Annotated in this window: 55 protein-coding genes and 1 riboswitch (1 of these 56 cut by a window edge); of the genes, 25 read left to right on the top strand and 30 right to left on the bottom strand. The window is 67.5% G+C overall.

Features of this window, described 5'->3' with window-relative positions; all coding sequences use genetic code 11:
• A protein-coding gene (locus tag H3005_RS13130; protein ID WP_191078362.1) for an ATP-binding protein crosses the window boundary here: on the top strand, positions 1–1,154 show its 3' portion. It extends 190 nt beyond the left edge of the window; only the last 1,154 of its 1,344 coding nucleotides appear in the window; the start codon falls outside the window, past its left edge; it ends in the stop codon at positions 1,152–1,154.
• Here the strand turns inward: H3005_RS13130 and H3005_RS13125 are convergent.
• Both H3005_RS13125 and H3005_RS13120 read right to left on the bottom strand, forming a co-directional pair.
• Positions 1,151–2,623, bottom strand: a complete 1,473-nt coding sequence (locus tag H3005_RS13125) for a HAMP domain-containing sensor histidine kinase (protein WP_191078361.1) — start codon at positions 2,621–2,623, stop codon at positions 1,151–1,153. The two genes, H3005_RS13130 and H3005_RS13125, sit on opposite strands and share 4 nt — an antisense overlap.
• Complete coding sequence (locus H3005_RS13120; RefSeq protein ID WP_025878436.1) at positions 2,620–3,339, bottom strand: response regulator transcription factor; 720 nt, start codon at positions 3,337–3,339, stop codon at positions 2,620–2,622. The genes H3005_RS13125 and H3005_RS13120 overlap by 4 nt, the downstream gene beginning before the upstream one ends.
• 144 nt (positions 3,340–3,483) lie before the next feature.
• On the opposite strand from H3005_RS13120, the gene msrB (H3005_RS13115) reads away from it, so the two are divergent.
• The 4 genes from msrB (H3005_RS13115) to H3005_RS13100 all read left to right on the top strand — a co-directional run bounded on the left by msrB (H3005_RS13115) (position 3,484) and on the right by H3005_RS13100 (position 8,242).
• Positions 3,484–4,059 (top strand): peptide-methionine (R)-S-oxide reductase MsrB, encoded by a 576-nt coding sequence (gene msrB / locus H3005_RS13115; protein ID WP_100554647.1) that lies wholly within the window; start codon positions 3,484–3,486, stop codon positions 4,057–4,059.
• Positions 4,060–4,061: 2 nt separating this feature from the next.
• Positions 4,062–5,828 (top strand): cytochrome c biogenesis protein DipZ, encoded by a 1,767-nt coding sequence (locus H3005_RS13110; protein WP_191078360.1) that lies wholly within the window; start codon positions 4,062–4,064, stop codon positions 5,826–5,828.
• Between the two features lie 14 nt (positions 5,829–5,842).
• Positions 5,843–6,580 (top strand): peptide-methionine (S)-S-oxide reductase MsrA, encoded by a 738-nt coding sequence (gene msrA / locus H3005_RS13105; protein ID WP_191078359.1) that lies wholly within the window; start codon positions 5,843–5,845, stop codon positions 6,578–6,580.
• A 213-nt stretch (positions 6,581–6,793) separates the two neighbouring features.
• Positions 6,794–8,242: a PLP-dependent aminotransferase family protein gene (locus H3005_RS13100; protein ID WP_191078358.1), complete on the top strand. Its 1,449-nt coding sequence runs from the start codon at positions 6,794–6,796 to the stop codon at positions 8,240–8,242.
• Between the two features lie 65 nt (positions 8,243–8,307).
• Here the strand turns inward: H3005_RS13100 and bioD are convergent, their stop codons facing one another.
• A complete protein-coding gene (gene bioD / locus H3005_RS13095; RefSeq protein WP_191078357.1) occupies positions 8,308–9,000 on the bottom strand; it encodes a dethiobiotin synthase in 693 nt (230 codons plus the stop codon).
• A 67-nt stretch (positions 9,001–9,067) separates the two neighbouring features.
• On the opposite strand from bioD, the gene H3005_RS13090 reads away from it, so the two are divergent.
• Both H3005_RS13090 and H3005_RS13085 read left to right on the top strand, forming a co-directional pair.
• Positions 9,068–9,550, top strand: a complete 483-nt coding sequence (locus H3005_RS13090; RefSeq protein ID WP_100554644.1) for a GAF domain-containing protein — start codon at positions 9,068–9,070, stop codon at positions 9,548–9,550.
• Positions 9,547–9,909 (top strand): TfoX/Sxy family protein, encoded by a 363-nt coding sequence (locus H3005_RS13085; RefSeq protein ID WP_100554643.1) that lies wholly within the window; start codon positions 9,547–9,549, stop codon positions 9,907–9,909. Before H3005_RS13090 ends, H3005_RS13085 begins: the two co-directional genes overlap by 4 nt.
• A gap of 33 nt (positions 9,910–9,942) precedes the next feature.
• Here the strand turns inward: H3005_RS13085 and H3005_RS13080 are convergent, their stop codons facing one another.
• Positions 9,943–10,521 carry a histidine phosphatase family protein gene (locus tag H3005_RS13080; RefSeq protein ID WP_089238474.1) on the bottom strand — a complete coding sequence of 193 codons (579 nt, stop codon included), beginning with the start codon at positions 10,519–10,521 and terminating at the stop codon, positions 9,943–9,945.
• A gap of 176 nt (positions 10,522–10,697) precedes the next feature.
• Positions 10,698–10,919: riboswitch (cobalamin riboswitch) on the top strand.
• Positions 10,920–11,036: 117 nt separating this feature from the next.
• Between H3005_RS13080 and btuB the strand changes: the two genes are divergently transcribed.
• Positions 11,037–12,878, top strand: coding sequence for a TonB-dependent vitamin B12 receptor (btuB, locus tag H3005_RS13075; RefSeq protein ID WP_191078356.1), 1,842 nt, complete (start codon positions 11,037–11,039; stop codon positions 12,876–12,878).
• A 120-nt stretch (positions 12,879–12,998) separates the two neighbouring features.
• Here btuB and gph read toward each other — a convergent pair whose 3' ends face one another.
• From gph to H3005_RS13060, 3 genes are read right to left on the bottom strand one after another with little or no spacing between them, the layout of a single operon-like run.
• Positions 12,999–13,667 carry a phosphoglycolate phosphatase gene (gph, locus tag H3005_RS13070; RefSeq protein ID WP_191078427.1) on the bottom strand — a complete coding sequence of 223 codons (669 nt, stop codon included), beginning with the start codon at positions 13,665–13,667 and terminating at the stop codon, positions 12,999–13,001.
• A gap of 50 nt (positions 13,668–13,717) precedes the next feature.
• Entirely contained in the window at positions 13,718–14,509 is a 792-nt protein-coding gene (locus tag H3005_RS13065) for a class I SAM-dependent methyltransferase (protein WP_191078355.1), read from the bottom strand.
• A complete protein-coding gene (locus H3005_RS13060; protein WP_089238466.1) occupies positions 14,506–15,435 on the bottom strand; it encodes a LysR family transcriptional regulator in 930 nt (309 codons plus the stop codon). The genes H3005_RS13065 and H3005_RS13060 overlap by 4 nt, the downstream gene beginning before the upstream one ends.
• A 105-nt stretch (positions 15,436–15,540) precedes the next feature.
• Here H3005_RS13060 and H3005_RS13055 point away from each other — a divergent pair, with 105 nt between their 5' ends.
• The gene (locus tag H3005_RS13055) at positions 15,541–16,179 is read left to right on the top strand and encodes an NAD(P)H-binding protein (protein WP_099821588.1); all 639 of its coding nucleotides are present in this window, start codon (positions 15,541–15,543) and stop codon (positions 16,177–16,179) included.
• Between the two features lie 179 nt (positions 16,180–16,358).
• Positions 16,359–17,270, top strand: a complete 912-nt coding sequence (locus H3005_RS13050) for an MBL fold metallo-hydrolase (RefSeq protein ID WP_191078354.1) — start codon at positions 16,359–16,361, stop codon at positions 17,268–17,270.
• Positions 17,271–17,548: 278 nt separating this feature from the next.
• Here H3005_RS13050 and dinB read toward each other — a convergent pair whose 3' ends face one another.
• Entirely contained in the window at positions 17,549–18,637 is a 1,089-nt protein-coding gene (dinB, locus tag H3005_RS13045) for a DNA polymerase IV (protein ID WP_191078353.1), read from the bottom strand.
• A 191-nt stretch (positions 18,638–18,828) separates the two neighbouring features.
• Here dinB and fabA point away from each other — a divergent pair, with 191 nt between their 5' ends.
• Positions 18,829–19,344 (top strand): 3-hydroxyacyl-[acyl-carrier-protein] dehydratase FabA, encoded by a 516-nt coding sequence (gene fabA / locus H3005_RS13040; protein WP_025878420.1) that lies wholly within the window; start codon positions 18,829–18,831, stop codon positions 19,342–19,344.
• The gene (gene fabB, locus H3005_RS13035) at positions 19,344–20,552 is read left to right on the top strand and encodes a beta-ketoacyl-ACP synthase I (protein WP_191078352.1); all 1,209 of its coding nucleotides are present in this window, start codon (positions 19,344–19,346) and stop codon (positions 20,550–20,552) included. The genes fabA and fabB overlap by 1 nt, the downstream gene beginning before the upstream one ends.
• A 99-nt stretch (positions 20,553–20,651) precedes the next feature.
• On the opposite strand, the gene H3005_RS13030 is transcribed toward fabB, so the two are convergent.
• From H3005_RS13030 to H3005_RS13020, 3 genes are read right to left on the bottom strand one after another with little or no spacing between them, the layout of a single operon-like run.
• Entirely contained in the window at positions 20,652–21,335 is a 684-nt protein-coding gene (locus H3005_RS13030; protein ID WP_100554636.1) for an HAD family phosphatase, read from the bottom strand.
• Positions 21,332–22,033 carry a pseudouridine synthase gene (locus H3005_RS13025; RefSeq protein ID WP_191078351.1) on the bottom strand — a complete coding sequence of 234 codons (702 nt, stop codon included), beginning with the start codon at positions 22,031–22,033 and terminating at the stop codon, positions 21,332–21,334. Before H3005_RS13025 ends, H3005_RS13030 begins: the two co-directional genes overlap by 4 nt.
• Positions 22,030–23,100, bottom strand: coding sequence for a class I SAM-dependent methyltransferase (locus tag H3005_RS13020; RefSeq protein ID WP_100462787.1), 1,071 nt, complete (start codon positions 23,098–23,100; stop codon positions 22,030–22,032). Before H3005_RS13020 ends, H3005_RS13025 begins: the two co-directional genes overlap by 4 nt.
• A 156-nt stretch (positions 23,101–23,256) precedes the next feature.
• On the opposite strand from H3005_RS13020, the gene H3005_RS13015 reads away from it, so the two are divergent.
• A complete protein-coding gene (locus tag H3005_RS13015; protein ID WP_025878415.1) occupies positions 23,257–23,520 on the top strand; it encodes a hypothetical protein in 264 nt (87 codons plus the stop codon).
• An 85-nt stretch (positions 23,521–23,605) separates the two neighbouring features.
• Here H3005_RS13015 and H3005_RS13010 read toward each other — a convergent pair whose 3' ends face one another.
• Both H3005_RS13010 and H3005_RS13005 read right to left on the bottom strand, forming a co-directional pair.
• Positions 23,606–23,899 (bottom strand): DUF3247 family protein, encoded by a 294-nt coding sequence (locus tag H3005_RS13010; protein ID WP_191078350.1) that lies wholly within the window; start codon positions 23,897–23,899, stop codon positions 23,606–23,608.
• A gap of 51 nt (positions 23,900–23,950) precedes the next feature.
• Positions 23,951–25,936 carry an ATP-binding protein gene (locus tag H3005_RS13005; protein WP_223880234.1) on the bottom strand — a complete coding sequence of 662 codons (1,986 nt, stop codon included), beginning with the start codon at positions 25,934–25,936 and terminating at the stop codon, positions 23,951–23,953.
• Between the two features lie 250 nt (positions 25,937–26,186).
• On the opposite strand from H3005_RS13005, the gene H3005_RS13000 reads away from it, so the two are divergent.
• Positions 26,187–26,753: a DUF3016 domain-containing protein gene (locus H3005_RS13000; RefSeq protein WP_089238446.1), complete on the top strand. Its 567-nt coding sequence runs from the start codon at positions 26,187–26,189 to the stop codon at positions 26,751–26,753.
• A 151-nt stretch (positions 26,754–26,904) separates the two neighbouring features.
• Here H3005_RS13000 and alr read toward each other — a convergent pair whose 3' ends face one another.
• Entirely contained in the window at positions 26,905–27,975 is a 1,071-nt protein-coding gene (alr, locus tag H3005_RS12995) for an alanine racemase (protein WP_100554632.1), read from the bottom strand.
• On the bottom strand, positions 27,954–29,258 hold the full coding sequence (locus H3005_RS12990; protein ID WP_025878410.1) for a D-amino acid dehydrogenase: 1,305 nt from the start codon (positions 29,256–29,258) through the stop codon (positions 27,954–27,956). Before H3005_RS12990 ends, alr begins: the two co-directional genes overlap by 22 nt.
• A gap of 149 nt (positions 29,259–29,407) precedes the next feature.
• Here H3005_RS12990 and H3005_RS12985 point away from each other — a divergent pair, with 149 nt between their 5' ends.
• Entirely contained in the window at positions 29,408–29,887 is a 480-nt protein-coding gene (locus tag H3005_RS12985; RefSeq protein ID WP_089241164.1) for an Lrp/AsnC ligand binding domain-containing protein, read from the top strand.
• Between the two features lie 57 nt (positions 29,888–29,944).
• Here the strand turns inward: H3005_RS12985 and H3005_RS12980 are convergent, their stop codons facing one another.
• The gene (locus H3005_RS12980; protein WP_025878408.1) at positions 29,945–30,097 is read right to left on the bottom strand and encodes a hypothetical protein; all 153 of its coding nucleotides are present in this window, start codon (positions 30,095–30,097) and stop codon (positions 29,945–29,947) included.
• A gap of 408 nt (positions 30,098–30,505) precedes the next feature.
• The gene (locus H3005_RS12975; RefSeq protein ID WP_100554685.1) at positions 30,506–30,880 is read right to left on the bottom strand and encodes a classical arabinogalactan protein 4; all 375 of its coding nucleotides are present in this window, start codon (positions 30,878–30,880) and stop codon (positions 30,506–30,508) included.
• A 137-nt stretch (positions 30,881–31,017) separates the two neighbouring features.
• Here H3005_RS12975 and msrB (H3005_RS12970) point away from each other — a divergent pair, with 137 nt between their 5' ends.
• The 5 genes from msrB (H3005_RS12970) (at position 31,018) to H3005_RS12950 (ending at position 34,366) form a co-directional block, all read left to right on the top strand.
• Complete coding sequence (gene msrB / locus H3005_RS12970) at positions 31,018–31,485, top strand: peptide-methionine (R)-S-oxide reductase MsrB (RefSeq protein ID WP_089238439.1); 468 nt, start codon at positions 31,018–31,020, stop codon at positions 31,483–31,485.
• 101 nt (positions 31,486–31,586) lie between these two features.
• Complete coding sequence (motA, locus tag H3005_RS12965; protein ID WP_012509934.1) at positions 31,587–32,441, top strand: flagellar motor stator protein MotA; 855 nt, start codon at positions 31,587–31,589, stop codon at positions 32,439–32,441.
• Positions 32,442–32,444: 3 nt separating this feature from the next.
• Positions 32,445–33,419 (top strand): flagellar motor protein MotB, encoded by a 975-nt coding sequence (gene motB / locus H3005_RS12960; protein ID WP_100554631.1) that lies wholly within the window; start codon positions 32,445–32,447, stop codon positions 33,417–33,419.
• A 133-nt stretch (positions 33,420–33,552) separates the two neighbouring features.
• On the top strand, positions 33,553–34,077 hold the full coding sequence (locus H3005_RS12955) for a hypothetical protein (RefSeq protein ID WP_100554630.1): 525 nt from the start codon (positions 33,553–33,555) through the stop codon (positions 34,075–34,077).
• A 13-nt stretch (positions 34,078–34,090) separates the two neighbouring features.
• Positions 34,091–34,366: a DUF4031 domain-containing protein gene (locus tag H3005_RS12950; protein ID WP_059065859.1), complete on the top strand. Its 276-nt coding sequence runs from the start codon at positions 34,091–34,093 to the stop codon at positions 34,364–34,366.
• 16 nt (positions 34,367–34,382) lie between these two features.
• Here the strand turns inward: H3005_RS12950 and H3005_RS12945 are convergent, their stop codons facing one another.
• Positions 34,383–34,925: a hypothetical protein gene (locus H3005_RS12945; RefSeq protein WP_089238429.1), complete on the bottom strand. Its 543-nt coding sequence runs from the start codon at positions 34,923–34,925 to the stop codon at positions 34,383–34,385.
• A 90-nt stretch (positions 34,926–35,015) separates the two neighbouring features.
• Between H3005_RS12945 and H3005_RS12940 the strand changes: the two genes are divergently transcribed.
• A complete protein-coding gene (locus H3005_RS12940) occupies positions 35,016–35,264 on the top strand; it encodes a DUF3297 family protein (RefSeq protein ID WP_025878401.1) in 249 nt (82 codons plus the stop codon).
• A 49-nt stretch (positions 35,265–35,313) separates the two neighbouring features.
• Here the strand turns inward: H3005_RS12940 and H3005_RS12935 are convergent, their stop codons facing one another.
• The 4 genes from H3005_RS12935 to H3005_RS12920 form a co-directional block, all read right to left on the bottom strand.
• The gene (locus tag H3005_RS12935) at positions 35,314–36,957 is read right to left on the bottom strand and encodes a Na+/H+ antiporter (RefSeq protein ID WP_100554629.1); all 1,644 of its coding nucleotides are present in this window, start codon (positions 36,955–36,957) and stop codon (positions 35,314–35,316) included.
• Between the two features lie 110 nt (positions 36,958–37,067).
• Complete coding sequence (locus H3005_RS12930) at positions 37,068–37,724, bottom strand: alpha/beta fold hydrolase (RefSeq protein ID WP_100554628.1); 657 nt, start codon at positions 37,722–37,724, stop codon at positions 37,068–37,070.
• Positions 37,721–38,530 carry a class III extradiol ring-cleavage dioxygenase gene (locus H3005_RS12925; RefSeq protein WP_191078348.1) on the bottom strand — a complete coding sequence of 270 codons (810 nt, stop codon included), beginning with the start codon at positions 38,528–38,530 and terminating at the stop codon, positions 37,721–37,723. The genes H3005_RS12930 and H3005_RS12925 overlap by 4 nt, the downstream gene beginning before the upstream one ends.
• 43 nt (positions 38,531–38,573) lie before the next feature.
• Positions 38,574–38,984, bottom strand: coding sequence for a DoxX family protein (locus H3005_RS12920; RefSeq protein ID WP_191078347.1), 411 nt, complete (start codon positions 38,982–38,984; stop codon positions 38,574–38,576).
• Positions 38,985–39,078: 94 nt separating this feature from the next.
• Between H3005_RS12920 and H3005_RS12915 the strand changes: the two genes are divergently transcribed.
• On the top strand, positions 39,079–39,960 hold the full coding sequence (locus H3005_RS12915) for a LysR family transcriptional regulator (RefSeq protein WP_191078346.1): 882 nt from the start codon (positions 39,079–39,081) through the stop codon (positions 39,958–39,960).
• Between the two features lie 91 nt (positions 39,961–40,051).
• Here the strand turns inward: H3005_RS12915 and H3005_RS12910 are convergent, their stop codons facing one another.
• Positions 40,052–43,114, bottom strand: coding sequence for an EAL domain-containing protein (locus tag H3005_RS12910; RefSeq protein WP_191078345.1), 3,063 nt, complete (start codon positions 43,112–43,114; stop codon positions 40,052–40,054).
• A 174-nt stretch (positions 43,115–43,288) separates the two neighbouring features.
• On the opposite strand from H3005_RS12910, the gene H3005_RS12905 reads away from it, so the two are divergent.
• On the top strand, positions 43,289–45,400 hold the full coding sequence (locus H3005_RS12905; RefSeq protein ID WP_191078344.1) for a M13 family metallopeptidase: 2,112 nt from the start codon (positions 43,289–43,291) through the stop codon (positions 45,398–45,400).
• Positions 45,401–45,497: 97 nt separating this feature from the next.
• On the opposite strand, the gene H3005_RS12900 is transcribed toward H3005_RS12905, so the two are convergent.
• Positions 45,498–46,673 (bottom strand): MFS transporter, encoded by a 1,176-nt coding sequence (locus H3005_RS12900; protein WP_191078343.1) that lies wholly within the window; start codon positions 46,671–46,673, stop codon positions 45,498–45,500.
• Positions 46,670–47,884 (bottom strand): MFS transporter, encoded by a 1,215-nt coding sequence (locus tag H3005_RS12895; RefSeq protein ID WP_100554621.1) that lies wholly within the window; start codon positions 47,882–47,884, stop codon positions 46,670–46,672. The genes H3005_RS12900 and H3005_RS12895 overlap by 4 nt, the downstream gene beginning before the upstream one ends.
• A gap of 133 nt (positions 47,885–48,017) precedes the next feature.
• On the opposite strand from H3005_RS12895, the gene H3005_RS12890 reads away from it, so the two are divergent.
• A complete protein-coding gene (locus H3005_RS12890) occupies positions 48,018–48,605 on the top strand; it encodes a TetR family transcriptional regulator (RefSeq protein ID WP_100554620.1) in 588 nt (195 codons plus the stop codon).
• 124 nt (positions 48,606–48,729) lie between these two features.
• Here H3005_RS12890 and H3005_RS12885 read toward each other — a convergent pair whose 3' ends face one another.
• Complete coding sequence (locus H3005_RS12885; RefSeq protein ID WP_100554619.1) at positions 48,730–49,659, bottom strand: oxygenase MpaB family protein; 930 nt, start codon at positions 49,657–49,659, stop codon at positions 48,730–48,732.
• A 310-nt stretch (positions 49,660–49,969) separates the two neighbouring features.
• Here H3005_RS12885 and H3005_RS12880 point away from each other — a divergent pair, with 310 nt between their 5' ends.
• Positions 49,970–50,584, top strand: coding sequence for a hypothetical protein (locus tag H3005_RS12880; RefSeq protein ID WP_033832034.1), 615 nt, complete (start codon positions 49,970–49,972; stop codon positions 50,582–50,584).
• A 39-nt stretch (positions 50,585–50,623) separates the two neighbouring features.
• Here H3005_RS12880 and H3005_RS12875 read toward each other — a convergent pair whose 3' ends face one another.
• The 4 genes from H3005_RS12875 to H3005_RS12860 all read right to left on the bottom strand — a co-directional run bounded on the left by H3005_RS12875 (position 50,624) and on the right by H3005_RS12860 (position 54,881).
• Positions 50,624–50,968, bottom strand: a complete 345-nt coding sequence (locus tag H3005_RS12875) for a hypothetical protein (RefSeq protein WP_191078342.1) — start codon at positions 50,966–50,968, stop codon at positions 50,624–50,626.
• 32 nt (positions 50,969–51,000) lie between these two features.
• On the bottom strand, positions 51,001–51,771 hold the full coding sequence (locus tag H3005_RS12870) for a LytTR family DNA-binding domain-containing protein (RefSeq protein WP_100462764.1): 771 nt from the start codon (positions 51,769–51,771) through the stop codon (positions 51,001–51,003).
• On the bottom strand, positions 51,761–53,020 hold the full coding sequence (locus H3005_RS12865; RefSeq protein ID WP_191078341.1) for a histidine kinase: 1,260 nt from the start codon (positions 53,018–53,020) through the stop codon (positions 51,761–51,763). Before H3005_RS12865 ends, H3005_RS12870 begins: the two co-directional genes overlap by 11 nt.
• A 211-nt stretch (positions 53,021–53,231) precedes the next feature.
• Positions 53,232–54,881 carry a M28 family metallopeptidase gene (locus H3005_RS12860; RefSeq protein ID WP_100554615.1) on the bottom strand — a complete coding sequence of 550 codons (1,650 nt, stop codon included), beginning with the start codon at positions 54,879–54,881 and terminating at the stop codon, positions 53,232–53,234.
• Positions 54,882–55,075: the final 194 nt, after the last annotated feature.

The following is a 55,075-nucleotide window of genomic DNA, read 5'->3' as shown; positions in this document are numbered from 1 at the left end:
TCGCCGAAACGCCGCCGGCGCAGTGGCCAGCCCTGGCACAACAGCTGGACAGCGATTTCGCCTATCCGCTGCAGCTGATGCCGCTGACCGAGGCTGCCGCGATACTGCCGGCGAAACAGCGCAAGGGCTTGCTCAACGGACACGTGCAGATCGAGCTGGACAGCATGCGCAGCCTGCAGCGCGTCGGCAACAGCAGCAGTGCGCTGATCCTGGGACCGTTGGACCAGGCCCTGCCCGAGGAAGGCTGGCAGGACAGCGAAGCCTCCGGCGTGGCCATCATCCTGCTGATCCTGATGGTGGCGGTGGCGTTGCCGATGTATGTGATGGTCTACCGGCTGTGGCGCGATGTCTCGCAGCTGGCGCAGACCGCGCGACGGATGCGCGATGGCCAGCTCGACAGCCGTGCGCCGCGCGCCGGTACCGCGCTGGTGCGGCCGTTGGCCAAGGCGTTCAACCACATGGCCGAACAGCTGCAGTTGCTGCTGGAAAGCCAGCGCGTGCTGGCCCAGGCGGTGGCGCACGAAGTACGCACGCCGCTGGCACGGATGCGCTTCGGCCTTGCAGACCTGGAAGAAACCGGACTGGATGACGCCCAGCGCGATGCACTGTCCGGGCTGCGCATCGATGTGGACCGGCTGCAGCACCTGACCGACGCCGGCGTTGAATATGCGGCACTCGGGCGCTGCCATCAGCTCACCCGTCAGCGCCTGCAACTGGCCGCACTGGTACGCGGGGTGGTCGACCAGTTCGCGCCATTGACGATACCGGTGCAGCTGGACCTGTCACCGGCAGGGCTGGTCAACGTCAACCGGCACATGCTGGAACTGGCGCTGCGCAACCTGCTGGGCAACGCGCTGCGCTATGCGCGCCGGCAGATCCGCATCGTCAGCACGCTCAACGAGGGATGGCTGTGCCTGCAGGTGGAGGACGACGGCCCCGGCATCGCCGTCGAACTGCGCAGCCAGGTATTGCAGCCCTACGTGCGGCTGGACCAGGCCAGCCCGGGTTTCGGGCTGGGGCTGGCGCTGGTGCAGGTGGTGGCGGACAAGCATCGCGGCCACGTGGAAGTGGCCGATTCGGCGCTCGGTGGTGCCTGCATCCTGCTGCTGCTGCCGATGGAAAGCGGTGTCGCGCCACCGGCAGAAGACGTCTAGTTCGTCTCCGCATCCGCGCGTGGCAAGGCGAACACGAACAGCGCGCCCTGTTCGCTTTCGCGCAGCTCGATACGACGACCATGCAACTGCACGATGCGCTGCACGATCAGCAGGCCGAGCCCGCCGTTTTCGCCACGCCGTGCCCCCAGTGCCGCCGGCGCCTGGAACAGTTGCCCACGCAGCGCTGGCGGCACCCCGGGGCCATCGTCCTGTACCGCCACCTGCACACTGTCGGGCAGCGCCGACAGCTGCACCTGCACGCGGCCACCGTCCGGCGCATGTCGCAGCGCGTTGTCGAGCAGGTTGGTCAGCACGCGCTCCACAAGACCGAGATCGGCGCGTACCAGCGGCAGGCCCGGCGGGAACTCAGCATGCAGGCGCTGCCCGCGTGCCTGCGCGGCCAGTTCGAATTTCTGCAGCACGTCCTGCAGCAGTTCCGGCAGCGCGAACACCTCCCACTCCAGCCGCACTTCGCCGTGTTCCAGCCGTGCCAGTTCGAACAGTGCGCGGGCAAGACGGCCGACCTTGGCACTCTGCGCCAGTGCGATACCGAGATAGCGACGGCGCTCCTGCGGCGACAGCGTGGCTTCCTTCAGCGCAAGCGTTTCCAGGTAACCGTGCAGCGAGGACAACGGCGTACGCAGGTCGTGCGAGATGTTGGCCACCAGTTCGCGGCGCTGCAGGTCCTGCTGGCGCAGCTGCTGCCACTGTTCGCCCAGCCGTTGTGCCATCTGTGCATGGGCATGTTCGAGGATCTTCAGCTCATCGCGCTCGCCCGCGCGCAGCGGTACCGGTGCGGGCAGCGGCGTCGGTGCGTCGATGTCGAAGGCCTGTATGCGCCGGGTGACCTGGCGCAGCGGCCGGGTCACCCAGTAGAAGGCCACCAGGCCGGCAAGCAAGCCCAGCCCGCCTATCAACAGCACCGACCACAGGGTGGTGTGCCATTGGCTGCCAGCGGCCAGGTCATCGGCCAGCATCTGCCGGTGTTCGCCCACCAGCACCACGTACACGTAGCCGGCCTGCCGCCCCTGCACCACCAGCGGCGCCACACTGAACACCTTGCGACCATCCGTGCTGCGCGGATCGTCACCGAGGATCGGCAGCGCCGCGCCGGACAGCAGGCGCCGCAGCGGTGCCACGTCCACCTGGCTGCGCATCAGATGGCCGCTGGGCGCATCGTGGCCGAGGATGCGGCCCTGGTCGTCCAGCAGGTACACCTCGACACTGGGGTTGACCGCCATCAGCTGGCCGAACAAGGCGCGCACCGCCGCATCGCGCATGCCGCTGGTGTCCATCAGCTCACTGCGCTGGGCGATGTGCTCGGCCAAGCCCAGCGACAGGCGCTGCACCACTTCCTGCTCATGGCGGGTATTGGTGCGCATCTGCCAGGCCAGCAGCGCCATGCAGCACGTCAGCATCAGCGCCGACATCACCAGCGCCAGTTTCTGCCACAGGTTCGGCTTGATCATGCTGCCGCCCCGGCCGGGTCGACCAGCTTGTAGCCGCGCCCCCATACGGTCAGCAGACGCCGTGGGTTGCCCGGGTCGGTTTCGATCTTGCTGCGCAGGCGGTTGATGTGGGTGTTGACCGTGTGCTCGTAACCATCGTGCTGGTAGCCCCAGACCTGGTTGAGCAGTTCCATCCGCGCAAACACCTGGTCCGGGTGGCGGGCAAAGAACAGCAGCAGTTCGAACTCACGCGGTGTCAGTTCCAGTGCATTGCCATCGACGGCGGCAGTCCGCGCGACCGGGTCCAGGCGCAGCCCACCGAGTTCGATCGCCCCGGCATCGATGCGCGCGTTCTGTGCCATGGCTTCAGCGCGGCGCAGCAGTGCACGCACGCGTGCCACCAGCTCCGGCATCGAGAACGGCTTGGCCAGGTAGTCGTCCGCACCCAGTTCCAGGCCGACGATGCGCTGGGTTTCGCTGCCGCGCGCACTGATGATGATGATCGGCACATAGCGCGCCATCGCGCGTGCACGCTGGCAGACCTGCAGGCCATCCACGCCCGGCAGCATCACGTCCAGCACCAGTGCATCCCACGGGCCTTCCTGTTCGATCAGGCGCAGGCCGGCATCGCCGCTGGCGGCGTGCGCGACTTCATAGCCCTCATCACCGAGGTGCATGCGCAGCAGGTCGGCGATATGGGCATCGTCTTCAACGATCAGGACACGTTTGGCGGACATCGGCAGGTTCGGGCCAGTGGGGAGGCTGCCCGCATTGTGGCGCGGGAGCGGCGTGGATACCTCACGAAAAATTGAATCCTGCGTGAGGATTCGTTGACCGGAGGGGGCGCAGCATGACCCCGTCGCCCCTTCCCGGAGTCCACCATGTCCCTCACCCGCCGCCATCTGCTGGGCCTGGGCGGTGCTGTCACCGCCGCCGGCCTGCTGGGCCTGGGCGCGTGCAGCCGCGCTGCCCCCGCCGCTGCCGAGGCACGGCCTTCGCGACAGTTCGAGGTGGCCCGCAGCGATGCCGAGTGGCGTCGGCTGCTGAGCCCGGCGCAGTATGCCGTGCTGCGCCAGCAGGCCACCGAACACCCCTGGAGCAGCCCGCTGAACAAGGAACACCGGCAGGGTACGTTCGCCTGCGCCGGCTGCGCGTTGCCGCTGTTCTCGTCGTCCACCAAGTTCGAGAGCCACACCGGCTGGCCCAGCTTCTGGGCGCCGCTGCACAACGCCATCGGCGAGGACCGTGACACCACCTTCGGCATGTTGCGGGTGGAAGCACATTGCCGTCGTTGTGGCGGCCACCTCGGCCACGTGTTCAACGACGGCCCGCGCCCGACCGGACTGCGCTACTGCATGAACGGCGCCGCGATGGCGTTCATTCCCGGGGCTGCACAACAGGACGCCGCCGGCGACTGGCGCGTGCCGCTGGGTTCTTCCCCTACTTCGGGAGCGTGATGATGCTGCTGTTGCTGCTTGCCTATCTCGGGGGCGTGCTGACCCTGCTCAGCCCGTGCATCCTGCCGGTGCTGCCGTTCGTGTTCGCACGCGCCGATCGTCCTTTCCTGCGCAGCACCCTGCCGCTGCTGCTGGGCATGGCGCTGACCTTCACCGTGGTTGCCAGCCTGGCCGCGGTCGGCAGCCAGTGGGTGGCGCAGGCCAACCAGATCGGCCGCTGGGTGGCGCTGGTGCTGATGGCCGTGTTCGCCATCGCGCTGCTGTGGCCGACACTGGCCGACCATCTGCTGGCGCCGTTCCAGCGCATCGGTGCGCGCCTGAGCGCGCGTGCCGACGCCGCGGATGCGGCCGGCCGTGGCGGCGCCTGGACCTCCCTGCTGATCGGCATCGCCACCGGCCTGCTGTGGGCGCCCTGCGCCGGCCCGATTCTCGGCCTGGTGCTGACCGGTGCCGCCCTGAACGGCGCCAGCGTCGGCACCAGTTCGCTGCTGCTGGCCTACGCGCTGGGCGCAGTCACCGCGCTGGCGCTGGCGGTGTGGGTGGGTGGCCGCGTGTTCCGGGCGCTGCAGGCCCGGCTCGGCCTGGGCAATGTGGTGCGTCGGGTACTGGGCGTGGCCGCGCTGCTGGCGGTAGTGGCGATCGGCCTGGGCTGGGACACCGGCCTGCTGACCCGTCTGTCCGCGGTCAGTACCGCACGCATCGAACAGGGCCTGCTGGATGCCGTGCCCGACGCGCAACCAGCAGCAGCACCGCCGATGATGATGATGGCGGCCGGGCAGGCAGGCGCGCCGCTGCCAGTGGAAGGCACACTGCCTTCGCTGGGCGGCGCCACTGGCTGGCTCAACAGCCCACCGCTGAGTGCCGAGCAGCTGCGCGGCAAGGTGGTGCTGATCGATTTCTGGACCTACTCCTGCATCAACTGCCTGCGCGCGATGCCATTCGTGCACGAGTGGGCGCAGCGCTACCGCGACCATGGCCTGGTGGTGGTCGGCGTGCATACGCCGGAGTTCGCGTTCGAGCGCGACCCGCGCAACGTGATGAAGGCGGTGCAGCAGCTGAAGGTCGAGTACCCGGTCGCACTCGATAACCAGTATTCGATCTGGCGCGCGTTCAACAACCGCTACTGGCCGGCGCACTACTTCATCGACGCGCAGGGCAACATCCGCGGCCACCAGTTCGGCGAGGGCAACTACGCGCACTCCGAACAGGTGATCCGCCGTCTGCTGGTGGAAGCCGGGCAGACCGACCTGCCACCGCCTGCGGACCCCGCTGCGGCCGACCTGCAGGGCGTAGCCACGCAGGCCGACATGGGCAACCTGCGTTCGCCGGAAACCTACCTGGGCCACGCACGTGCCGAGCAGTTCGCCTCGCCGGGCGGGCAGCGCGTCGACGCAGTATTCGGCTACACGCTGCCATCCACCCTGGCGCTGAACCAATGGGGCCTGTCCGGGCAGTGGCGGGTCAACGATGAAGCGGCACAGCTGCAGCAGGCCGGCGGGCGCATCGCCTTCCAGTTCCATGCCCGCGACCTGCATCTGGTGCTGGCACCGGGCGAGGACGGAACGCCGGTGCGCTTCCGCGTGCTGCTTGATGGCAAGCCACTGCCAGCGGCCGATGCCGGCGCCGACGTGGCTGCCGATGGCACCGGCACCGTGAGCGAACACCGTCTGTACCAGCTGATCCGCCAACGCGGCACGATCGGTCCGCATCGTTTCGAGATCGAATTCCTCGACGCAGGCGTGCAGGCCTACGCCTTCACCTTCGGTTGAACCGGGAGCACACGATGAAACTCTCCTTCGAACAGGGCATTGCCGCCGGCGTCGCCGGCCTGGTTGCCACCGCGCTGATCGCGGGTGTGCTGCTGGTGGACCACGGCGCGGTGGCCGCAGCAGCCGAGCCCACGGCGCAGGTGCAGGCGTTGCCTGCGCCCAGCGGCGACGCGGCGTTCCGCGATGACGCCAGCCATGCCAGCGTGGTCTTTGCCGGCGGGTGTTTCTGGGGCGTGCAGGGCGTGTTCCAGCACGTCAAAGGCGTGAGCAACGCGGTGTCCGGTTACATCGGAGGCAGTGCCACCGATGCCCGCTATGAGCGCGTCAGCGGTGGCCGCACCGGCCACGCCGAAGCGGTGAAGGTGGACTACGACCCGCGCCAGGTCAGCTATGGACAGCTGATGCAGGTGTTCTTCGCGGTGGTGCACGACCCGACCCAGCTCAACCGGCAGGGGCCCGATCATGGCAGCCAGTACCGCTCGGCGATCTTCGTCGATGACACGCGCCAGCAGGCAGCAAGCCGCGCCTACATCGGCCAGCTCGGCCAGGCCGGCAGCTACCGCGCGCCGATCGTTACCCAGGTGGGCAGTGGCCAGCGCTTCTACCCGGCCGAGAGCTACCACCAGAACTACATGAGCAACTACCCGCAGGCCGCGTACATCCGCTACTACGACGCGCCCAAGCTGGCCGCGCTGGGCAAGCAGTTCCCGGCGTTGTACCGCCGCGATCCGGCGCTGGTGCCGATGCGGTGACACCCCTCTTCTGTAGAGCCGAGCCCATGCTCGGCTGCTGTTGGCGAAAGAGCAGCCGAGCATGGGCTCGGCTCTACACACAACAAAAAAAGACGCACGGCCACAGGGCCGTGCGCTTGGGAAGTATCGACCCGGCCCCGATCAGGCCCGGCCGACAACGACATGCTAGGCTCGTCGGCATCATGGGTACAGAACCAGATGCGGGTCGAGTCGATGGATACAGAAGACACCACCACGATGATCCCACCCCGCTACCAGCGGCTGTCGGACGAGCTGGCTGAAGCCATCCACGGCGGGCGCCTGCCGGTCGGCAGCCGGTTGCCGTCGCTGCGGCAGATGGCTTCGCAGCGCCAGCTCAGCCTGAACACCGTGATTGCGGCCTATCGTCAGCTGGAAGACGCCGGACTGGTCATTCCGCGGCCGAAGGCCGGCTTCGAAGTCGCGCCGCGGCTGTCGGCACCGCAGCGATCGCTGCGCGATGCACCGTCAGCACCCACTGCGCCGCTGCAGCAGGTGCTGATGGCCCGCGTGCTGGAAGCACAGCGCCGCCCCGGCGTGGTCGACCTGGCCTTTGCCGGCCCGCGCGGACGACAGTTCTACCCGGGCGCGCAGCTGGCCCGGCACACCGCGCAGGTACTGCGCCATGGCCAGCAGACCGTGGAAACCTATGCGCGCCCCAACGGTTCGCAACGCCTGCTGGCGCAGATCGTGCGGCGTGGGCCCCGGCTGGGCCTGCATACCCATGCCGAGCGCCTGCTGCTGACCCATGGCGCGATGGAGGCACTGCAGCTGGCCCTGCGCGCGGTCACCCAGGCCGGTGATGCCGTCGGCATCGAGGCGCCCTCGTACTTCAACCTGTACCCCTTGCTGACCACCCTCGGCCTGCAGCCGATCGAACTGCCCACCCATCCGCAGCGCGGCCTGGACGTGGATGCGCTGGAAGCACTGCTGGAGCACACACCGCTGGCGGCGCTGGTGGTGATGCCGACCGTACACAACCCTCTGGGCTGTACGATGCCGATCGCCGACAAGCAACGCTTGGCCGAGCTGGTCAACGCACGCCAGCTGCCGCTGATCGAAGATGCGGTGTACGCCGAACTGCAGTTCTGCGAGCCGCCGGCGCCCTTGCTGAAGGCGTTCGACCGCGATGGTTGGGTGATGGTGGTCGGTGGCTTTTCGAAGACGCTGGCACCGGACTACCGGATCGGCTGGCTTGATGGCGGACGCTTCGCCGAGCGCATCGCGCTGCTCAAATTCCAGTCCACCGGCGGCGAACCGCAGCTGCTCGGTGATGCGGTGGCCGCTTACCTGGAAGCAGGCAGCTACGAGCACCACCTGCATCGCATGCGCCGGTTGTACCGCGAGCAGGTCGGTCGCCTGCGGCAACTGGTCGCCGAACATTTCCCGGCCGGCACCTGCGCCACCGAGCCGCAGGGAGGATTCCTGTTGTGGCTGGAGCTGCCGGGCGTGGACACCCGTGAACTGTTCGAGCGCGCACTGGCAGAGGACATCGTGTTCATGCCGGGCCAGGTGTATTCGCGTGGCGCGCGGTACCGGCATTGCCTGCGGTTGTCGTGTTGCCAGACCCTGGACGCGCGCTTCATCGGTGCGGTGGAACGGTTGGGTGTGATCGCGCGGGAGCTGGTGGCGGCAACACGGTAGTGCCGGCCGCTGGCCGGCAATTGCACGCGTTTGATTACCTCGCAGTTGCCGGCCAGCGGCCGGCACTACCCTTGGGCGTCGTGCAGGTACGTGCTCAGCGCTTCGCCACCGGCTTCCGGCAGATGCGGCAGCCGTCCCCAGCAGGGCATCGGCAGGCGCTGCTGCAGGGTCGCGAAATTCTCGTCCTGGCGCTGCATCGACGGATCGATGTGGTTGCCGATCCAGCCCAGGCAGTCCACGCCGCTGGCCTGTAGCGATTGTGTGGTCAGGCGCGCGTGGTTGACGCAGCCCAAGCGCAGGCCGACCACCAGCACCACTGGCAGCCGCAGCGCTCGCACCAGATCAAGCTGGTCCAGCTGCGCCGACAGCGGCGCCAGCCAGCCGCCCACGCCTTCGACCACTACCACGTCGGCCTGTGCGCGCAGGCGTTCGAAGGCCGCCACGATCGGGGACAGTTCGATGCGCACGCCATCTTCTGCCGCCGCCAGCTCCGGCGCCAACGGCTGGCGCAATGCGTAGGGGTTCAGATCGGTATAGTCCGGCACCGGCAGGCTGGCGACCTGCAGTGCCAGCGCGTCGTCGTTGCGCAGGCCCTGCCCCAGATCGTGGCTGCCGCTGGCCACTGGCTTCATGCCGACCGCGCGCAGGCCGCGCCGGCGCAGCGCATGCAGCAGCGCGGTACTGGCGCCGGTCTTGCCGATCTCGGTATCGGTGCCGGTGACGAACAGGGCCGTCGGCAACGTGGCAGGCAGGGACATCACAGGCTCCAGCAGGGCAACAGAGCCTGCATTATCGCTGGCCCGGCACGCTTGCTAGACTGCGGCCATGTTCGCCAACGCCTCGCTCACCGGCAGCAAGCCGGAACAATACGCCCAGCTGCTGGAACAGGCCCGTGGCCTGGTCTACGGCGAGTCCGACCGCATCGCCAATGCGGCCAACCTCGCTGCTCTGGTCTACCACGCCCTGCCCGACCTGAACTGGGTGGGTTTCTACCTGTATGACGGCAAGGAACTGGTGGTCGGTCCGTTCCAGGGCCTGCCGGCCTGCGTACGCATTCCGCTGGACAAGGGCGTGTGCGGTGCGGCCGCCAGCCAGCGCGTGACCCAGCGCATCGAAGACGTGGAGGCCTTCCCCGGCCATATCGCCTGCGATGCCGCATCGCGCTCGGAGCTGGTGGTGCCATTGGTCCGGGGTGAGGAGCTGATCGGCGTGTTCGATATCGACAGCCCCATCGTCAGCCGCTTCGATGCTGAAGACCAGGCCGGTCTGGAAGCCATCGCCCACGTGTTCGTCGGGGCGTTGAAGTGAGCGCGGTCAAGCTGCGCAACATCGGCCCGAAGAGTGCGGCGTGGCTGCGCCAGGTAGGCCTGCGCAGCCGCGAGGATCTGGTCGCCATCGGTGCCGTCGGCGCCTTCGTCAAGGTCAAGCGTGCCGGCTTCAAGCCCAGCCTCAACCTGCTGTATTCGCTGGAAGGTGCGCTGCTGGATTGCCACTGGCAGGAACTGAGCGAACCGCAGCGCACCGCGCTGGTGCAGGACTACGAAGCACGTATCGCCGTGCATCCGCTGAAGGCGGCAGGCCCGGCATCAGGCCCGGTGCATGAGCAGCGCTTCGGCGCCGAGGACGACGGCGAAGAAGGCGCGGCCGAAAGCACCGACGAGGATTGATCGGTAGCGCCGGGCCATGCCCGGCGAGCGCGCTCAGGGCTGCTGCAGCTCCAGCAGCTCACCCACCAGCCCGGCTTCACCGCGCTCGACCCACACGCGCAGGCGCGTGCCGTGGTCGATGCGCAACGCCCAGCACAACGACATCGGCAGGCCACATACCTGCGACAGCACCATGCGCAGCGGACCACCGTGGCTGACCACTACCGTCGGCGCCGGGTCGTCGTCGTCCAGCAGTCGATCCAGCGCGCGTGCGATGCGCCGTTCGAAATGGCCCCAGCTCTCGCCATGCGGCGGCGGAAACGCGTGCGGATCCGCGTGGAAGGCGGCCAATGCGTCTTCCGGCAGGTCGAACAGCGATTGGCCATCCCAGTCGCCGAAATCCAGCTCTTCCCACTCCTCGTCCGCCTCCACGTCCAGCGCGCGCGGTGTGGCCAGTGCCATCGCCGTATGCAGCGAGCGCAGGCGCGGCGAACTGATCACCCGTTCCCACGACTGCCCGGCATAGGCATCGACCAGCTCCTGCGGCAGGCGGGCCAGCTGCGGCGGATCGCTGCGGCCATCGAGGAACTCATCACGACCGTTGCCGGCATGGCGGACCAGGTCGAGGATCATGCGCGTGCCCAGTCAGGGCGGCGCGGGAACAGCGGAAAACAGACGGACATCGGCAACGGCACCACGATAATTCGAGCTGCATTCTAGGCGCTGGCGCAGGTCTGCTGCACCGTGCAGGCACATCCGCACCTGATCAGCCGAGCAGGTTCGACGCTACCGGCCGGCCGCGATGCCGTAGACTGCGCGCACTTCCAGGTGACCTGCGGCCCTGCCGGCAGGTTGAAACGGGAAGCCGGTGACGCGTGACAACACGCCATGCCGGCGCTGCCCCCGCAACGGTAAGCACGTCAGTTCCAGGCAACCCGCCACTGTGCCGCAGGCATGGGAAGGCGCCTGGACGGTGGCCTCGGGCCACCCGGCGGCGAGCCCGGAGACCGGCCCGGAAGCCTCAGGTCGCGATGCGGTGGGCATGGCGCTGGATGTCTGTGGCGATGGCCGCGGCATCGGCGCGTGCCTGCCTGTTGTGACTCCTCCCCTTCGCTGCGCGGGCGTGCGCGGCACCTGGAGTCCCCCCGATGAAGCTGCAGTCCCGAATGCTGTCCCTGGCCGTGCTGGCCGCTCTTCCTGCGCTGGCCCTGGCCGAAGATCGCGCCGCCGACCTCGATCAGGTGCTGGTCACCGCCACCCGCACGCCGATCGCCCTGCAGGACAGCATTGCGCCTGCGCAGGTGATCGACCGTGCGCAGATCGAATCCAGCCAGGCCACCTCGCTGCAGGAACTGCTGCAGGGCCGCGCCGGCATCAACCTGACCAATGCCGGTGGCCTGGGCAAGCAGAGCTCGCTGTTCCTGCGTGGCACCAACTCCTCGCATACCGTGGTGCTGGTTGATGGCGTGCGCATCAACAGCGCCGACCTCGGCCTGGCGATGTACCAGGATCTGCCGCTGGCGCAGATCGAGCGCGTGGAAATCGTGCGCGGCCCGCAGTCCAGCCTGTACGGTGCCGACGCCATCGGTGGCGTGATCCAGATCTTCACCCGCCGCAACCAGGGCGACTTCGCTCCGCACTTCCAGCTGGGCGGCGGCAGCAACGGCCTGCGTGAAGCCAGTGGCGGCATCGGCGGTGGCACCGAACGCGGCTGGTTCGGCGCCGACATCGCCTACCAGCATTCGGACGGCATCGATGCCTGCCGTGGCTCGGCCACGCTGTTTGCCGGCTGCTTCGCCGATGAACCCGACCGCGACGGCTACCGCAACCTGTCCAAGAGCCTGCGCGGTGGCTACAACCTGAGCGACCAGTGGACCGTGGAAGGCAGCGCCCTGCGCGCCGACGGCAAGAACCACTACGACGGCTACTACAACTACTCCGAGACCCGCCAGCAGGTGCTGGCCGGCAAGGTGCGCTACACCCCGTCCGAGCAGCTGACGCTGACTGCCAATGTCGGCCGCAGCGACAACGAGTCCGACAACTTCGGCGATTTCGGTGCACGCGGCAGCGCACAGACACACCGCGACAGCGCCTCGCTGCAGGCCGACATCGGTGTGGCCGAAGGCCAGCTGCTCAGTGCCGGCGTGGACTGGAGCGAAGACAACCTGGACGGCAGCAGCGCCGGCTACCTGGTCGACAGCCGCCGCAATACCGGCGTGTTCCTGCAGTACCAGGCGCGCTTCGGCCGTCACCAGCTGCAGGCCAGCGCGCGCAATGACGACAACCAGCAGTTCGGCAACCACGCCACCGGCAGCCTCGGCTGGGCGATGGAGCTGGGCCATGGCCTGCGCGTCAACGCCAGCTACGGCACCGCGTTCAAGGCGCCGACCTTCAGCGACCTGTACGACCCGTGGAGCGGCGTGCCGACGCTGGACCCGGAGAAGTCCAAGAGTGCCAACCTCGGCATCTCGCAGCAGGGCCAGGGCTGGCGCTGGGGCCTGGATGTGTACGAGACCCGCATCGATGACCTGATCACCTATGACGCGGCCACCTTCCGCATGCAGCAGGTCGAGAAGGCACGCATCCGCGGTGCGGAACTGACCGGCGGCGCCACCCTGGCCGGCTTCGACATCAACGCGCAGCTGAGCTTCACCGATCCGCGCAACCGCACCAGCGGCAGCGCGCAGTTCGACAACTGGCTGGCACGCCGTGCGCAGCAGACCGCGCGTTTGGACATCGACCGCCGCTTCGGCGACTTCCGCACTGGCCTGACCGTGCAGGGCGCGGGCAAGCGCTACGACGATGCCGCCAACGCGGTGAAGGTCGGCGGCTACGGCACGCTGGATCTGCGCGCCGAATACGCGCTGACCGCGGCATGGTCGGTGCTGGCGCGGGTGGCCAATGTGTTCGACCGCGAGTACGAGACCGTGGCGTGGTTCAACCAGCCCGGCCGCGAGTACCAGCTGAGCGTGCGTTACCAGCCAAAGTGAAAAGAGGCGCCGGGCATTGCCCGGCGCCCCTTGATGCCATCGACGCATGGCGTCGATCTACTTGTAGAGCCGAGCCCATGCTCGGCTCAGGCATCGAAACAGCCGAGCGCAGGCTCGGCTCTACACCGGAATGCCTGCAGCCAACCCCGGCAGTTCGCGCAGGTCGTCGATCACTGCTACCGCGTGCGCGTTGTCCAGGTCCAGTCCGCGCGGATAGCCGTAACGCACCAGCGTGATCGGCATGCCGGCGTCTTCGGCAGCGCGGTAATCGGTAAGCGAATCGCCCACCATCAGGCATGCATCGACGGGCAGTTCGAAGTGCGCGGCGATATGCCGCAACGGTTCTCCGCTGGGCTTGCGCTGCGGCAGCGAATCACCGCCCAGCACCAGCGCGAAGGCCTCGGCGATACCCAGGTGCTGCAGCAACGGCGGCACCAGCGCGGCCGGCTTGTTGGTGCAGATGGCCAGCGGTACGTTCAACGCGCGCAGTTGCGCCAGCGCTTCGACCACGCCATCGAACAGCTTCGGGCTGCGCAGCAGGCATTCGCGGTAGTGGACCATGAAGGTCGGCATCACCGCTGCCAGATCGATCTCGCGCCCGGCAGCCTGCACCGCCTGTTCGACCAGCCGGCGCACGCCGTCGCCGATCCAGCCCAGCACGGTGGCTTCGGGTACGCGTGCCAGGCCGATGTCTTGCAACGTGCGGTTCAGTGCTTCGGCGATATCGGCGGCGCTGTCGACCAGCGTGCCATCGAGGTCGAACACGACCAGCGGATAGGGATACGACAAGGGACGGCTCACTCGTGCAACGTGGGGCCGTCCATTGTACGCCCGCGCCTTCAGCCGACCCGGCGTGCGCGGGTGGCCAGGAAGGTCGGCAGGTAGCGATCGATCAGGAAGCGCGGCTGCGGTTGCCAGTCTTCCATGAAGCGATCGATGACGAACCCTGCATCCAGCTGCCCGCCGATCAGATCACCCAGGCTGTGGCCGAATGTCAGCGCTTCGCCACGGGCCAGCTTGGCCTCGCGTGCGGCCGGCTCCAGGTCTTCCAGGTCGGAATAGGGAATCGCGTACTGCGGGCGGATCAGGCCCTGCTCGCTCAACTGCGCGTCACGCGCAGCGACGAACACCACCGGATTGTAGAAGCTGGCCATCAGCAGGCCATCGCGCGCCAGCACCCGGCGGCACTCGGCCCACACAGGGCGCACGTCGGGCACGTACAGGTTCGAGATGGGATGGAACACCACGTCGAAGCTGTCGTCGGCAAAGGCCTGCAGATCACGCATGTCACCCTGCACGGTGCGCAGTGACAGACCATCGCGGTCGGCCACAGCGCGGTCCTGCGCCAGCTGCCCGTCGGAAAGATCGAACACGGTCACCTCGGCGCCTGCCGCAGCAAGCACGGGCGCCTGCTGGCCACCGGCCGAGGCCAGGCACAGGATGCGCCTGCCCCGCACATCGCCCAGCCAATCCAGCGGCAGCGCACGCGGCGTCAGGTGCACCTGCCAACGCCCCTCGCGGGCGGCGGCAATCGTTGCGGCATCCACCGGTCGCGACCACTCGCGTACCTCGCTGGCCTGGCGGTCCCAGGCAGCACGGTTGTGGTCGATCAACGCCTGTCCATGGTTCATGTGTTCTCCTTGCCCGAAGGGCGCCAGTCCAGATCCTGGAAGGCCGGGCTCGCGAAGCATTCGGCGAGGAAGTCCAGGAATCGCCGCATGATAGCGGGCTGCTGTCGACGCGACGCGTACACCGCATGGATGCCGAGCTCGTCCAGGCTGTACTCGGGCAGCAGTTCGATCAGTTCGCCACTGCGCAGCAACGGTGCGACCTGGTAGGTCGGCAACATGGCGATGCCGGCATTGGCGCGCACGGCCTCCAGCAGCAGCGACGCTTCATTGGCACTGATGTTGCCGCCCACCGCAACCGACAACGAACGCCCTTCGCGATGCAGCTGCCATAGGCTCTTGCCGACGTAGTGATGGGTCAGGCAGTTGTGCGCGGCGAGATGTTCGGGCGCAGTCGGCGTGCCACGTGCCTGCAGGTAGGCCGGTGTCGCGCACAGCACCGAGCGGCAGATCGCCAACCGACGTGCGATCAGGCTGGGATCGATCTGCCGTGCGATGCGCACCGCCAGGTCGACGCGCTCCTCCACCAGGTTGACCATGCGGTCGACCAGCAGCAGTTCGATGCGTGCGGCCGGATGGCGCTGCACGAACGCGGCCACCGCGCGCGCCAGATGGCTCTGCCCGAACGACACGCTGGCAGTGATGCGCAGCGTTCCGTGTGGCTCGGGATCGTCGCTGGCCAGCTCGCCCTGCAGTTCCTCGCCGATCGCCAGCATCTGCCGGAAACGCGCCAGCGCGGCTTCACCGGCCCCGGTCAGGCTGACCCGCCGCGTGGTCCGGTGCAGCAGCCGCGCGCCCAGCCAGCCCTCCACCTCGGCGAGGTAGCGGCTGACCATCGCCCGCGACATGTCCAGCACCTCGGCGGCGGCGGTCAGGCTGCCGCGCTCGGCAACTTCGACGAACACGGTCATGGCGGTCAATCGGTCCATCTGCTCGATCCATGCAACAAACAAGCGCGTTATACGCTGTTTTTCGAGCGACTGCAGCGGCCTACAGTGGCCTCATTCCCCAGCCCCACCCCACGGAGTCCTGCCATGAAGATCGCCCTCGTCGGTGCCACCGGCAATATCGGCCGCCAGATCGCCCGCCACGCGCTGGCCAACGGCCACCAACTGACCGTCATCGTGCGCAGTGCGCAGGACCTGCCGGCCGAGCTGGCCGGCGCCCATCCGGTCATCGCCTCGCTGGACGACCAGGATGCCCTGGTCGCCGCCATTGCCGGCCACGATGTGCTGGCCAGCGCCTACGGCCCGCGCCCGGGCGACGACATCGGCCGCGTCGGCGAGGTTGCCGCGCAGCTTGCAGACGCCGCCCGCAAGGCCAACGTGCCGCGCCTGGTGGTGGTCGGTGGTGCCGGCAGCCTGGAAGTCGCCCCCGGCGTGCAGCTGGTCGACACCCCCACCTTCCCGGAGGCCTACAAGCCCTACGCGCTGGCCCACCGTGAAGCCTTCAACCGCCTGCAGGCAGTGGATGACCTGGACTGGACCTTCTTCTCGCCGGCGGCCGAAATCGGCCCGGGTGAAGAGCGTGGGCAGTATCGCGTGCAGCCCAAGGCCTTCCTCGCCGATGCCAGCGGCCACAGCCGCATCAGCTACGCCGACTACGGCGCCGCATTCGTCGCCGAACTGGAAGCGCGCAAGTACCCGAAGCAGATCATCACTGCAGCGTATTGATCATGGCGCCCGCCGGCCTGCCCGCCCGCCCGCCGGGCATGGCCCGGCGCTACCCACCTGTAAAGCCGAAGGCAACGGCAGGAGCCGTTGCCAACGTCGCTTGCGACGGCCCGTAGGGGGCCGGGCAAGGACGCCCGGCATAGCCCACGCTCGGCTCGATATCCCAAAGGACACCTCCCATGCGTACCGCTGCCCTGCTGTTCCCCCTCACGCTGGCTGCAGGTTTCGCCAGCACCCCGCTGCTGGCCGCACCGGCCGCACCTGCGCCTGCCAGCGCCGCTAAATCGCAACTGCGCCTGCAGACCTTCCATCCCAGCCCGCAGGCGATGTTCTCGGTGTCCTCGGTGCTGATCGAAGGGCGCAACGATGCGATCCTGGTCAACGCACAGTTCGCTGCCGGCGATGCGCGCCGGCTGGTCGAGCAGATCCGCGCCAGCGGCAAGCAGCTGACCACCATCTACATCAGCCATGGCGATCCGGACTATTACTTCGGCCTGGCCACCGTGCAGGACGCGTTCCCGCAGGCGCGCATCGTCGCCACCGCGCAGACCGTGGCGCATATCCGTGAATCCCAGGCCGGCAAGCTGGCGTACTGGGGGCCGAAGATGGGCGCCGACGTTCCCGCACGCATCGTGGTGCCGGCGGTACTGGAAGGCGATGCACTGCAGCTGGAAGGCCAGCGCCTGCCGTTGATCGGCCTGGATGGACCGACGCCGGACCGCAGCGTGCTGTGGGTGCCGTCACTGCGCGCGATCGTCGGTGGCATTCCGGTGGTGGCCGGCGAGCATGTGTGGATGGCCGATACGCAGACGCCGAAGTCGCATGCCGATTGGCTGCGCACGCTGCAGCAGCTGCAGGCGTTGAAGCCGAAGGTGGTGGTGCCCGGTCATTACGCGGAGGGTGCGGCACTGGATGCCAGTGCGCTGCGCTTCACGGCGGAGTACATCCGTGCCTTCGATGTTGAAACAGCCAAGGCCAAGGACAGTGCGGCGTTGGTGAAGGCGATGCAGGCGCGCTATCCGAAGCTGGCGGGTGTGGCGTCGCTGGAGTTGAGTGCGAAGGTGGCCAAGGGCGAGATGCAGTGGCCGTAAGGTAGGGGTTTTCTTTTGCAGGGCTGCGCCCTGCACCCGCCGAATCGACGGCGACGGCAACAGCAAAAGCGGGCATTCCGTGGGTTGGCGGGGTGGGTCCGGTTGCGGGGGACGCTGCAAGTACGTCCATGTAAGCTCGGTCGCCGCATCCATGCGGCTCACGCCCCCCCCCACCCCGCCTTCGACAGTTTTCCGCAACCTGTCTGGACTGCATGTCCTGCTCTTGGTGGGTGTCGACCTTGGTCGACACGCAGATCCAGACATGCGTGGATGGACGATCAGGGAGGATCGGTCGGGGTGTGCTCGAACAATTCGCCCTGCACCACCGGCTCCTTTTCGCGGAAACCGCCGAGGCCGACGCCGACCAGGCGGTAACGGGTGTCGGCGGGCAGGTCGACGCGGGCGCGCAGTGACAGCGCGATGTCGCGCAGTTCGGCCATCGATTCCGGCGGGCGTTCCGGGGTGAAGCTGCGGGTGAGGAGGCGGAACTGCGCGGTCTTCAGCTTCAACACCACGGTGTGGCCGATGCGTTCGGTCTTGCGCGTGGCATGCCAGGTCTTCTCGGCCAGCTGCACGATCGCTTCAGCGAGGTCTTCCAGCAACAGGTCCTCGGCGAAGGTGTCTTCGGAGGAGATCGACTGCACCTGCTGGTCAGGCTCCACCGGACGCTCGTCGACACCGCGTGCGCGGTTGTACAGGCTGCGGCCGAAGCTGCCGAAGGCTTCTTCCAGGTCCGGCAGCGTCCACTGCCGCAGGTCGCCGCAGGTGACGATGCCGCGCGCTGCCAGCTTGCCTTCCATCACCTTGCCGACGCCGGGCACGCGGTTCACCGGCAGCGGCAGCAGGAACGCATCCACCCGCTGCGGCGGAATCACGAACTGGCCGTCGGGCTTGCGCCAGTCCGAAGCGATCTTGGCCAGGAACTTGTTCGGCGCGATCCCGGCTGACGCAGTCAGATGGGTTTCCTCGCGGATCTGCGCGCGGATGGTGCGGGCGATGTCGGTGGCCAGCACCATGTCGCTCTTCGGCACCGTGACATCCAGATAGGCCTCATCCAGCGACAACGGCTCGACCAGGTCGGTATGGCGCAGGAAGATCTCGCGCACGTGGCGTGACACCGCCTTGTAACGTGCGAAGTCCGGCGGCACGAAGATCGCGTCCGGGCACAGGCGCTCGGCGCGCAGTGCCGGCATCGCCGAACGCACGCCGAACACGCGTGCCTCGTACGAGGCGGCGCACACCACTGAACGCGCGCCGCGCCATGCCACAACCACCGGCTTGCCGCGCAGTGACGGATCGTCGCGCTGCTCCACCGACGCGTAGAAGGCGTCCATGTCGACGTGGATGATCTTGCGCAGTGCGTTCATGGTTGGCCCACATGATACCTGCACCGTACCCGTCCAGACGCCGAAGTATGGTCGTTGTGCATCAACGGGATGCGTGGTTTCAGCTGAAAACACTACGCACGCGTACGGAGACGCGGTTTGATATCCGCCTGATCCGTCGTGCATCCTCGGGAACTCGTTGCCTTGTTTTCGCTTCCAGGATTGCGCTTTCCATGACTCGTCTCCACGCGTTCAACCGCGACCAGCTGCTGGCCAGCGCACGCGGTGAACTGTTCGGCGCTGCCGCCGGCCGGTTGCCCAACGACCCGATGCTGATGTTCGACCGCATCACCGAAATCCGCGAGGACGGCGGACCGCATGGCAAGGGCATGGTACGCGCCGAACTGGATATCCGTCCGGACCTGTGGTTCTTCGGCTGCCACTTCATCGGCGACCCGGTGATGCCCGGCTGCCTGGGCCTGGATGCCATGTGGCAGCTGACCGGCTTCTTCCTCACCTGGCTGGGTGCCCCCGGCAAGGGCCGCGCCCTGGGCTGCGGCGAAGTGAAGTTCACCGGCCAGGTGCTGCCAGACGCGAAGCTGGTGCGCTACGAGATCGACATCAGCCGCGTCATCAACCGCAAGCTGGTGATGGCCCAGTCCGACGCGCGCATGTACGTGGACGACCGCGAGATCTACAACGCCCGCGACCTGCGCGTGGGCCTGTTCACTGAAACCGGGAGCTTCTGATGCGTCGCGTCGTCATCACCGGCATGGGCATCACGTCCTGCCTCGGCAATGATCTGGATACCGTTTCGGCCGCCCTGCGCGAGAGCCGCGCCGGCATCACCGCGCTGGCCGACCACGCCGAAGCCGGCCTGCGCAGCCAGGTCGGCGGTCGCGTCGACCTCGACCTGGACGCGCTGATCGACCGCAAGCAGAAGCGCTTCATGAGCGATGCCGCCGCCTTCGCCTACCTGGCGATGGCCGATGCCATCACCGATGCGGGCCTGACCCCGGAACAGGTCAGTGGCCTGCGCACCGGCCTGATCGCCGGTTCCGGTGGTGGCTCCAGCGAATGGCAGGTGGGTGCGGTCGATCTGCTGCGCAGCCGCGGCGTGCGCAAGGTCGGTCCGTACATGGTGCCGCGCACGATGTGCTCGACCGTGTCGGCCTGCCTGGCCACCGCATTCCAGATCAAGGGCGTCAGCTACTCGCTGTCGGCCGCCTGCGCGACCTCCGCACACTGCATCGGCGCGGCTGCCGACCTCATCCGCCACGGCGCGCAGGACATCATGTTCGCCGGTGGCGGTGAAGACCTGCACTGGTCGATGAGCGTGATGTTCGATGCGATGGGTGCACTGTCCACCAGCTTCAACGACACCCCCGCGAGCGCCTCGCGCCCGTATGACAAGGACCGCGATGGCTTCGTCATCGCCGGTGGTGGCGGCATGCTGGTGCTGGAGGATTACGACCACGCCGTGGCACGTGGCGCGCATATCCATGCCGAGCTGATCGGTTATGGCGTGACCTCCGATGGCGCCGACATGGTCGCCCCGTCCGGTGAAGGTGCCGTGCGCTGCATGAAGATGGCGCTGCAGAACGTCGACCGTCCGCTGGATTATCTCAACACCCACGGCACCTCCACCCCGCTGGGTGATGTGACCGAGCTGGGTGCGATCCGCGAGGTGTTCGGTGATGCGATTCCGCCGCTGTCCTCGACCAAGGCGCTGTCGGGCCATTCGCTGGGTGCTGCCAGCGTGCATGAAGCGATCTACTGCCTGCTGATGATGCGCGACGGCTTCGTGGCCGGTTCGGCCAACATCGGCGAGCTGGACCCGAGGGTGGAAGGCTTCCCGATCCTGCGCGAAAGCCGCGAGCAGAAGCTGGACACGGTGATGTCCAACAGCTTCGGCTTCGGTGGCACCAACGCGGCGCTGGTGTTCGGCAGGCTGTGATCTGAAAGCGTGCCGACCAACGGTCGGCACCCACCAGAGCGGTTGCCATGGATGTAGAGTCGAGCCCATGCTCGGCTCAGTGCCAACCAAGGTTGGCAGCTACCTCGGCAACAGCGGCAGCAGCAGCGCGTGGGCGTCCACCAGCGAGCCGACGATGCGGTGGCCCAGCGCGCGCAGTTCTTCATCGGGATGCACCAGGTCCGGCACCTGGATCACGGTCATGCCCGCAGCCAGTGCGGCACGCGTGCCGGCCGGGGAATCCTCCAGCGCCAGGCAGCGTTCCGGTGCCTTGCCCAGCCGCTGCGCGGCCAGCAGGTAGATGTCCGGTGCCGGCTTGGCCCGCGCCACGTCGCCACCGGCGATCACCGCATCGAAGTACGGCAGCAGCCCGGTCGCCGCCAGCTTGCGGTTGGCCCGCGGCTGTCGGGTCGAGGTCGCCACCGCACGCGGCACCGCGTGCGACTTCAACAACTCAAGCAGTTCCAGGATGCCCGGGCGCAGCGGCAACCCTGTCTGCGTGCGTTCCTCGTACAGATCATGGCAACGCGCGGCCAAGGCCTCGATCATGCTGTCTTCGATGCCCTGCTGGCGCAGCAGCGCCTGGCTGTCGCGGTCGCCAAGACCGACCATGCGCACGAAGAAGCTGGCATCCAGCGGCAGGCCAAATTCCTCCGCCGCTTCGCTCCAGCAGGCAAGCGACACGCGCTCGCTGTCGATCATCAGGCCGTCCATGTCGAAGATGACGGCGTCGGGCAGGAACGGCAGCGCAGCGATGGAGGTCATGGAGCGAACAGCGTATCCAGGTCGGTGGAGGTCAGCAGCCGCCATTGCCCTTCGGCCAGTCCCTGCAGGTCCAGGCCACCGACACGGCTGCGGTGCAGTGCCTGCACGTGGTTGCCTGCGGCAGCGAACATGCGGCGAACCTGATGGTAGCGACCTTCGTGCAGTATCAGGCGCGCCTTGCGCGGCCCGAGCACCTGCAGTTCAGCCGGCAGCAGGGGCGTCTTCTCCGCTTCCAGCATCAGCGTGCCGCTGGCAAACAGCGCCACCTCGTCACCGCGCAGGTCTTCGGCCAGCTCCACTTCGTAGACCTTGGGCAGCTTCGACTTCGGCGAAATGATCCGGTGCAGCAGGTTGCCGTCGTCGGTCAGCAGCAACAGGCCGCTGGTCTCGCGGTCCAGGCGGCCGACGGTAGACAGCACCGGGTCGCGGTCGCGGAAGCGCGGCGGCAGCAGGTCGTAGATCAGGCGGCCCTTGTCCTTGGTCGAACAGGTGTAGCCGGCCGGCTTGTACATCGCCAGCGAAAGGCCCACCGGCGGGTCCAGCGGCTCGCCATCGACGCGCACCGCTTCATGCGGCACCTGGTCGTCGGCATACAGCACCTCGCCGTCGGCGTCGGTGACGCGGCCTTCGCGGAACATCCACTGCACCTGCTTGCGGCTGCCGTAGCCGAGGTTGGCGATGAGCTTGACCAGTTTCACCGGGCCTTCCCCTTGCCCTTCACTGCCTCGACCAGCTTGAAGCCATCGCGCTCGGCAACCACGCGCACCGCGCCGAAGCTCTCGTTGAGCGTGTACTCGTACGGCAGGTGGCGGTTGGCCACCACGTACAGGCGCCCGCCCGGGCGCAGCGCCTGCGCGGCTACGGCGATGAAGCGCTGGCCGATGTCCGGACGATCCGCACGCGAGGGCGTGTGGAACGGCGGGTTGCTGATGATGACGTCGTAGTCCGGCTCGATGCCGGCGGTGACATCGCGCCACAGGAAGCGCAGCGGCACCGGGCGCGGTGGCGGCGCGAGGTTGAGTTCGGCCAGGTCCAGCGCGCGCTTCTCGGCCTCGTACAGGTCCAGCGCGGTGATCTTCGGGCAGCGCTCCAGCAGCTCGCGCGACAGGTAGCCGTAACCGGCACCGAGGTCGGCCGCACGCCCGGCCAGGTCGGCCGGCAGATGTTCGGCAAGCAGCGCCGAGGCCGGGTCGATGCGGTCCCAGGCGAACACGCCCGGGCGGCTGAGGAAACGGCCGCCGACGATCGGCCGCACTGCGTCCAGGCTGCCCCAGCGCTTGGCCACGTCCGCATCGTGCTGGCCCTGCAACGGCGCGGTCCAGAACACGCGGCAGTGGTTCTTGGTCAGGCTGCCGCCGAGGCCGGCCAACTGCTTGAGGTCGCCTTCGCCGGAGCGGGCGCCTTCGTTGTTGTGCTGGCAGGCCACGATGCGGCCACCCTCGGCGACCAGCGCCAGGGCGCGGGCGAACAGCGCGCGGGCTTCCTCGCGCTGGCGCGGCGGCAGCACCAGCACCAGCGGGTAACGGCCGCGGCCGGCAACATCATCCAGCTGGCCGCTGACGGTCCAGCCAGCGGCCTGCTGCAGCGGCTGCGCGAACGGGGCGAAGCTCTGCTCGCAGTCGACCTCGCGGCCGCCGGCCTGCTCGCGCAGGGGCCAGCCGTCACGGGCGCGCAGGAAGGCCACCGGACCCTCCGGCCAGCGCAGGGCGCCGCTGGAGAACGGCAGGAACAAGGTCTGCAGGGGGGCGTCGTCGCTGGATGCCATCGGCGCGGGTACTGGAAGCGTGAGGGCCGTCCATTGTACCGGCTTGTCCGGCCCGGCCCCGGCCGCCGCTTTGCGAAACTTCAACGTTGCCTTGATGCCGCAGCAACATGCCAGCGTTCAGGGTAGAAGCTCCCCCGCAACTCCTGGAGATCCTGCATGCGCGCCTTGTTCGTCGGAGGTGTTGTCGACAACAGTGAAATGGACCTGGAAGGCAGCCATCCCCCCGTGCATTACCCGGAGGACACCGGCGGCGGCCATTCCCGCTACCGCCTGCACCAGGTCGGCCACGGCGCCGATGGCAGCGTGGCCTACGCCGTCTATGGCGCGCCGGACCTGGCAGACGATGAAGTGACCCGGGTAGCCGAGGAGCGCGCCTATGCGCGCAGGTTCGAGGCGACGGCAACGCTGTTCGAGCATTGATAGGCCTGTAGCGCCCGAGCCAATGCTCGGGCGGCGGCGCAGCCGCGCGGACGGCAGCCGAGCATGGGCTCGGCTCTACATCGGATCAAGGCGCCGTGGGCGGCAGCTCGCGGATGCTGGCGATTTCATCCAGCCACACGTGATGCTGCTGCACCGGCGTATCGAGATCGTCCAGCCGCAGCTGGCCATTGCTGCCTTCGTCGCCGGCCTCGTTGCGGTACTGCTGCAGCGTCGGCTGCACGGCCACGGTGCCCAGCAGGAGGCGGCCATCATGCAGGGTCAGCTGCACTTCGGTTTCCCCGTGCAACTGCGGCAGCAGGGCTTCCAGGCGCGCGATCTGCGCGGCATCGGTATGGATCCGGGGAGCAATACGGGACATCGACAACCTCCTGCGTGCAGACGTGCAGGGTCGCCGATTGGCCGTGAATGCTCAGTGCAGCAGGCTGTCCCCGCGCGTGGCCTGCACGCGCCGCACCACACCTACCAACTGGGCCACCGAATACGGCTTGGCCACATGCTCCTGGAAGCCCGAGGCCAACGCACGGCGACGGTCATCAGCACGCGCCAGTGCCGTCACCGCCACCGCAGGCAATGCCGTGGCATCCACGCCCAGGTCCTCGCGCAGCGTGCTCACCAGGCCATAGCCATCCATGCCCGGCATGCCGATGTCGGTCAGCAGCACGTGGTACTGCAGGTGGCCATTGTCGGCCAGCAGCGCCAGTGCCTCGCCCGCAGAGCTGGCCGCAGATACGCTGGCGCCCTGCTCTTCCAGCATGCGCCGCAGGTACTCCAGCACTTCTGGCTGGTCTTCCACCGCCAGCACATGCAGGCCGCGCAGCGGGTACGGTTCGACCACCATCGGTTCCAGGATCGGACCGCTGACGACCTCACGCAGCGGACGCCGTTCGGCATCGGGCAGGTGCTGTGGCAGGCGCACGGTGAAGGTGGCGCCGTGACCGTGACCATCGCTGGCCGCACTGACCGTACCGCCGTGCAGTTCTACCAGCTGCTGCACGATCGCCAGGCCCAGGCCCAGACCGCCATGACGGCGGGTGGTGGTGCCGTCGGCCTGGCGGAAGCGGCTGAACAGGTGGTTCAGGAACTCCGGTGCGATGCCGTCGCCGGTATCGCGCACAGTGATCGTCCAATAGTTGCCATCGGCCTGCAGCTGCACGTCGATGCGGCCTTCCGCCGGGGTGAACTTGATCGCGTTGGACAGCAGATTCCAGAACACCTGCTGCAGCCGGGTGGCATCGCCCAGCACCTGGCACGCCTGCGGCGGCAGCTGCAGGGTGACGTCCAGCGCCTTGCCCTCGGCCACCAGCTCCTGCGCGCCCATCGCTTCGTTCAACTGGTCGCGCAGATCCAGCACTTCCACTTCCAGCTGCACCTTGCCCAGCAGCATGCTGCTGAGATCGAGCATGTCCGAGATCAACCGCTTCTGCGCGGTGGCGCTGTTGGCGATCACGCCCAGGCCCTTGTACAGCGGACTGGTGGAATCCACGCGCTGCAGCAGCAGTTCGCTCCAGCCCAGGATCGTGGTCAGCGGCGTGCGCAGCTCATGCGACAGCGTGGCCAGGAATTCATCCTTCAGCCGCGCCATGTTCTCCGCGGCACTGCGTGCGGCGCGCTCGGACTGCAGCAGCTCCTCACGCGCCAGTTCGATCTCGCGACGCTCGGTGACGTCCGGGCTGCTACCGGCCAGACCGATGAAACGACCCATCCGCGAGAAGCGCGGACGGGCGTTCATTTCCAGCCAGCGCCACTGCCCATCGGCGCGACGGGCGCGTACCAGAGCATGCATCGAACGCTGCGCTTTCAGCGCTTCCTGCAGTTCGTATTCGAACACCGACGCATCGTCGGGATGCACCAGGCCGCGCCAGACATCTTCCGGCACGCGGTTCTCGTCGCCGCCGAAGAACTCGCTGAAGGCACTGTTGACGAAGCGGGCGTGGCCGCGCTCGTCCAGCACCCACACCGGCATCGGCAAACCATCGGCCAGTGCACTGAAACGCGCCTCGCTCTCGCCCAGCTCCACTTCCATCTGCTTGCGCGCGGTCACATCGAAGAACAGCACGCCCACCAGGTCATCGCCCGGCCGGCCGACACGCACCGCATCCACCGCGAACGAACGCCCGAGGGCACGGGCGTCCATCTCGAACTGCGCCGGTCGCCCGGTCCGCGCCACTTCGCCGTAGATCCGGAACCAGTCGCCTTCGTGCTGTGGCTCCAGCGCGCTCATGCGCTTGCCGCAGGCATCCTTCAGGCCGGTATGGCGCTCGAAGGCGTCGTTGACCTCGAGGAAGCGGTAATCGATCGCCTCGTCGCCGTCGAACAGCACCTGGATCACACAGAAACCTGCGTGGATGCGCTCAAGCACGCCATGGTGCAGGTCGGGTTCGGGCGTCGGCACCATCAAGGGTGAGCGCTCCACGAGGGGCGGCAATGTGGACAAGGGCGTGGGGAAGAAAAGACCGGATGGAGGTACAGCATCTTCCAGAGCGCGTATTCACAGCGTCAAGCGCCGTCAGTCAGGGTTGACGACCATGAATTGGCGGCAACTGCTGACGCATTTGACGCTCTTGGCCATTGCTGCGGCCCTGCGGCGGGATCACACTCGATCCGAGATCATCATCCTCCCCGCTTCGGGGACGCAGGAGACTGCCATGAAAGGTTCGCTTTCAACCGCCCTGCTGCTGGCCGGCATGCTTGCCGTGGGCAGCGTGGCCGCCGCGCCGCGGACGGTAACAGCGCCCGACGCGCCGCGCGCGCTGCAGGCCGATGGCCCGGTCAGCGTGAAGTGGGACGATCCGGCAAAATTCACCGAGCTCCGCCAGAGCAGCAACCGCTTCGAGGCTGAACGCGGTGACTGGGTGCAGCAGCTGGCACGCTACGTACAGACCAGCGCCGCCAAGCCGCTGCAGGCCGGGCAGACGCTGGACGTGACCCTGGTCGATATCAAGCGCGCGGGCGACTACGAGCCGTGGCACGGCCCGCGTGGCAGCGATATCCGGATCATGCGCGACATCTACCCGCCGCGGATCACCCTGCAGTACACGCTGAAGGACGCCAGCGGGCGCATCATCGATGAAGGCGACGCCCGCCTGAGCGACAGCGGCTACCTGCACAACATCGGCCTGAAGAGCGATACCGATCCGTTGCGCTATGAGAAGCGCCTGATCGACGACTGGGTGAAGCGTCAGCTGACCTCGCGCGTCACCGCTGCCCGGTAACCCCGCGCAGCGCGACGACCCACCGGTAGGTGTCGACCTTGGTCGACACACATTCACGGCGCCGACCAAGGTTTGATCGATCCGGTAGGTGTCGACCTTGGTCGACACACATTCACGGCGCCGACCAAGGTCGGCCGCTACCAGCGGCCGGTCAATCCTGGTAGACACGTGCCACGCGTTTGACGCCACACGGCAGCTGGTAGGCACTGACACCGCAGCGCGGGGCCAGCTCGGACAGCGTCGGCGCTGTGCCCCACAGTTCCACCACGCTGCCGACGCCGGCCTGCGCATGTGCGGTCAGGTCCACGGTCAGCATGTCCATCGACACGCGGCCGATCAGCCCACCGGGTTGGCCATCGATCAGCACCGGGGTGCCATTGGGCGCGAACTGCGGATAGCCATCGGCATAGCCCAGTGCGACCACGCCCACGCGTGTGCGTGCCTTGGCCACGAAGCGCGCACCGTAGCCGACCGGCTCACCGGCCTCGATCCAGCGCTCGGCGATCACCTTGGACTGCATCGTCATCACCGGGCGCAGGCGCGCGGTCAGCTCGCTGTTGTCCGGCAGCGGGTTTGCCCCGTACAGCATCAGGCCCGGGCGTACCCAGTCACTACGTACGTCCGGCCAGCCCAGCAGTGCTGGCGAATTGCAGACGCTGGTCTCACCTTGCAGGCCTTCGATGGCCTCGACGAAGGTGGCGGCCTGCTCATGGGTACGCTCGCTGTCCAGCTCGTCGGCGCGTGCCAGGTGGGTCATCAGTACGATGCGCGCCACCTGCGGCAATGCAGACAGACGTGCGTGCGCGGCGCGGAAACCGGCGACGTCCAGGCCCAGCCGGTGCATGCCACTGTCCAGCTTCAGCCACACCGTCAGCGGACGCGGGCTGTCGAACGCGGCCAGTGCTTCCAGCTGCCACGGCGAACCCACCGAGAACCACAGGTCATGCTCGGCCACCAGCGCCATTTCGCTGGCCTCGAAGATGCCTTCCAGCAGCAGGATCGGTGCACGGATACCGGCTTGGCGCAGCTCCAGTGCCTCTTCGATCGTGGCCACGCCGAAGCCGTCGGCCTCGCCTTCCAGTGCCTGCGCGCAGCGCACTGCACCGTGGCCATAGGCATCGGCCTTGATGATCGCCAGCGCCTTGCCACCGCCCAGTTCACGGGCCAGGCGGTAGTTGCTGCGCAGTGCGCCCAGATCGATCAGCGCGCGGGCAGGACGCATGTGCGGTTCTCATGTTGCGGGGCGTGGCGGTACTGGCCGTAGCGGAAGATATCCAGGCCTTCGGTGCTGATCTGCGGCTGACGCGCGCTCATCAGGTCGGCCAGGTAGCGGCCCGAGCCGCAGGCCATGGTCCAGCCCAGCGTGCCGTGGCCGGTGTTGAGGAACAGGTTGCGGAACGGCGTGGCGCCGATCACCGGCGTACCGTCGGGCGTGGCCGGGCGCAGGCCGGTCCAGAACTCGGCCTTGGCCAGGTCACCGCCCTTCGGGTACAGATCGCGCACCACCAGCTCCAGCGTCTCGCGGCGGCGCGGCGACAGTGACAGGTCGAAACCAGCCACTTCGGCCATGCCGCCGACGCGGATGCGGTTGTCGAAACGGGTCACCGCAACCTTGTAGCTCTCATCGAGGATGGTCGAGGTGGGCGCCATCGCCGGGTCGGTGATCGGCAGGGTCAGCGAGTAGCCCTTCAGCGGATACACCGGCAGGCGCATGCCCAGCGGCGCAACCAGCCCCGGCGAATAGCTGCCCAGCGCGACCACGAAGCGGTCCGCGGTTTCCAGCTTGCCGCCGATGCGTACGCCGGTGATGCGGTCACCGTCGAATTCCACGCCGGTGATGTCCTGGTCGTAGCGGAACTCGACACCCGCTTCGGCAGCCATCTGCGCCAGGCGGCGGGTGAACAGCTGGCAATCGCCGGTCTGGTCGCGCGGCAGGCGCAGCGCGCCGACCAGGCCATCGACGTGGGCCAGCGCGGGCTCGGCCTTGATGATGCCGGCGCGATCCAGCACTTCGTACGGCACGCCGTACTGGGCCAGGATCTCGATGTCCTGCGCCGATGCATCCAGCTGCTGCTGGGTGCGGAACAACTGGGTGGTGCCCAGGTCGCGCCCTTCGAAATCGATGCCGATCTGCGCGCGCAGCTCGTTCAGGCAGTCGCGGCTGTACTCGGACATGCGCACCATGCGCGCCTTGTTGATCGCGTAGCGCTCGTGGGTGCAGTTGCGCAGCATCTGCCACAGCCAACGGTACTGGGCCAGGTCCATGCCCGGCTTGATCGCCAGCGGTGCGTGCTTTTCGAACAGCCAGCCGATGGCTTTCTTCGGCACGCCCGGAGCGGCCCACGGCGAGGTGTAGCCGAAGGACAGCTGGCCGGCATTGGCGAAGCTGGTTTCCAGCGCGGGACCGGGCTGGCGGTCGACGACCGTGACTTCAAACCCGGCCTGTCGCAGGTACCAGGCACTGGTGGTGCCGATCACGCCGCTGCCGAGAACTAGGACTCGCATGGAAATTCTCCAACCCGATCATTCCCTGCATTTGGGTGCGCAGGGGCCATAATCGGGGAAGTATATTCTTCCGTTCCTAGGTGATTTGCCTGATTTTAGGAATGCAGGCAGGATATTTTCCTCTGATTCATTCCCCAAGGTTGACGGCCATGACCACCCGCCCCCGCGAACTGGACAAGATCGACCGCAAGATCCTGCGCATCCTGCAGGGCGAAGGCCGCATTTCCTTCACCGAGCTGGGCGAACGGGTCGGCCTGTCGACCACCCCGTGCACCGAGCGCGTGCGCCGGCTGGAGCGCGAAGCGGTGATCACCGGCTATCACGCCCACCTGGACCCGTCGGCGCTGAAAGCCAGCCTGCTGGTGTTCGTGGAGATCAGCCTGGCCTACAAATCCGGTGACATCTTCGAGGAGTTCCGGCGGGCGGCGCTGAAGCTGCCCAACGTACTGGAATGCCATCTGGTGTCGGGCGATTTCGATTACCTGCTGAAGGCACGGATCAGCGAGATGGCCTCCTATCGCAAGCTGCTTGGCAGCACCCTGCTGACCCTGCCGCATGTGCGTGAATCGAAGAGCTACATCGTGATGGAAGAGGTCAAGGAGACCTGGTCGCTGCCGATTCCCGATTGAGTCGGCGGGCGGCAGCGGGGCCAGACCCCGTAGCACGGACTCTGGCCCCTGGCTGCATCAGCGCTGCTGCGGGTTCTTCATGGAACCCTGTTGCGGGTTCTTCTTCTGCTGCTCGTTCGGCTGCTGTTGCTGTTGCTGCTGGCGCTGCTGTTCCTGCGGTGTTTTGCCCTGCTGTTCCTTGCCGGGATGACGGTTCTGCTGGTTGGCCATGATCGTATTCCAAGGGGACGAGGGAAGCGCGGCGGCGGGGATGCCGGCGCAGGTCCACCGTGGTCCTGGCACGGTTAATCGCAGGCGAAAAACGGGTGATGCGGGGCGTGCAGGGTGGGGGGCTGTTTTCCGGCGTTCATGTGGGTTTCCTGCCAACGGCTGAGCCCCTCGTGGCTGGGGCCTGGTGCGGCGCTGCGCGTTGGCCGGGCGGGTGGAGTCAGGCGGGGACGCCGTGAACCCGTCCTTGGGGGCTGGGCCGCGGCATCCATGCCGCGGACACCCCGCCTGCCCCCACCCGCCCGGCCTCTGACAGGTTCACGCGGGCTCCAGCCACGGAAAGAAGAAAAAAGAGCGACAGCGGGTCGCTGCGCTCTCTTTGGGTTGCGCGATTGGTTGCGGGCGCTGGGGTCAGCGCTTGATCTGCTGGCCGTCGCCGGTGGGTACGCTGTCGTAGTAGCGGCCGGTGCGCGAGTCGAACACGCGGTTGGGGCCGACCGGTTTGACGCCGGGAACGATGCGGCCGTTGCGGTCGTAGACCTTGTCCGGCAGTGCCGGTGCGGGCGTGGGGGTCACCTGGGCCGGGCCGGTCGAGCGGATCGGCTGGGCCGGCTGCGGCGAGGGCAGCACCTGCGGCTGCGGGCGCGATGCCTGCGGTGGCGGGGCTACAGGCGGCGGTGCCACCGTCGAGCTGCTGCGGGTAGTGGTCGGATTGCCGGTGGGAACCTGCGCCTGGGCGAGCAGAGGCAGCAGGGCCGACAACAGCAGGACAAGGCGGGGTTTCATGGCGCGCTCCGGGGTGGTCCACATGCACCCTGCGCCTGCCCCTGTGTGCCGGCCATGAACGGCCATCACACTTGCAAGCGCGTGCCGACACCCCCACGTCTGCGGCATCCCAGGCCACAACCCCACGGAGAGCCGGCATGAGCGCTTTCGATCTGACGCCCCCCACCGCCACGCAGACCGAAGCACTGGTCGCCGGGCTCAGCGCCGAGGAGCGCCGCGTGCTGCTGCAGCACGGCACCGAGGCGCCCTTCTGCGGGGTGTTCCTCGACAACAAGCGTGAGGGCGTCTACTGCTGCCGGCTGTGCGCGCTGCCGCTGTTCCGCTCCAGCACCAAGTTCGATTCGGGCACCGGCTGGCCCAGTTTCTTCGCTCCGTTCGACCCGGCACATGTGCGCGAGATCCGCGACAGCAGCCACGGCATGGTCCGCACCGAGATCACCTGCGCCCGCTGCGGCAGCCACCTGGGCCACGTATTCCCGGACGGTCCGCCGCCCACCTACGAGCGCCACTGCCTGAACTCGGTCTCACTTTCATTCACCGGCAACGGCGAGCCGTGGCCCGATCCGCTGCAGCGTGGCGGCGCGGAAGCCGGCGTGGCGGGCTGACACGCGCCGGAATGGCCCGCTGACCGACTTCACAGAATTCCCTCTTCAGAAACACCGGTGTCAGGCCGACAAGGAGATATCCCCCCTCCTTGCGTCGCGCCATGCTCATCATCGTTGGATTCCTGGTCGTCATCATCAGCGTGCTGGGCGGCTACCTCGGCGCACACGGCCGCCTTGGGGCGCTGTGGCAGCCTTACGAACTGGTCATCATCGGCGGTGCCGCGCTGGGTGCGTTCCTGGTCGGCACCCCGGCCAAGACGGTCAAGCAGACGCTGCAGGCCATGGTCGGCGTGTTCAAGGGCCCGCGCTACAAGCAGCAGGACTACATCGATGTCCTCAGCCTGGTGTACGAACTGCTCAACAAGGCCCGCCGTGAAGGCTTCATGGCGCTGGAAGACCACGTCGAGCGTCCGGCCGAAAGCGCGCTGTTCGGCAACTACCCGAAGGTGCAGGCCGACCACCACCTGATCGACTTCATCACCGACTGCCTGCGCCTGATGATCGGCAGCAACATCGAGCCGCACGAGCTGGAGCCGCTGCTGGAGCTGGAGCTGGAAAAGCACCACGCCGAAGCGATGGCGCCGTCGCAGGTACTGACCAAGGTTGCCGACGGCCTGCCCGGTTTCGGCATCGTGGCGGCGGTGCTGGGCATCGTCATCACCATGGGCTCGATCGGCGGCGACATCGTCGAAGTGGGTGGCCATGTGGCCGGCGCGCTGGTCGGCACCTTCCTCGGCATCCTGCTGGGCTACGGCTTCGTCGGCCCGATGGCGTCGGCGATGGAAGCCCGCGCCGAGCAGGACAGCCGCATCTACGAGTCGGTGAAGACCGCCCTGCTGGCCTGCCTGCGCGGCTACAACCCGAAGATCGCGCTGGAGTTCGCCCGCAAGACGCTGCCGTCGAACGTGCGCCCGGCGTTCTCCGACTTCGAGCAGCACCTGAAGACGGTCAAGTAAGCCATGGCCGAGACCAAGCCCACCGTCATCGTCCGCCGGGTCAAGAAGGCCGGCCACGCCGCCCACCACGGCGGTTCGTGGAAGGTGGCCTATGCCGACTTCGTGACCGCGATGATGGCCTTCTTCCTGGTGCTGTGGCTGATGGCCAGCACCAGCAAGCCCGAGCGCGCGGCCATTTCCGAATACTTCCGCAACCCCAGCCCGCTGGTCGGCTCCAGCGCGACGCCTGCACCGGGCATGGCCGGACCGGGCGGCGCCAGTACCTCGATGATCAAGCTGGGCGGCGCCACCGACGTCTCGCGCGGCAACAGCAACGATCCCTTCCAGAACCAGCAGAAGGCGATACCGCAGCCGGTGGACGAACAGCAGCGCGACAAGCAGCAGCTGGAAGCGCTGATGAAGGAGCTGCAGGAGGCGATCAGCCGCAGCCAGGCGCTGGAACCGTTCAAGGACCAGCTGCTGCTGGACCTGACCCCGGAAGGCCTGCGCATCCAGATCGTGGACAAGCAGAACCGGCCGATGTTCGACCTCGGCAGCGCCACCCTGAAGCCGTACACACAGCAGATCCTGCACGAGCTGGCCGAGTACCTGAACCACGTGCCGAACCGGATCAGCCTGACCGGCCACACCGACATCACCGCCTATTCGGCCGCACGCGGCTACGGCAACTGGGAACTGAGCGCCGACCGCGCCAATGCCGCGCGCCGCGCGCTGATCGATGGCGGCATGGACGACAGCAAGATCACCCGCGTGGTCGGCCTGTCTTCGTCGGTGCTGTTCGACAGGACCGACCCGCAGAACCCGATCAACCGCCGCATCAGCATCGTGGTGATGACCAAGGCCGCCGAGGAAGCCGCACTGGCCGGTGCCGGGCCGCAGGTGGGCCTGTCGGCGCCCACCGTGGATCCGGACGTGCAGGCCGCGCAGGGGCAGGCCGGGGTCGGATCCCTTTCTGCTGGAAAGGGCTCTGCCCCCTGACCGGTTTCTGCCGGGCATGGCCCGGCGCTACCGGATCCCAACGCCCAAAGGTAGCGCCGGGCCATGCCCGGCGAGCGCGCAGCGCGGCACCCAGTACAATGGCGGTCTTTCCGATTTCAGGTGATCCCTCCCCATGTCCCAGTCCTCCAAGGCCAAGCGCGACAAGCGCAAGAAGCAGCAGGCCAAGCGCCCGTTCCTCCGTCTGAACGCCCAGCAGCAGGTGCAGAACCATGCCGTGCTGGTCAACGAAGACGGCCAGGCCGTGGCCGCCATCGGCCTGCAGGGCCGCGAGTGGCTGCTGGCAATCGGTGGCCAGACCATGGGCAACGCCGACAACCCGGTGCCGATGCTGGCCATGCTCAAGCACCTGTCCAACGTGCAGGAAGCCGAAGGCCGCAAGGTCACCCTGGAATATTCCGAGCTGATGCAGAAGCTGCTCGACACCCTGGCCGAAGAAGCAGGCCAGACCGGCGAGGAGTACCTGGACAAGCTGGTGGCAGAGTTCGCCAGCGAGCAGGCTGAAGACGCAGCGGCTGAAGACGCAGCGGCCGAAGGCGAAGCTGCCGACGAAGCGGCTGCGGATACTGCCGGCGCCGAAGGCGCTGCCGACGCGGAGGCCGCTACGGCCGCCGACGCCGACGGCAAGCCGCAGGCCTGATCCGGCTGCGGCGGTGTCGGTCTACGTCGATGACGCGGTGCATCCCTGGCGCGGCCAGCGCTGGGCGCACCTGATGGCCGATACCCTGGCCGAGCTGCACGCGATGGCGGCGCAGCTCGGCATTCCCCCACGGGCCTTTCAGAACAAGGCCAGTGGCGCGCACTACGATGTCACCGCTGAGCTGCGTGCGCAGGCGCTCGCGCTGGGCGCGGTGGCCATTTCCCGGCACGTGGATCGCGCGCAGGTGAAAGCGGTGATCGCCAATGCCAGGGCGCAGTACCGGCCGTAGGCGCTACCGGCGACTCTCAGAACGGGTCGCTGCCCAGCCGCACTTCCACGTTCAGCAGCGAGCAAAGCGCCAGCAGGGCGTCGTCATCGCGGGTCAGCGCCATCCAGCCACTGAAGCCCTCGTTGCCGGCATCCACGCTCCACAGCGTGTAGTTGTGCTCGCGCAGGCGGTCGAAGGCAGTGCTCATCAGCTGCACGCCGTCCAGGTCTGCGGCGAAATCCTCATCGTCCAGGTCGCCACCCCAATCCAGCTGCAGGTTGAAGCGCGCTGACAGCTCGTTCACCGCCGACTGCAGCGAATCGAAGTCATCACGCTCCACCTCGAAGCCGGACTGCCAGGCGATGGCGGTGAACAGCGCCGGCAGCCAATCGCTGTCGGCTTCCAGCGGCTGGCCGTCCTCGGAGAGATGTTCGCGCCAGCGGTTGAACTGCTGCAGGGCCAGCTCTTCGTCGCCCGGATTGATCAGCACGAGCAGATTCCAGACCCGCGCCTCGAAGTCGTCCTCGTCGAAATCGTGGGCGTCTTCCTCGAAGTCGAAATAGTCGCTGTTGTCAGGCATGGCGGAACATCCTCGGGAGCAGGTGGGCATTCTACGGTTTATCCTGTACCGCTGAAGCCGGCCGTGGTGGCCGTCACTGTGAATGAAGCGATGAGCGATACCCCTCCCGACCACCTGGCGATCAACCCGGCCAGCCCCTTCCACGATGCGCAGGCCCTGGAGCGCGGCGTCGGCGTGCGCTTCAACGATGTCGAGCGCGACAACGTCGAGGAATACTCGGTCAGCGAAGGCTGGATCCGCGTGCAGGCCGGCAAGGCCCGCGACCGTCGCGGCAACCCGATGACCATCAAGGTCAAGGGCAAGGTCGAGGCTTACTTCCTGGAACAGAAGCCGGAATAAGGGCTGAAAGGTGTGCGGACCAAGGTCCGCACCTACCCGAGGTGCACGGTCACTCGCGCTTGCGCGATTCCAGCAGGTCGAGGTTGCGGATCAGCCGCCGTGCGATCTCGTCCGACACCACCCCGCGGCGGGTCAGCCGGAACAGTTCCTCGCGCTCGGCGTTGAGGCCGGCGCTGCGCAGCTGGCGGTAGCCGACCTCCATCCGGTTCACTTTCTCCGGGTCCACGTCGGGGTTGTCGCGGTCCAGATGCCGCTGGTACAGCATGCTCACCCGCGATGCGGCGTCGTTGTACAGCTGCACGTTTTCGGTGTTCTGGTTCAGCACCAGCTGCTGGCGCATGCGCTCCACGCCCGCCAACGCGGCCTTCGAGGACAGCTTGCGGGCCAGATCCTCTTCCTTGCGCTCACCCGAATCGGCCGGCAGCTGCAGGCCCTTCAACAGCTGCGGCAGCGCCACGCTGGCGCCGACCAGCGAGCACAGGATCACCGCGGCAGCCAGGAAGATCACCAGGTCGCGTGCCGGGAACGGGCTGCCATCGGGCAGGAACAACGGCAGCGTCAGCACGCCGGCCAAGGTGATCGCACCGCGCACGCCCGCCACCGAGGTGGCCACCACGATGCGCCAGTTCGGTGCCTCGCCATGCTCCAGGCCGCGGCGTCGCGCGCGCAGCAGGTTCCAGCGCAGCGACAGCCACACCCACAGCAGGCGCAGCGCGATCAGCGTCGCGTTGATCACCAGCACGTACACCAGCAGCCACCATGCGCTCTGGTGGCCGCTCTCGTTCATGGTGGTGGTGGCGCGTTCGACGATGCCCGGCAACTGCTCGCCCAGCAGCACGAACATGATGCCGTTGAAGCTGAACTGCAGCATGTTCCAGACGCCGGCGCGCTGCACGCGCATGCTGCCGGAGACACGGCCGGTCATTTCCACGTAGCTCATCGAAATACCCGCTGCGACCGCAGCGAGGATGCCCGAGGCGTTGATCTCTTCAGCCAGCAGGTACGCCGCGAACGGGATCAGCAGGTTGACCAGCATCGCCGCGCCCGGCTCTTCGCCGAAGCGGCGCCACAGCCAGCGCTGGAACGTGGACACGCCGAGGGTGACCGCCACGCCGACGGCCAGGCCGGCCACCGCCACCCACAGGAAGGTCAGCGAGGCGGTCGCCAACGAGAAGGTGCCGGTCATCACCGCCGCCACCGCGAAGCGGAAGCAGACCAGGCCGGAGGCATCGTTGAGCAGCGACTCGCCTTCCAGGATGTGCATCAGGCGCTTGGGGATCGGCGCCTTCGAAGCGATTGCACCAACCGCCACCGGGTCGGTCGGCGACACGATCGCGGCCAACGCGAAGCACACCGCCAGCGGCATCACCGGAATCATCCAGTGGATCAGCAGGCCGGCGCCGATCACGGTGAACACCACCAGCCCGAACGCCAGTTCGAGGATCGCGCCCTTGTCGCGGAACAGGCCCTGCTTGGGAATGCGCCAGCCATCGAGGAACAACAGTGGCGGCAGGAACAGCAGGAAGAACACTTCCGGTTCCAGCGCGTGGCCGCGGTTGAATACCCCGGCGATTACCGCACCGAGGCCGATCTGCACCAACGGCAGCGGCAACGAGAATGGCAGGACGCGAACCAGGTAACCGCTGGCGACAACGGCCACCAGCATCGCCAGGACGACTTCGATGGTGTGCATGCTTCTTCCACAGGAGCGGCGCGTGGGGCCGGAAAAACCGGAGTGCGCCGGGGGACGGGAAAAAACTTAACACAGCAGGCCGCCACTGCGGCCAGCCATCTGAATGCGCGTCAGGACCGCGACAGCAAGCGCCGCTCGAGCCACGCCAGCGTCTCCCGCTGCATGTCCGCGGACAACGCATGGCCGACCGGGTAGCCACGCAGCTGATGGGCCACGCCCAGTGCCTGCAACCGGTGCGATGCGGCTTCGGCCAGGGTGTAGGGCAGCTTGTCGTCGTCGTAGCCGTGCACCACCAGCGCGTCCAGCCCGGCCTGGCCCACATCAGCCGGGATGCTCGGCGCGATTTCCGGCAGGATGCGCCCGCACAGGATCGCGAAGGATGTCACCCGCTGCGGCTGGGTCAGGGCGACGCTGGCGGCCATGATGCCGCCCTGGCTGAAGCCGGCCAGCGCAGTCTGCCGCGCATCCAGTCCCAACCGCTGCTGTTGGCCAGCCAGCCAATCCGCCAGCAGCAGGCGCGAAGTCTCGGCCTGCGCCGGATCGATCACCGGCCCCTGCGCATCGAAGCGCACCGTGAACCAGCCGAACGCCTGTGGCCCGAAGACCACAGGACCGCGCGGCAGCAGCACGTGCAGGCGCGGGTCGATGGCCGAGGCCAGCGGAAGCAGCGACTGCTCATTGCTGCCCACCCCGTGCAACAGCACCACCAGGCCCTGCGCCGGTCCTTGCGCAGGGCGCTCCAGCACCGGTTGCAGCAGCGGGTTCACGCCGCATCCTGAGCGCGCTCGGCGCCATCGAAGCGGTACAGGTCCATCGCCAGGAAGCCGGCATCGATACCGGCATCGATGCGCTTGGCACCAAAGCCGCCCTCGCCCGCCGCGCCCATCGCGAAGTACAACGGCAGCAGATGCTCGTCGGTGGGGTGCGCACGCTCTGCAAACGGTGCCTGTCGGCGGCAATCGAACAGGGCATCGCGGTCATTGGCGGCCAGCCGCTGCTCCACCCAGTCGATGAAAGGACGCACGTAGGGCGCTTCCTTGCCGTCCTGGTAGTTGCCCCAGTCGTGCAGGTTGTGGGTGATGCTGCCCGAGCCGATCAACAGCACACCCTGTTCGCGCAGCGGCGCCAGTGCGCGGCCCAGCGCGAACTGATGCTGCGGGCCCAGCATCGGCTGGATCGACACCGGTACCACCGGGATGTCGGCCTGCGGGTGCAGCAGGCGCAGTGGCACCCACGCGCCGTGGTCAAGGCCACGTTGCGGATCGAGTGCCACCGGCAGGCCTGCGGCGGCGATGCGACCCGCCACGTCTTCGGCCAATGCCGGATCACCCGGCGCCGGGTACTGCAGCTCGAACAGCTCCCGTGGGAAGCCACCGAAATCGTGGATGGTCGGGGGCTGCGGATGGTTGCCGACCAGCGGCTGCCGGGCCAGCCAGTGCGCCGAGGCGATGACGATCGCACGCGGCGTGGGCAGATCGTGGGCCAGCTCGGCCAGGCGCACGCCGACCTCGCCCGGATGCAGCGCGGTCATCGGCGAGCCGTGGGAGATGTACAGCGAAGGCAGGCGGGACATGATCTTCTCCAATGACAGGAACAGGCAGCGGGCCGGATGACGGTCAGCGCGAACGCAGGGTCCAGCGGCCATCGCCAAGCAGGAACAGCACCACCAGGGCCAGCGCCCAGAACGCCGGATATTCCCAACCACCGCCCGCATTGGCGAAGCTGAAACCGTTGGCGCCATGCACGGTCACGATGGTGCCCAGAAGCAGCGGCACACCGAGCAGGCCGATCCAGCGCGCGTAGATGCCGAGCAGCAGCGCTGCGGAAATCGTCAATTCAACGGCAATGGTGAGGTAGCCGAGGACGCCGGGCAGACCCAGCGACTCGAAGAAGGCAGCAGTACCTGCCGGGGTGAACACCAGCAGTTTGGTCAGCGCATGGACCAGGAACAACACGCCCAGAGTCAGCCGCAGCAGGGTCGCGGCATACGGGGCGAGCGGGGACAGGGGGGCGGCGGTAGCGTTCATGGGGCACCTCGGAGGGGACAAGGCACAGGTTATTGCGCTCTTCCTCACCGATAAATACGATGAATCGACCGTATTTATTTCAAAAGGCGCAACAATGGACACCCTGGATGCCATGCGCGTGTTCGTCGCGGTGGTCGAACGCAACGGCTTCAGCGCCGCCGCACAGGCGCTGGACATGTCCACGGCCGGTGTCACCCGCCAGGTCGCCGCACTGGAAAAACGCCTGTCCACCCGCCTGCTCCACCGCACCACCCGCCGGGTCAGCCCGACCAGTGCCGGCGCCGCCTACTACGCGCAGTGCGTGCGCCTGCTGGCCGAGTTCGATGCGCTGGAGGCCAGCATCGGCGCTCAGGCGCTGGAACCGTCCGGCATGCTGCGCATCAACGCACCGGTCAGCTGGGGCATCGCCCGCCTCGGTCCCTTGCTGGCCGGCTACCGCGAGCGCTTCCCGCAGGTCGAACTGGACCTGGCGCTGTCCGACCGCCTGGTGGACATGGTCGAAGAAGGCTACGACGTGGCCATCCGCATCACCCGCGAACCCAGCCCGACCCTGATCGCACGGCGCCTGGGCCAATCGCGGATCAGCCTGTGCGCCGCACCGGCCTACCTGGCCGCGCACGGAACACCACAGGCACCCGAGGATCTGCAGACGCATGCCTGCCTCGGCTACAGCTACTGGGCAGCCGGCGACCACTGGCCACTGCAGGGACCCGGCGGCGAAGTGAAGGTTGCAGTGACCACCCTGCTGCGCGCCAACAACGGCGATGTCCTGCGCGAAGCGGCGATTGGCGGCATGGGCGTGATCCTGCAGCCGGACTTCCTGTTGCACGAGGCCCTCGCCGATGGCCGCTTGGTGCGCATCCTTCCGGAATGGGAAGCCGCGCCGATCGGCATCTTCGCTGTCTACACGAGCCGCAGCCATCTGGCGCCGAAGGTGCGTAGCTTCATCGACTACCTGGTGGAAACCGGGGTGTGAGGGTACGTCCGCCGGGCATGGCCCGGCGCTACCCGAGACGCGCCCATGACACGGTAGCGCCGGGCCATGCCCGGCGAGCGCGCAGCGCGGCCTAGGCGGCCACCTCATCCAGCTGCGCGATGATCTTCTCCAGCGGTGCTGGCCGCCCCAACAGGTAACCCTGCACCTGGTCGCAGCCATGCGCCGCCAGCCAGTCCAGCTGCCCCGGCGTCTCCACGCCTTCGGCGATGATCGTCAGCCCCATGCTGTGGCCCAGCGACAGCAGCGCCCGGCAGATCGACGCGTTGCGCGGATTGGTCTCCACGTCGGCGACGAAACTGCGGTCGATCTTGAGGATGTCCAGCGGCAGGTGCTGCAGGTAGGACATGCTCGAGTAGCCGGTACCGAAATCGTCCAGCGACACGCTGATGCCCTGCTCGTGCAGGCGCTGCATGGTCTGCATCGCCTGTGCCGGCTTGCGCATCAGGCTGCTCTCGGTCAGCTCCACGTGCAGTGCGCCACGGGCCAGGCCGAAATCCTGCTGCGCGCGGGCGAACTCGGCCACCAGATCGCTGTTGAAGAACTGCACCGCGGACACGTTGACCGCGATCGACAGCTCGCCCCACCCCGCTTCGACCAGACGCCGCTGCGCCTGTGCTGCCGCGCGGATCACCCAGCGCCCCAACGCCAGGATCAGGCCGGTGTCCTCGCACAACTGGATGAACTCGCTGGGCGGGATGAAACTGCCATCGGCCTGCGGCCAGCGCAGCAGCGCCTCCAGTGACGCCGGACTGCCATCGCTGGCGTGCCGGATCGGCTGGAAGTACAGCTGGAACTCGTTGTCGATGGCCGCATGGATGCGCCCGGCCAGGCGCAGGCGGTCGGCCAGCCGGATCGTCACCGCCGCATCGAACCAGGCCACAACGTTGCCTTCGGCGCGGGCCGCGTGCGCCGCCTGTGCGGCCATGCCGATCGCCTGCTCCGCACTGTGGCCTGCATTTGCGTCATGTACCGCCACACCAATGCGGGGTTCGAACTGGTGCAGCGAATCCTGGCCGCGCATCGGTGCCGAGACGATCTGCAGCAGATCGTCCAGCACGCGCTGGGTATTGTGTTCCGGCGCGATGGCCAGCACGAAGTCTTCTGCCGGCTGGAACGCCAGCAGGCCGAAGCGCGCGCCCAGCCCGCCCAGGCGCGAGGCCATCGACTGCAGGACCGCGTCGCCGATCTCACGGCCCAGCGTATCGGCCACCAGCTGCAGACCGCGCAACTGCACGTAGGCGATGGTGTAGGCGCCGGCCTGCTCGTCCAGCTGTTCGCTCAGTGCACGCACGTTGAGCAGGCCCGTGGCCGGGTTGTGGCGCGCGTGGTAGGCCAGGTCGCGTTCGTAGGCCAGTCGTTCGCTGACATCCTCGGCCAGCACCAGACACGCAGGCTGGCCATCGAAATCCAGCTGCGACAGGTGCACACGAACTTCGAACACCGTGCCATCCTTGCGCTGGTGCAGGCGCACCGCAGCATCCTGCAGTTCACCACTGCGCACCTGCGCGATCGCGCCCTTGACCTCGTCCCAGCCCTCGCGCGGGCGGATGTCGAGGATGCTCATCGCCAGGAATTCATCGCGGGTGTAGCCGTACTGCTGCACGGCCGCCTCGTTGACCTCGATGAAGCGCAGGGTGTCCGGGTCGAACACCCAGAACGGTGCGGGGTTGCGATCAAACAGCAGGCGGAAGCGGCGTTCAACCTGGCGCATCTGTTCGTGTGCCTGGTAACGCTCGCTGAGGTCGGTCAGTGCGCCGATCATGCGCCGCTGCCGATCGGCCACCGCTACCCGCTGGCCACGCGCGGCAACCCAGCGCACTGCACCGCCGGGCAACACCAGGCGGAATTCTTCGTCGAGTACCGCGGTGCCGGCGAAGGCCTGGTCGAAGGCCTGCTGCATGCGTGCGCCGTCATCGTGATGCACGCGGGCGAAGAATTCGGCCACCGGCAGCGCATCGGTCTGCACACCGAAGATCTCACGCGCCAGCGGTGACCAGCGCAGCAGGGCAGCGTCTTCGTCGACGTACCAGGTGCATACGCGGCCCACCTGATGGGCCAGGCGCAGCTCGGCGTGGCCGGTCCGCAGCTCTTCGGCCATCGACTGCTGCCGATGGGTGCTGCGGCGTACCGCGTACAGCAGCACCAGCAGCAGCGCCACGTACGCCAGCACGATCACGATCGCCGCCTGCAGATACGGCCACCAAGGCTTCAGCACATCTTCGTTGGCCAGGCCGACCTGCACCGCCAACGGGCTGCGTTCCAGGGTACTGATGGTGGAGATGCGCGGGATGTGGTCCACCGCGCCGGGAATGCTGCCCAGTTCAACCACGGCCTGCCGGCCCAGCAGCTTGCGTGCCGGCAGCGTGTAACGGCGGCCGACGGTGCCATGCGGATCGGGGACACGGGCCAGCATGTAGCCATCGGCGTCGCTGATCGAGGCCAGGCCACTGGGCCCCACATCCAGACCGCCCACGATCCGCTGCAGTTCGCCGCAGCGCAGCCGCGCCAGCAGCCAGCGATCACCCTCCATCGGCAGCGCCAGCGGCACCACCCAGCCACCGTCGTTGGCACGCTGCGGCGGCCCGATGTACAGCGCGCTTCCCTGCCCGCGTCGCTGCGGATCGGTCCACAGCGGCAGCTGCAGGTCGCCCTTGCCGGCCGTCAGGGCGCGGCCGTAGGTATCGAGCACGACAATGCTGTGCAGTTCGGCGTGCCGGCGCAGCACGCCGGCAATGGCGGCATCCAGCAGCGCGGGTGCCTGCGCAGGCACCGTGCGGAACAACTCGGCCGCATCGGCGGCGATGCCCCCCATCGCCCGCTCCAGGTTGCGCAGTTCCAGTGCCAACAGGCGCTCGCTGCCTACCGCCAACGCCCGGCTCTGCCGCTGCGCGGCTTCCAGCCGACGCTGGTAATCGTTGGCCAGCATCGCGGCCAGGCCGACCGCCAGCAGCACGCCCAGCACCACGCCGCCCCAGGTAATGGCACGCAACGGCCGGGCCAGCGCGTGTCTCAGCGCCGGCATCGGTCGGTCTTCCCTGGGCAGTCGGCTGGCTTCATGCGCGAACGATTCCTCCACGTCCCCGACCTCAACGGCCGGCGGACGCCATTCTTGACGCCTCAACCTGTCCTGCATGCGCCCTCCCCCGGGTGCTGCAGACATCCAGCCCGCAGCATGCACCACGCCGATGACCGCGTGAAGGTCGCTGCTGCGTGTTCAGCCAGATCACGCACAGTGCTGGCCCTGCCGGGCACGTCCAGCCGGCCCGCAGCGGATTAGACTTGGAGTTTTCCGCCGCAAGAGAAGTCCATGTCCAAGCTGCGCCGCCCCACCCTGGCACTGGCCATCGTTGCCAGCCTGTCCCTGGCCGCCTGCGACCGCCCGGCCGATCCCGCCGCCGGCACCGCCGCACCGGCCGAGGCGACACCCGCTGCCGCCAAGCCGATGCTGGGCAGCTTTGGTTTCGATGCCAGTGGCATGGACCGCAGTATCGCCGCCGGTGACGACTTCTTCGGCTTCGCCAACGGCAGCTGGGTGAAGAACACCGAGATCCCGGCCGACCGCTCGCGCTTCGGCAGCTTCAACGTGATCGCCGAGAAGACCCAGGCCGATACCCGCGCGATCCTGGAAGGCGCTGCCGGCAACGCCCAGGCCAGCGGCGAAGACAAGCTGATCGGCGACTACTACGCCGCTTACATGGATGAGGCAGGCATCGAGCAGCGCGGCCTGGCGCCGGTGCAGCCGCAGCTGAAGAACATCGATGCGATCGCCGACAAGGCCGGCCTGGCCCGCGCCCTGGGCGGCGACGTGCGCGCCGATGTCGACCTGCTCAATGCCACCAACTTCTACACCGACCGCCTGTTCGGCCTCTGGGTCTCGGTGGACCTGCTGCAGCCCGACCGCACCGCGCCGTACCTGGTGCAGGGCGGCCTGGGCATGCCGGACCGCGATTTCTACCTGGGGGGTGGCCGCATGGCCGACCTGCGCAAGCAGTACCAGGCCTACATCGCGCAGGTGCTGCAGCTGGCCGGCGTGGCCGACCCGGCCGGCAAGGCGCAGCGCATTCTCGCTCTGGAAACGAAGATCGCGCAGGCGCATGCCACCCAGGAAGAAACCAATGACGTGACCAAGGGTGCCAACCCCTGGACCCAGGCCGACTTCAACGCCAAGGCGCCGGGCATGGACTGGGCCGCGTTCCTGGACGCAGCCGCACTCGGCAAGCAGCAGGACTTCATCGTGTGGCAGCCCAAGGCCGTGGCCGGCCTGTCCAAGCTGGTGGCCACCGAGCCGCTGGATGCCTGGAAGGACTACATGACCTTCCACGCGCTGGACCGTGCCGCCGCCTATCTGCCGAAGAAGTTCGCAGATGCGCGCTTCGCCTTCCACGGCACCGCGCTGAGCGGTACGCCGCAGCAGAGCGACCGCTGGAAGCGTGCGGTGGATGACGCCAACCATGCCGTCGGCGAGGCCATCGGCAAGCGCTATGTCGAAAAGCACTTCGATGCCAAGACCAAGGAACGTGCCGACGAGATGGCGAAGAACATCATCGCCGCCTTCGCCAAGCGCATCGATGCACTGGCCTGGATGTCACCGCAGACCAAGGCCAGCGCCAAGGCCAAGGTGGCTGGCCTGACCGTGGGCATGGGCTATCCGGACAAGTGGCGCGACTACAGCGGCCTGGAAATCCATCGTGATGATCCGCTGGGCAATGCACAGCGCGCCGAACTGTTCGAGTACCAGCGCAACATCGCCAAGCTGGGCAAGCCGGTCGACCACAGCGAGTGGGCGATGCTGCCGCAGACCATCAATGCGATGAACGTGCCGCTGGAAAACCGCCTGGTGTTCCCGGCGGCGATCCTGCAGCCGCCGTTCTTCGACGGCGCTGCCGACGACGCGGTGAATTACGGTGCGATCGGCGCGGTGATCGGCCATGAGATCAGCCACGGCTTCGATAATGCGGGCGCGCTGTTTGACGACACCGGCAAGCTGCACAACTGGTGGACGGCCGAAGACCTCAAGCAGTTCAACGCTGCCGGTGATGCGCTGGCCGCGCAGTTCAGCAGCTACGAGCCGTTCCCGGGCGTACATGTCAACGGCAAGCTGACGTTGGGCGAGAACATCGCCGACGTCGCCGGCCTGGGCACTGCTTACGACGCCTACCAGCTGTCGCTGCAGGGCAAGCCGGGCCAGACCCTGGAAGGCTTCACCCCCGACCAGCGCTTCTTCCTCGGCTTCGCCCAGGCCTGGCGCAGCAAGAGCCGCGAGCAGGCGCTGCGCAATTCGCTGCTGACCGATGTGCATGCACCGGGCCAGTTCCGCGCGCTGACGGTGCGCAACATCGACGCCTGGTACCCGGCGTTCGACGTCAAGGAAGGCCAGAAGCTGTACCTGGCCCCGGACAAGCGGGTCAAGGTCTGGTGATGTAACGCGAACGGGCGCCGAAAGGCGCCCGTTTCGTTTCCATGGGTAGACGCCAACCTTGGTTGGCGCTTTTCCGCCATCCACGCATGGCGTGGATCTATTGCCTGCGCATACCCGCCACGACCAACGTCGCCGCCGCCGCGAACCCGGTCGCCGCCCACAGATTGGCGTGCAGCCCGATGCCATCCAGCAGCAGTCCCCCACCCCACGCGCCCAGCGCGATGCCGATGTTGAACACGCCCACGTAAAGCGCCGTAGCGATCTCCACGGCCTTGGGGGCAGCCGCCATCATCCATGTCATCAACCCCACCGATACCCCGCCATAGGCCAAGCCCCACATCAGCAGCACCAGCACACCGCTGGCTGGCGTGCCGCCGGTCCACAGGAACAACAGCGGTGTCAGCAGCAACCCCAGCGCAATGGCCAGCAGCAACCCGCGCGGACGTCGCGCCGCCAGCAGGCCAACGATGAAGTTGCCGACGATGCCGGCCATGCCATAGGCAAACAGCAGGCCTCCGATCCATGTCGCATCGATGTGTGCCAGCGTGGTGAGCAACGGCCGCACATAGGTGAACGCGATGAAGTGCCCCGCCACCAGCAGCAGGGTCAGCAGCAGCCCCTGCTGCAGGCCGCGGTTGCCCAGCTGCTGCACGAACTGGCGCGCGCGCACCGAGCCGTCCACCGGCAACGCCGGTACCACCCACAGGTGCAACAGCAGGACGGCTGCACTGAACGCAGCCATCACCACGAAGGCCCAGCGCCATCCCAGCGCCTCGCCGATCAGCGCACCCAGCGGCACGCCCAGCACCGAGGCCGCGGCTACGCCACCGAAGATGATCGAGGTGGCCAGGCCGATGCGCGCTGGCGGCACCAGGCGCGCCGCCAGTCCGCCGGCAATGGCCCATATGCCGCCCATGCAGAAGCCCACCAACACACGCGCGGCCAGCAACCATGCGATGCCTGGCGCCAGTGCCGAGGCGACGTTGGCCACCAGCAGCAGGCCGAGCAGCGCGCACAGGATGCGGCGACGATCAATGCCACCAGCTGCAATCACCACCAGCGGTGCGAACAGCGCCGCCAGCAGTGCCGGCAGCGAGATCATCAGACCGGCGGTGCCTACGGACGCGCCGAGGCTGTCGGCGATGGGGGGCAGCAGTCCGACCGGCAGCATTTCGGTGGTGACCACGGAGAAGGTGGCGAGGCCGATGGCACAGACCGCCCACCACGGATGGCGTAGCACAGGCGCCGAGTGCGCGGGCGATGAAGTACTCACGGGACCATCCCTGCAGAGGAAGTGGACGAAGCAGAAGTGCGTAGCGCACCCTGCGCGAGCAGGGCGACCAGCAGCACGACACTGCCTGCCACCAACGCGACGACGAAGCCGCTGCGCACACCACCGGCATCGACGCTCTGCCCGGACAACGCAGCACCCAGTGCCACGCCGATGTTCAGGCCAGCCAGCAACCAGGTCATGCCTTCGGTGAGCCGCCATTCGGGCACGCGCTGTTCCACCAGCGACATCGCCACGATCATCGTCGGCGCGAAGGACAGCCCAGCCAGCAGCACCGCAGCGGCCAGTGCAGGAAGGGTGCTCACCGACAGCAGCGGCAATGTGGTCAACGCGGTGGCTCCTGCACCCAGCAGCAACAGGCGCCGCAATGGCACCTGCAGCTTCAGCGCACCAAACAGAAGGCCTGCCACGCAGCTGCCAAGTGCGTAGGCCGACAGCACCGCGCTGGCTGCCAGTGGCTGCCCTCGCTGTTCGGCAAAGGCCACGCTGGTGATGTCGACCGTGCCGACGATCACACCCATCGCCAGCATCAGCAATGCGAGCAGGCAGATCTCCGGTTGTCGCAGCAGGGAGCGCGAAGGTGCGGCGCCCTCGCAGGTCTGCAACGGCGGTTCGGTGCCACGCTGCAGCACCAGCAAGGCCACGCCGACGACCAGCAGCAGGGCGGCAGCCAGCACGCCAGCCTGCGGCCATACCGCCACCGACAGCCCGACCGACAACGGCGGCCCGGCGATGAAGGTGACCTCATCGAACACCGTCTCCAGCGAATAGGCCGTCTGCAGTTGCGGGCGGCCGCGGTGGATCGCGGTCCAGCGCGCCCGCACCATCGCCGACACGCTCGGCATGCAGCCGGCCAGCATCGCCGCAGCGAACAAGGTCCAGTCCGGCGCCTGCAGCACTGTACAGGCCAGCAGGAGCAGCAGACCTGTCGCGCTGGCCGCGGTGGCCCACGGCAGCACCCTGCCCTGCCCATGGCGGTCGACCCAGCGCGACACCTGCGGCGACAGCAATGCATAGGTGAGCACGAAGGTGGCCGACACCGCGCCGGCCAACGCATAACTGCCGCGCAGCTGCGACAGCAAGGTGATGAAGCCGATGCCGGTCATCGGCAGCGGCAGGCGTGCCAGCAGCCCGGCCAAAGCAAGTCCGGTGGTGCCGGGGGCTGCGAACAGGTCGCGGTACGGGGTGGCCATCGAAATCTCCAGGGCAGCGACTTGCCTGGCGCACGCGGCGCCACGACAATACATACAGAGCGTATGAATAAGAGCCTACATTCATACATCGCGTATGTAAATAATCATGCACTTCGTATGTAAGGAGTTCCGGATGGTCCGTCGCACCCGCGCCGAGATGGAAGAAACCCGCGCCAGCCTGCTGGCCACCGCCCGCCGCGTGTTCAGCGAACAAGGCTATGCCGCCACCTCGATGGACGATCTGACAGCCCAGGCTGGGCTGACCCGCGGTGCGCTGTATCACCATTTCGGCGACAAGAAGGGGCTGCTGGCGGCGGTGGTCGCCCAGCTCGACGCCGAGACGGACGCGCGCCTGCAGGCGATCAGCGATGGTGCGGCCGATACCTGGGACGGCTTCGCGCGGCGCTGTGGTGCCTACCTGGAGATGGCGCTGGAACCGGAGATCCAGCGCATCGTGCTGCGCGACGCACGTGCGGTGCTCGGTGGTGCATCACCGGAATCGCAGCAGCACTGCGTGCACTCGATGCAGCGATTGATCGAACAGCTGATCGCGCAGAGCGTGGTCGCACCGGTGGATGCGCAGGCACTGGCTTCGCTGATCTACGGCAGCTTGGCCGAAGCTGCGTTCTGGATAGCGGAAGGTGAAGATGGCGATGCGCGCCTTCGCCAAGCAACGGCGGCACTGGAGATGCTGCTGCGTGGGCTGAAGTCGACCGGGTAAGGCCTATCCACGCATGGCGTGGATCTGCTGTGGGCCAGCCACGCATGGCGTGGATCTACCCTGGGCCATCCACGCATGGCGTGGATGCGGCGCCGCGCGGCGGCGCGCCGACCAAGGTCGGCGTCTACCGCGGCAGTGCTGGCCACTCGCGCAACACGTCCACCGGCACACCCACCCGTGCGCAGGCACGGGTCGCCAAGCCATCGGGCAGCGCGCGGCGGAACAGCGGTGCCATGCCCTGCATCAGTTTGGCCGACGCCGCTGCCTGCGCACGTTGGCGCGTGCTGCGCTCGAGCATGCCCTCGGCCCAGTCCGGCAGCAGCGCGGCACCGGCACCGAGGAAAATTTCGCGTGACAGGCCCGGCACCGGCACCGGCAGGCGCACGCCGGACAGCACCTGCAGCACTTCGCGCGAGCGTTCGTCCACCACCAGCTCCGGCTGCCGCGCGCAGAAGTACGCGTCCACTTCCGCCGCACTGCGCGGCACATCCACCGCTCCCAGCGCTTCGGCCACGCACCGGTATTCGTCGTAGTAGCGGTCGGCGATCGCGGCAGGCACTTCACGCCCGTAGCGGCGATAGCCCTGCAGGAAGCCGTAGGCCTCGGTCACATGCACCCACGTCAGCAGGTGCGGATCATCAGCGGCATAGGGCTCGCCCTGCGCGGTATGACCGCGGATCTGCGCGTGGATGCGCCGCACCTTGGCCACCAGCGCTTCCACCTCGCCTGCCGGCGCATAGCTGGTGCCGGCCACGAAAGCGGTGGTACGGCGCAGGCGGCCGACCAGGTCCTGGCGGAAATTGGAATGATCGTAGACACCGGCCAGCGCGCGCGGGTGCAGGGTCTGCAGCATCAGTGCACACAGGCCGCCGGCCAGCATCGAGGGAAGTTCGGCGTGCATCCGCCAGGTCACGCTGTCCGCACCGAACCAGCCGGGATCGCCCAGCGGGTGGTCGTAGTCGATGCCACTCTGATCACGCGGAAACGCATCCAGTACCCAGCGTCGGATCGGGGCGGTGACGGGGCGGGAAAGACGGTGCAGCAACGGCGGCATCACGGGTCCAGATCGGCGGAGGGACGGACCGCGTCCTGCGCGGTCCACCCCGATTCTGGGCGATCACGACAGGCACGGCGAGCCCGGCCGCTCAGCGTCGGTTTCATGTGCGCGCGCAGCACGTTTCACCCTGCGACATCTTGTCGCAGGCCGCGCGAGCAATGTTGCGACGCACCAATATTCACCTGTTCAGACAGAACCCTTGTGCCGCGTGGCCTTGAGGCCATTGCACCGCTCGCTGGAAGTGCTAGAACTGAACCCGCCACACCGTCCACTGCAGATCGCCGCACGTTCCACCAAGGAGCCAGCCATGATTGCTTTGTTCAAGGGTTTGGGATTACTGCTTCGCGACAACGAGCTCTACAGCAGCCCGTTCGAAAAACAGGTTGCGCACTGGCGCACCCTCAGCGAACAGCAGATCCGCGATGAAGTGGCGGTGCTGGCCCAGGCCAAGTGCCAGTGGCTGATCACTTCGATCGTCGGATGGCAGGCGGCCTCGCTGCTGATCCTCGGCCTGATCACCAATTACCTGTGGCGCGACGATTACCACATCACCTTCACCCGCGTGGTCGTGGTGTTCGGCTCGTGGATCTCGATCCTGTTCGTGATCTGGTTCATGGCCAACATGTTCGACCGCACCGCCGGCTTCGAGCGCTGGATGAAAGCCTTCAACAGCCGCGCCCGCATCACCTCCAAGGCCGACAGCGTCGAGCACGTGGCCGAAGCGCTGGACCTGGCTGAACACTATCCGGAAGTGCTGGACTACAAGCAGGCGGTCACCGCCAAGCGCGAGTTGCGCCACGAGGACATCCGCATCATGACCGAGATCGGGCGCATGAAGCAGCACTCCGAACTGGTGGGTCGCCTGAATCATGTCGGTGAAACCGAACACCATCACGACATGACGCTGCAGCCGGCTTACTGAGCCGAACGCAATCCGGGGGGAGCCACAATGCCACCGTGCTCAGTCACGGTGGCATTGTTCTTTCTGCACGTCGCTGACGCACTGGCGGAAGTCCTTGGGCAGGCCACTGACCTGCTCGGTCTTGCCTACGGCCACCGCGAAATGGCGCAGCGGTGGCGTCGCACAGGCGGCGTCGGTGCTGCAGCCTGGGGCCAGCACCAGGTAATGGCATTGCCCACTGCTGCTGGCGATGCATTCAAAACGCGCCACGCCATCGACCACCGTGCTCTTGCTGTACAGCGTGTCCACGCCATTGGCATTGGTGCGGGTGATCGAGGTGTTGCTGGATTTTTCGCAGCCGGCGATGGCCAGCACAGCGGCACCTACAAGCAGGAGACGGCGCATGTTCGTTCCTCGGTGGATGGCGAAGGCCGCGGCTACATGCCGCGGAACAGGCTCATGAAGGGCTGGCTGACCACCAGCGTTTCCGCACGCTGGCGCAGGCGCAGCACACCGCGCCCGGTGTCATCTCGGCTGACCGCTGCGACGGCCTTCATGTTGACGATGGTGGAGCGGTGCACCTGGCGGAAGTGCTGCGGATCGAGCACTTCCAGCAGCTCGCGCAGCGGTGTGCGCAGCAGGCTTTCGCCGGCAGCAGTGACCACGGTGGTGTACTTGTTGTCAGCGCGGAAATAGATCACGTCGTCGAGCATGATCAGCTGCGTATCGCGACCGTTGCTGGCGGTGATCCAAGCCAACGGTGGCCGATCGTTGGCGACCGGGCCTGCACCCAGGCGCTGCAGCAGGCGCTCCAGAACCGCATCGTCCTGGCGCGTGGATGGCAGCCGCGAAAGAATGCGATCGCGCGTGGCCAGCAGCCGCTCGTCGCTGACTGGCTTGAGCAGGTAATCCATCGCGCCCTGCTCGAAGGCATCGATGGCGTACTGGTCGTAGGCGGTAACGAACACCACCTGGGTGCGCGGGCTCAGCTCGGCCAATGCCCGTGCCACTTCGATGCCGCTGATGCCGGGCATGCGGATATCAAGGAAAGCGATGTCCGGCTGTTTCTCGGCCAACTGTTCCAGCGCACTGGCACCGTCCTCGCATTCGGCCACCAGCTTCAGCTCCGGCCACAGCCGCCCGAGTTGCTCGACCAGCGAGTGCCGCAGCAGCTCCTCGTCTTCGGCGATCAACGCTTCAAGCGGCATGGCGGGGTTCCTTGGCCGACTGCGGCAGGGTCATGGTGGCGGCTACACCGCTGGGGAAATTGGCCACGATCGCCACCCCGGCCTGCTCACCGCAGGTCAGGCGCAAACGTTCGCGCAGGTTCTTCAGACCGATGCCGGTACCGCTGGTGCCCTGGCCGAAGCCGAGCCCATCGTCGGCGACGGTCACGGTGACGTGGTCATCGAAACCGCGCGCGAGGATCCAGACCGTACCGCCACCGGGCTTGGGTTCCAGGCCGTGCTTGATCGCGTTCTCGACCAATGTCTGCAGCGCCATCGCCGGCAGCTTCACTTCGTGCAGTTCGGTCGGCACCTGCACTTCCACCGCCAGCCGGGCGCCCATACGGATGCGCAGGATTTCCAGATAGGCGCGGGTACGTTCCAGCTCCACGCCCAGCGTGGACACCGACTCATCCACCTGCGGCAGCGAACTGCGCAGGTACTGGATCAGGTGGCCCAGCATCTGCTCGGCGCGCGCGGGGTCGGTGCGGGTCAGCACCTGGGCGTTGGCCAGCGAGTTGTACAGGAAGTGCGGCTCGACCTGCGCGTGCAGCAGGTTCAAGCGCGCGACCGACAGTTCCTTTTCCACCTGGGTCTGTTCGGCGGCGGCCTGCTCGTCGCGGCGCTGGTCGGCCACACGGCGGCTGATCGCACGGGTCACCGCTTCGGCGTTCTCATAGTTGCTGCCTTCATCCAGTGCCAGCAGATCGGCCCACCAGCCGGCGTCCGGTTCGAACAGCAGGGTGACGGTGCTGGTGCCCTGCCCCGGCGTAACCGTGGCCAGCACGCTGTTGCGCTTGATCGCCAGCCGCGCAGGCAGGTTCCAGCGCGATGGTTGCCGACCGTTCCACAGGTCGACGCGCCGCACATAGGCACGCACCTGCAGGCTGCCGGCAGAACTCTCCACCTCTTCCACCCGTGGCAGTTCGCCGACGGCTGCTTCGACCACCGCAAAGGCCTGGCCGGCATCCATCGGCAGTTCGATCTGCCGGCGCTGGCGGCCGGACAGCGTGGCGCCATCGAGGCGACCGGCCACCAGCCAGACCCGGCGCACGTGGGTGATCGCGCTGCCCAGCGCAGAGATCATCAGGAACATCACCAGCAGCCCGAACACCCAGCCCGGGCCGTCGTTCATGCCGCTGAAGATGCCGCTCCAGACCATGCCGGCAACGAACAGCGCCGCGGCCCAGGCCAGCAGGTGACGGATGATGAGGGAGAAGCTGGCGATCACGGCGGCGCCTTGGTGGAAGGGGTGAGCCGAGCATAGAGCGGCCCTTCGGGCAAACAAGCGGTGTGCGACGAAGGGCGGGAAAGGGTGGATGGAAGCCCCGTACGTAGTGCCGGCCGCTGGCCGGCTCCCCATTGCCTCCGCAAGCACCACAGGGTTGCCGGCCAGCGGCCGGCACTACCTGGGAGGCGCCGGGCGGACCCGGCGCCTTCCCTTATTTGCGCTGGTCGGCGCTGGCGTCACGCACGGCGCGGAACGCCTCGTCCTTGCTCCAGTTCGGCCAGCTGCGCGAGTTGGCCAACTGGTTGCCCAGGGTGTACAGCACTTCCAGGTCGCGCGCGGCGCCGGCGAACACCCAGTCCGGCTGCCACTCGTCGCCCTGCTGGTGGTAACGCTTGGCGGTGTAGTCCTCGGACGCCTTCTTGCCCGCCGCGACGCCACCGTCCACCCAGTCCTGCCCTGCCGACCAGGACAGCGCCGGCACGCCACGCTTGGCGAACGGGAAGTGGTCGGAGCGGAAGAACAGGCCGGCCTCCGGCTTCGGGTCCGGCGTGTAGCGGATGTCCCAGCCCTTGGCCACATCCTTCAACTGGTCCAGCAGTTCGAAGCGCGCCGCGCCGTAGATGCCGAAATCGCGCGACGGACCGAACGGCGCCATGCCATCCATGTTGATCATCGCCACGGTCTTTTCCAGCGGATACAGCGGATGCGTTGCGTAGTACTCCGAACCCAGCAGGCCCTTCTCCTCGGCCGTCACTGCCAGGAACACGACCGAACGCTGCGGACGCGGGGCCTTGGCGAAACCGCGCGCCAGTTCGATCAGCGAGGCGGTGCCGCTGGCATTGTCCAGCGCGCCGTTGAAGATGCGGTCGCCGCGTGCATCCGGTTCGCCCACGCCGATGTGGTCCCAGTGCGCGCTGTAGATGATGGTCTCGTCCGCATGCGTGCTGCCTTCCAGGCGCGCGGCCACGTTGTGCGAGGTGATCACTTCGGTCTTGACCGCGTACTTCGCATCCAGGCTGGCGCCGGTCAGCGTGACCGGAGTGAAGTCGCGCTGCTGCGCCTTCTTCTTCAATGCTTCGAAATCCTGCCCGGCCGAGCGGAACAGTTCCACCGCCAGATCGCGCTGGATCCAGCCTTCCAGCAGCGGGTGGCTGTCGGCCGGGTTGTCGCGCACCACGTCGAACATGGTGTTGGTGTTGGAGCCGGCCACCGTGGCCCAGCCATACGAGGCCGGTGCGGTCTCATGCACGATCAGCACACCGAGTGCGCCCTGGCGTGCGCCTTCTTCGTACTTGTACGGCCAACGGCCATACCAGGTCATGCCCTTGCCATCGAAGTCGCCCTTGCCGGTCTCGAAGTCCGGGTCGTTGATCAGCACGACGGCGATCTTGCCCTTCAGGTCCACGCCCTTGAAGTCGTCCCAGTTGCGCTCCGGCGCCTTCACGCCATAGCCGAGAAACACCAGCGGTGCCTTGCTGATATCCACGTTGGTGGCGCCGTTCATGGCTGCACGCACGGCAATCTGCTTGCCCTGTTCCAGCGTGATGGTCTTGCCGCCCTGCTGCAGCGACAGCTGCGGGGTACCGACGATGTCGCCCTTGCGCAGCGGCACGGCCTGGGTCCACAGGCGCTTGCCGTCCTTCAGGTCACCACCGGGCTGCAGGCCGGCATCGGCGAACTGCTTGCTGAGGAAGGCGATGGTCTTTTCTTCGCCGGCGGTGGCCGGTGAGCGGCCTTCGTAGGCGTCGGAGGCCAGTTCCTTGACGTCGGCGGAGATCCGCGCGCCATCGAATTTCGGGGTGGCCGCCATCAGTGCGCTCGACACCGACAGGGCCAGCACGCCCAGTACTACTCGCTTCATTGCTCTCTCCAGCAGGGAAATCGTTCTGGAGTGTAAGGGGTTCGCCCGGGCGGCGCCCGGGACCCGCCGAAACAACGGCAACAGCCGAAGCAACAGCAGAAGCTGGTTTCCTGAGGGTAGGCGGGGTGGGGCAGCGTGCGGGGGCCGCTGCAAGTACATCCATGTAAGCTCGGTCGCCGCATCCATGCGGCTCA

This window comes from Stenotrophomonas sp. Br8 (genome assembly GCF_014763005.1).
GTDB lineage: Bacteria > Pseudomonadota > Gammaproteobacteria > Xanthomonadales > Xanthomonadaceae > Stenotrophomonas > Stenotrophomonas lactitubi.
The sequence above is the reverse complement of the archived record's forward strand: the minus strand, read 5'-3'. Positions and strand labels throughout refer to the sequence as shown.

Bases quoted from the DNA above. Each gene is read 5' to 3' on its own strand.
- H3005_RS13000 (WP_089238446.1), top strand. From the start codon at position 26,187: ATGAAAGGTTCGCTTTCAACCGCCCTGCTGCTGGCCGGCATGCTTGCC.
- H3005_RS12975 (WP_100554685.1), bottom strand. From the start codon at position 30,880: ATGAAACCCCGCCTTGTCCTGCTGTTGTCGGCCCTGCTGCCTCTGCTC.
- H3005_RS12895 (WP_100554621.1), bottom strand. From the start codon at position 47,884: ATGGCCACCCCGTACCGCGACCTGTTCGCAGCCCCCGGCACCACCGGA.
- btuB (WP_191078356.1), top strand. From the start codon at position 11,037: ATGAAGCTGCAGTCCCGAATGCTGTCCCTGGCCGTGCTGGCCGCTCTT.
- H3005_RS12870 (WP_100462764.1), bottom strand. From the start codon at position 51,771: ATGCCGCTTGAAGCGTTGATCGCCGAAGACGAGGAGCTGCTGCGGCAC.
- H3005_RS13120 (WP_025878436.1), bottom strand. From the start codon at position 3,339: ATGTCCGCCAAACGTGTCCTGATCGTTGAAGACGATGCCCATATCGCC.
- H3005_RS12875 (WP_191078342.1), bottom strand. From the start codon at position 50,968: ATGCGCCGTCTCCTGCTTGTAGGTGCCGCTGTGCTGGCCATCGCCGGC.
- H3005_RS13110 (WP_191078360.1), top strand. From the start codon at position 4,062: ATGCTGCTGTTGCTGCTTGCCTATCTCGGGGGCGTGCTGACCCTGCTC.
- fabA (WP_025878420.1), top strand. From the start codon at position 18,829: ATGACTCGTCTCCACGCGTTCAACCGCGACCAGCTGCTGGCCAGCGCA.
- motA (WP_012509934.1), top strand. From the start codon at position 31,587: ATGCTCATCATCGTTGGATTCCTGGTCGTCATCATCAGCGTGCTGGGC.
- bioD (WP_191078357.1), bottom strand. From the start codon at position 9,000: ATGTCCCTGCCTGCCACGTTGCCGACGGCCCTGTTCGTCACCGGCACC.
- H3005_RS13125 (WP_191078361.1), bottom strand. From the start codon at position 2,623: ATGATCAAGCCGAACCTGTGGCAGAAACTGGCGCTGGTGATGTCGGCG.
- H3005_RS12955 (WP_100554630.1), top strand. From the start codon at position 33,553: ATGTCCCAGTCCTCCAAGGCCAAGCGCGACAAGCGCAAGAAGCAGCAG.
- dinB (WP_191078353.1), bottom strand. From the start codon at position 18,637: ATGAACGCACTGCGCAAGATCATCCACGTCGACATGGACGCCTTCTAC.
- H3005_RS12945 (WP_089238429.1), bottom strand. From the start codon at position 34,925: ATGCCTGACAACAGCGACTATTTCGACTTCGAGGAAGACGCCCACGAT.
- H3005_RS13030 (WP_100554636.1), bottom strand. From the start codon at position 21,335: ATGACCTCCATCGCTGCGCTGCCGTTCCTGCCCGACGCCGTCATCTTC.
- alr (WP_100554632.1), bottom strand. From the start codon at position 27,975: ATGCGTCCTGCCCGCGCGCTGATCGATCTGGGCGCACTGCGCAGCAAC.
- H3005_RS12905 (WP_191078344.1), top strand. From the start codon at position 43,289: ATGTCCAAGCTGCGCCGCCCCACCCTGGCACTGGCCATCGTTGCCAGC.
- H3005_RS12980 (WP_025878408.1), bottom strand. From the start codon at position 30,097: ATGGCCAACCAGCAGAACCGTCATCCCGGCAAGGAACAGCAGGGCAAA.
- H3005_RS13055 (WP_099821588.1), top strand. From the start codon at position 15,541: ATGAAGATCGCCCTCGTCGGTGCCACCGGCAATATCGGCCGCCAGATC.
- H3005_RS13005 (WP_223880234.1), bottom strand. From the start codon at position 25,936: ATGGTGCCGACGCCCGAACCCGACCTGCACCATGGCGTGCTTGAGCGC.
- H3005_RS12910 (WP_191078345.1), bottom strand. From the start codon at position 43,114: ATGCAGGACAGGTTGAGGCGTCAAGAATGGCGTCCGCCGGCCGTTGAG.
- H3005_RS12925 (WP_191078348.1), bottom strand. From the start codon at position 38,530: ATGTCCCGCCTGCCTTCGCTGTACATCTCCCACGGCTCGCCGATGACC.
- H3005_RS12940 (WP_025878401.1), top strand. From the start codon at position 35,016: ATGAGCGATACCCCTCCCGACCACCTGGCGATCAACCCGGCCAGCCCC.
- H3005_RS13010 (WP_191078350.1), bottom strand. From the start codon at position 23,899: ATGTCCCGTATTGCTCCCCGGATCCATACCGATGCCGCGCAGATCGCG.
- motB (WP_100554631.1), top strand. From the start codon at position 32,445: ATGGCCGAGACCAAGCCCACCGTCATCGTCCGCCGGGTCAAGAAGGCC.
- H3005_RS13050 (WP_191078354.1), top strand. From the start codon at position 16,359: ATGCGTACCGCTGCCCTGCTGTTCCCCCTCACGCTGGCTGCAGGTTTC.
- H3005_RS13100 (WP_191078358.1), top strand. From the start codon at position 6,794: ATGGATACAGAAGACACCACCACGATGATCCCACCCCGCTACCAGCGG.
- H3005_RS12985 (WP_089241164.1), top strand. From the start codon at position 29,408: ATGACCACCCGCCCCCGCGAACTGGACAAGATCGACCGCAAGATCCTG.
- H3005_RS12915 (WP_191078346.1), top strand. From the start codon at position 39,079: ATGGACACCCTGGATGCCATGCGCGTGTTCGTCGCGGTGGTCGAACGC.
- msrB (WP_089238439.1), top strand. From the start codon at position 31,018: ATGAGCGCTTTCGATCTGACGCCCCCCACCGCCACGCAGACCGAAGCA.
- H3005_RS13065 (WP_191078355.1), bottom strand. From the start codon at position 14,509: ATGAACCATGGACAGGCGTTGATCGACCACAACCGTGCTGCCTGGGAC.
- H3005_RS12860 (WP_100554615.1), bottom strand. From the start codon at position 54,881: ATGAAGCGAGTAGTACTGGGCGTGCTGGCCCTGTCGGTGTCGAGCGCA.
- H3005_RS12885 (WP_100554619.1), bottom strand. From the start codon at position 49,659: ATGCCGCCGTTGCTGCACCGTCTTTCCCGCCCCGTCACCGCCCCGATC.
- H3005_RS12935 (WP_100554629.1), bottom strand. From the start codon at position 36,957: ATGCACACCATCGAAGTCGTCCTGGCGATGCTGGTGGCCGTTGTCGCC.
- H3005_RS12990 (WP_025878410.1), bottom strand. From the start codon at position 29,258: ATGCGAGTCCTAGTTCTCGGCAGCGGCGTGATCGGCACCACCAGTGCC.
- H3005_RS13020 (WP_100462787.1), bottom strand. From the start codon at position 23,100: ATGGCATCCAGCGACGACGCCCCCCTGCAGACCTTGTTCCTGCCGTTC.
- H3005_RS13015 (WP_025878415.1), top strand. From the start codon at position 23,257: ATGCGCGCCTTGTTCGTCGGAGGTGTTGTCGACAACAGTGAAATGGAC.
- msrB (WP_100554647.1), top strand. From the start codon at position 3,484: ATGTCCCTCACCCGCCGCCATCTGCTGGGCCTGGGCGGTGCTGTCACC.
- H3005_RS13090 (WP_100554644.1), top strand. From the start codon at position 9,068: ATGTTCGCCAACGCCTCGCTCACCGGCAGCAAGCCGGAACAATACGCC.
- H3005_RS12880 (WP_033832034.1), top strand. From the start codon at position 49,970: ATGATTGCTTTGTTCAAGGGTTTGGGATTACTGCTTCGCGACAACGAG.
- H3005_RS12890 (WP_100554620.1), top strand. From the start codon at position 48,018: ATGGTCCGTCGCACCCGCGCCGAGATGGAAGAAACCCGCGCCAGCCTG.
- H3005_RS13080 (WP_089238474.1), bottom strand. From the start codon at position 10,521: ATGATCCTCGACCTGGTCCGCCATGCCGGCAACGGTCGTGATGAGTTC.
- msrA (WP_191078359.1), top strand. From the start codon at position 5,843: ATGAAACTCTCCTTCGAACAGGGCATTGCCGCCGGCGTCGCCGGCCTG.
- H3005_RS12920 (WP_191078347.1), bottom strand. From the start codon at position 38,984: ATGAACGCTACCGCCGCCCCCCTGTCCCCGCTCGCCCCGTATGCCGCG.
- fabB (WP_191078352.1), top strand. From the start codon at position 19,344: ATGCGTCGCGTCGTCATCACCGGCATGGGCATCACGTCCTGCCTCGGC.
- H3005_RS13060 (WP_089238466.1), bottom strand. From the start codon at position 15,435: ATGGACCGATTGACCGCCATGACCGTGTTCGTCGAAGTTGCCGAGCGC.